The sequence below is a fragment of the Pseudonocardia sp. EV170527-09 genome (assembly GCF_008369905.1).
Taxonomy (GTDB): Bacteria; Actinomycetota; Actinomycetes; order Mycobacteriales; family Pseudonocardiaceae; genus Pseudonocardia.
The window spans coordinates 1-56,524 of sequence record NZ_VRMC01000029.1 but is presented as its reverse complement, the minus strand read 5'-3'; the positions used below and the strand labels follow the sequence as shown (position 1 = coordinate 56,524).

Annotated in this window: 56 protein-coding genes and 1 pseudogene (1 of these 57 cut by a window edge); 38 read left to right on the top strand and 19 right to left on the bottom strand. The window is 74.2% G+C overall.

Annotated features, from left to right (window positions below; genetic code table 11):
• The 3 genes in view from FVA95_RS11645 to FVA95_RS11635 are tightly spaced (at most 56 nt apart) and all read right to left on the bottom strand, a layout consistent with a single transcriptional unit that may run on beyond the window.
• Positions 1–1,005 carry the 5' portion of a (Fe-S)-binding protein gene (locus FVA95_RS11645; protein WP_149664220.1) on the bottom strand. Its footprint begins 384 nt before the window's first position, so the window shows 1,005 of its 1,389 coding nt (coding positions 1–1,005); the start codon lies at positions 1,003–1,005; the stop codon falls past the left edge of the window.
• A gap of 7 nt (positions 1,006–1,012) precedes the next feature.
• On the bottom strand, positions 1,013–2,158 hold the full coding sequence (locus FVA95_RS11640; protein WP_149664219.1) for an FAD-binding oxidoreductase: 1,146 nt from the start codon (positions 2,156–2,158) through the stop codon (positions 1,013–1,015).
• 56 nt (positions 2,159–2,214) lie between these two features.
• The gene (locus FVA95_RS11635) at positions 2,215–3,669 is read right to left on the bottom strand and encodes an FAD-binding oxidoreductase (protein ID WP_149664218.1); all 1,455 of its coding nucleotides are present in this window, start codon (positions 3,667–3,669) and stop codon (positions 2,215–2,217) included.
• Positions 3,670–3,844: 175 nt separating this feature from the next.
• Between FVA95_RS11635 and FVA95_RS11630 the strand changes: the two genes are divergently transcribed.
• The 11 genes from FVA95_RS11630 (at position 3,845) to mnhG (FVA95_RS11580) (ending at position 15,816) form a co-directional block, all read left to right on the top strand.
• Positions 3,845–5,995, top strand: coding sequence for a malate synthase G (locus FVA95_RS11630; RefSeq protein WP_149664217.1), 2,151 nt, complete (start codon positions 3,845–3,847; stop codon positions 5,993–5,995).
• Positions 5,996–6,075: 80 nt separating this feature from the next.
• Entirely contained in the window at positions 6,076–7,263 is a 1,188-nt protein-coding gene (locus tag FVA95_RS11625; protein WP_205015826.1) for an MFS transporter, read from the top strand.
• Positions 7,264–7,422: 159 nt separating this feature from the next.
• Entirely contained in the window at positions 7,423–8,643 is a 1,221-nt protein-coding gene (locus tag FVA95_RS11620) for a cytochrome P450 (RefSeq protein ID WP_240051427.1), read from the top strand.
• 61 nt (positions 8,644–8,704) lie between these two features.
• Entirely contained in the window at positions 8,705–9,139 is a 435-nt protein-coding gene (locus FVA95_RS11615; protein WP_149664237.1) for a GNAT family N-acetyltransferase, read from the top strand.
• 173 nt (positions 9,140–9,312) lie between these two features.
• Complete coding sequence (gene mbhE, locus FVA95_RS11610; RefSeq protein ID WP_240051426.1) at positions 9,313–11,685, top strand: hydrogen gas-evolving membrane-bound hydrogenase subunit E; 2,373 nt, start codon at positions 9,313–9,315, stop codon at positions 11,683–11,685.
• Positions 11,682–12,266 (top strand): MnhB domain-containing protein, encoded by a 585-nt coding sequence (locus FVA95_RS11605; protein ID WP_149664214.1) that lies wholly within the window; start codon positions 11,682–11,684, stop codon positions 12,264–12,266. The genes mbhE (FVA95_RS11610) and FVA95_RS11605 overlap by 4 nt, the downstream gene beginning before the upstream one ends.
• Positions 12,267–12,286: 20 nt before the next feature.
• Positions 12,287–12,721, top strand: coding sequence for a Na(+)/H(+) antiporter subunit C (locus tag FVA95_RS11600; RefSeq protein WP_043276360.1), 435 nt, complete (start codon positions 12,287–12,289; stop codon positions 12,719–12,721).
• Between the two features lie 5 nt (positions 12,722–12,726).
• Positions 12,727–14,358 carry a Na+/H+ antiporter subunit D gene (locus FVA95_RS11595; RefSeq protein ID WP_149664236.1) on the top strand — a complete coding sequence of 544 codons (1,632 nt, stop codon included), beginning with the start codon at positions 12,727–12,729 and terminating at the stop codon, positions 14,356–14,358.
• Complete coding sequence (locus tag FVA95_RS11590) at positions 14,355–15,101, top strand: Na+/H+ antiporter subunit E (RefSeq protein ID WP_149664213.1); 747 nt, start codon at positions 14,355–14,357, stop codon at positions 15,099–15,101. Before FVA95_RS11595 ends, FVA95_RS11590 begins: the two co-directional genes overlap by 4 nt.
• Positions 15,098–15,364, top strand: a complete 267-nt coding sequence (locus tag FVA95_RS11585; RefSeq protein ID WP_020622056.1) for a monovalent cation/H+ antiporter complex subunit F — start codon at positions 15,098–15,100, stop codon at positions 15,362–15,364. The genes FVA95_RS11590 and FVA95_RS11585 overlap by 4 nt, the downstream gene beginning before the upstream one ends.
• Positions 15,346–15,816 (top strand): monovalent cation/H(+) antiporter subunit G, encoded by a 471-nt coding sequence (gene mnhG, locus FVA95_RS11580; RefSeq protein ID WP_368667320.1) that lies wholly within the window; start codon positions 15,346–15,348, stop codon positions 15,814–15,816. Before FVA95_RS11585 ends, mnhG (FVA95_RS11580) begins: the two co-directional genes overlap by 19 nt.
• Here mnhG (FVA95_RS11580) and mnhG (FVA95_RS11575) read toward each other — a convergent pair.
• The 6 genes from mnhG (FVA95_RS11575) to mbhE (FVA95_RS11550) are packed head-to-tail and all read right to left on the bottom strand — an operon-like array spanning position 15,732 to position 21,366.
• On the bottom strand, positions 15,732–16,124 hold the full coding sequence (mnhG, locus tag FVA95_RS11575) for a monovalent cation/H(+) antiporter subunit G (protein ID WP_149664212.1): 393 nt from the start codon (positions 16,122–16,124) through the stop codon (positions 15,732–15,734). The two genes, mnhG (FVA95_RS11580) and mnhG (FVA95_RS11575), sit on opposite strands and share 85 nt — an antisense overlap.
• The gene (locus FVA95_RS11570) at positions 16,121–16,393 is read right to left on the bottom strand and encodes a monovalent cation/H+ antiporter complex subunit F (protein ID WP_240051425.1); all 273 of its coding nucleotides are present in this window, start codon (positions 16,391–16,393) and stop codon (positions 16,121–16,123) included. Before FVA95_RS11570 ends, mnhG (FVA95_RS11575) begins: the two co-directional genes overlap by 4 nt.
• On the bottom strand, positions 16,390–16,794 hold the full coding sequence (locus FVA95_RS11565) for a Na+/H+ antiporter subunit E (protein ID WP_149664211.1): 405 nt from the start codon (positions 16,792–16,794) through the stop codon (positions 16,390–16,392). Before FVA95_RS11565 ends, FVA95_RS11570 begins: the two co-directional genes overlap by 4 nt.
• Positions 16,791–18,320, bottom strand: coding sequence for a monovalent cation/H+ antiporter subunit D family protein (locus FVA95_RS11560; protein ID WP_149664210.1), 1,530 nt, complete (start codon positions 18,318–18,320; stop codon positions 16,791–16,793). The genes FVA95_RS11565 and FVA95_RS11560 overlap by 4 nt, the downstream gene beginning before the upstream one ends.
• On the bottom strand, positions 18,317–18,631 hold the full coding sequence (locus tag FVA95_RS11555) for a sodium:proton antiporter (protein WP_149664209.1): 315 nt from the start codon (positions 18,629–18,631) through the stop codon (positions 18,317–18,319). The genes FVA95_RS11560 and FVA95_RS11555 overlap by 4 nt, the downstream gene beginning before the upstream one ends.
• Entirely contained in the window at positions 18,628–21,366 is a 2,739-nt protein-coding gene (mbhE, locus tag FVA95_RS11550; protein WP_149664208.1) for a hydrogen gas-evolving membrane-bound hydrogenase subunit E, read from the bottom strand. Before mbhE (FVA95_RS11550) ends, FVA95_RS11555 begins: the two co-directional genes overlap by 4 nt.
• 190 nt (positions 21,367–21,556) lie before the next feature.
• Here mbhE (FVA95_RS11550) and FVA95_RS11545 point away from each other — a divergent pair, with 190 nt between their 5' ends.
• Genes FVA95_RS11545 through FVA95_RS11535 form a run of 3 tightly spaced genes read left to right on the top strand, consistent with a single transcriptional unit; the run spans position 21,557 to position 23,374 of the window.
• The gene (locus FVA95_RS11545) at positions 21,557–22,081 is read left to right on the top strand and encodes a gamma carbonic anhydrase family protein (RefSeq protein ID WP_149664207.1); all 525 of its coding nucleotides are present in this window, start codon (positions 21,557–21,559) and stop codon (positions 22,079–22,081) included.
• The gene (locus tag FVA95_RS11540; RefSeq protein WP_086002420.1) at positions 22,078–22,758 is read left to right on the top strand and encodes a uracil-DNA glycosylase; all 681 of its coding nucleotides are present in this window, start codon (positions 22,078–22,080) and stop codon (positions 22,756–22,758) included. Before FVA95_RS11545 ends, FVA95_RS11540 begins: the two co-directional genes overlap by 4 nt.
• A gap of 10 nt (positions 22,759–22,768) precedes the next feature.
• A complete protein-coding gene (locus tag FVA95_RS11535; protein ID WP_240051424.1) occupies positions 22,769–23,374 on the top strand; it encodes a DUF1707 domain-containing protein in 606 nt (201 codons plus the stop codon).
• A 74-nt stretch (positions 23,375–23,448) separates the two neighbouring features.
• Here FVA95_RS11535 and rpmB read toward each other — a convergent pair whose 3' ends face one another.
• A complete protein-coding gene (gene rpmB / locus FVA95_RS11530) occupies positions 23,449–23,640 on the bottom strand; it encodes a 50S ribosomal protein L28 (protein ID WP_020627372.1) in 192 nt (63 codons plus the stop codon).
• A 157-nt stretch (positions 23,641–23,797) separates the two neighbouring features.
• Between rpmB and FVA95_RS11525 the strand changes: the two genes are divergently transcribed.
• On the top strand, positions 23,798–25,531 hold the full coding sequence (locus FVA95_RS11525; RefSeq protein ID WP_149664206.1) for a DAK2 domain-containing protein: 1,734 nt from the start codon (positions 23,798–23,800) through the stop codon (positions 25,529–25,531).
• Positions 25,532–27,712: an ATP-dependent DNA helicase RecG gene (gene recG / locus FVA95_RS11520; protein ID WP_149664205.1), complete on the top strand. Its 2,181-nt coding sequence runs from the start codon at positions 25,532–25,534 to the stop codon at positions 27,710–27,712. It abuts the gene before it with no gap.
• 4 nt (positions 27,713–27,716) lie between these two features.
• On the opposite strand, the gene FVA95_RS11515 is transcribed toward recG, so the two are convergent.
• The gene (locus tag FVA95_RS11515) at positions 27,717–28,373 is read right to left on the bottom strand and encodes a hypothetical protein (protein ID WP_149664204.1); all 657 of its coding nucleotides are present in this window, start codon (positions 28,371–28,373) and stop codon (positions 27,717–27,719) included.
• 205 nt (positions 28,374–28,578) lie between these two features.
• Between FVA95_RS11515 and FVA95_RS11510 the strand changes: the two genes are divergently transcribed.
• Together FVA95_RS11510 and rsmD are read left to right on the top strand one after the other, a co-directional pair.
• The gene (locus FVA95_RS11510; protein WP_149664203.1) at positions 28,579–31,959 is read left to right on the top strand and encodes a pyruvate carboxylase; all 3,381 of its coding nucleotides are present in this window, start codon (positions 28,579–28,581) and stop codon (positions 31,957–31,959) included.
• A gap of 21 nt (positions 31,960–31,980) precedes the next feature.
• Complete coding sequence (rsmD, locus tag FVA95_RS11505; protein ID WP_149664202.1) at positions 31,981–32,535, top strand: 16S rRNA (guanine(966)-N(2))-methyltransferase RsmD; 555 nt, start codon at positions 31,981–31,983, stop codon at positions 32,533–32,535.
• Between the two features lie 7 nt (positions 32,536–32,542).
• Here rsmD and FVA95_RS11500 read toward each other — a convergent pair whose 3' ends face one another.
• From FVA95_RS11500 to FVA95_RS11490, 3 genes are read right to left on the bottom strand one after another with little or no spacing between them, the layout of a single operon-like run.
• A complete protein-coding gene (locus FVA95_RS11500; RefSeq protein WP_161992278.1) occupies positions 32,543–33,226 on the bottom strand; it encodes an HAD family phosphatase in 684 nt (227 codons plus the stop codon).
• Entirely contained in the window at positions 33,223–33,663 is a 441-nt protein-coding gene (locus FVA95_RS11495; RefSeq protein WP_240051423.1) for a PTS glucose transporter subunit IIA, read from the bottom strand. Before FVA95_RS11495 ends, FVA95_RS11500 begins: the two co-directional genes overlap by 4 nt.
• Positions 33,664–33,668: 5 nt before the next feature.
• A complete protein-coding gene (locus FVA95_RS11490) occupies positions 33,669–33,899 on the bottom strand; it encodes a glucose PTS transporter subunit EIIB (RefSeq protein ID WP_020626212.1) in 231 nt (76 codons plus the stop codon).
• Between the two features lie 169 nt (positions 33,900–34,068).
• On the opposite strand from FVA95_RS11490, the gene FVA95_RS11485 reads away from it, so the two are divergent.
• The 7 genes from FVA95_RS11485 to FVA95_RS11455 all read left to right on the top strand — a co-directional run bounded on the left by FVA95_RS11485 (position 34,069) and on the right by FVA95_RS11455 (position 39,694).
• Positions 34,069–35,373, top strand: coding sequence for a PTS transporter subunit EIIC (locus FVA95_RS11485; RefSeq protein WP_205015825.1), 1,305 nt, complete (start codon positions 34,069–34,071; stop codon positions 35,371–35,373).
• A 26-nt stretch (positions 35,374–35,399) separates the two neighbouring features.
• A complete protein-coding gene (locus FVA95_RS11480) occupies positions 35,400–35,666 on the top strand; it encodes an HPr family phosphocarrier protein (protein ID WP_149664231.1) in 267 nt (88 codons plus the stop codon).
• A complete protein-coding gene (locus FVA95_RS11475; protein ID WP_149664199.1) occupies positions 35,663–36,826 on the top strand; it encodes an N-acetylglucosamine-6-phosphate deacetylase in 1,164 nt (387 codons plus the stop codon). Before FVA95_RS11480 ends, FVA95_RS11475 begins: the two co-directional genes overlap by 4 nt.
• Positions 36,826–37,605: a glucosamine-6-phosphate deaminase gene (locus FVA95_RS11470; RefSeq protein ID WP_149664198.1), complete on the top strand. Its 780-nt coding sequence runs from the start codon at positions 36,826–36,828 to the stop codon at positions 37,603–37,605. The genes FVA95_RS11475 and FVA95_RS11470 overlap by 1 nt, the downstream gene beginning before the upstream one ends.
• Positions 37,606–37,625: 20 nt before the next feature.
• Positions 37,626–38,360: a GntR family transcriptional regulator gene (locus FVA95_RS11465; protein WP_149664197.1), complete on the top strand. Its 735-nt coding sequence runs from the start codon at positions 37,626–37,628 to the stop codon at positions 38,358–38,360.
• A gap of 31 nt (positions 38,361–38,391) precedes the next feature.
• Entirely contained in the window at positions 38,392–38,877 is a 486-nt protein-coding gene (gene coaD, locus FVA95_RS11460; protein ID WP_149664196.1) for a pantetheine-phosphate adenylyltransferase, read from the top strand.
• A 97-nt stretch (positions 38,878–38,974) separates the two neighbouring features.
• Complete coding sequence (locus FVA95_RS11455; RefSeq protein ID WP_149664195.1) at positions 38,975–39,694, top strand: DivIVA domain-containing protein; 720 nt, start codon at positions 38,975–38,977, stop codon at positions 39,692–39,694.
• 22 nt (positions 39,695–39,716) lie between these two features.
• On the opposite strand, the gene FVA95_RS11450 is transcribed toward FVA95_RS11455, so the two are convergent.
• Positions 39,717–41,003: an HNH endonuclease signature motif containing protein gene (locus tag FVA95_RS11450; RefSeq protein ID WP_149664194.1), complete on the bottom strand. Its 1,287-nt coding sequence runs from the start codon at positions 41,001–41,003 to the stop codon at positions 39,717–39,719.
• Positions 41,004–41,228: 225 nt separating this feature from the next.
• Entirely contained in the window at positions 41,229–41,726 is a 498-nt protein-coding gene (locus FVA95_RS11445) for a glyoxalase/bleomycin resistance/extradiol dioxygenase family protein (protein ID WP_149664193.1), read from the bottom strand.
• Between the two features lie 60 nt (positions 41,727–41,786).
• Here FVA95_RS11445 and FVA95_RS11440 point away from each other — a divergent pair, with 60 nt between their 5' ends.
• The 6 genes from FVA95_RS11440 to mutM all read left to right on the top strand — a co-directional run bounded on the left by FVA95_RS11440 (position 41,787) and on the right by mutM (position 46,229).
• Positions 41,787–42,554, top strand: coding sequence for a helix-turn-helix domain-containing protein (locus FVA95_RS11440; protein WP_149664192.1), 768 nt, complete (start codon positions 41,787–41,789; stop codon positions 42,552–42,554).
• A 176-nt stretch (positions 42,555–42,730) separates the two neighbouring features.
• On the top strand, positions 42,731–43,732 hold the full coding sequence (locus tag FVA95_RS11435) for a MinD/ParA family protein (protein ID WP_240051421.1): 1,002 nt from the start codon (positions 42,731–42,733) through the stop codon (positions 43,730–43,732).
• A 26-nt stretch (positions 43,733–43,758) separates the two neighbouring features.
• On the top strand, positions 43,759–44,334 hold the full coding sequence (locus tag FVA95_RS11430; protein ID WP_149664191.1) for a DUF177 domain-containing protein: 576 nt from the start codon (positions 43,759–43,761) through the stop codon (positions 44,332–44,334).
• Positions 44,335–44,404: 70 nt separating this feature from the next.
• The gene (rpmF, locus tag FVA95_RS11425) at positions 44,405–44,587 is read left to right on the top strand and encodes a 50S ribosomal protein L32 (protein WP_020626225.1); all 183 of its coding nucleotides are present in this window, start codon (positions 44,405–44,407) and stop codon (positions 44,585–44,587) included.
• Positions 44,588–44,595: 8 nt separating this feature from the next.
• Complete coding sequence (rnc, locus tag FVA95_RS11420; protein ID WP_020626226.1) at positions 44,596–45,345, top strand: ribonuclease III; 750 nt, start codon at positions 44,596–44,598, stop codon at positions 45,343–45,345.
• Positions 45,346–45,350: 5 nt separating this feature from the next.
• Entirely contained in the window at positions 45,351–46,229 is an 879-nt protein-coding gene (gene mutM / locus FVA95_RS11415; protein ID WP_149664190.1) for a bifunctional DNA-formamidopyrimidine glycosylase/DNA-(apurinic or apyrimidinic site) lyase, read from the top strand.
• Positions 46,230–46,265: 36 nt separating this feature from the next.
• On the opposite strand, the gene lysA is transcribed toward mutM, so the two are convergent.
• Entirely contained in the window at positions 46,266–47,600 is a 1,335-nt protein-coding gene (gene lysA, locus FVA95_RS11410; RefSeq protein WP_193564336.1) for a diaminopimelate decarboxylase, read from the bottom strand.
• Between the two features lie 227 nt (positions 47,601–47,827).
• Between lysA and FVA95_RS11405 the strand changes: the two genes are divergently transcribed.
• Together FVA95_RS11405 and FVA95_RS11400 are read left to right on the top strand one after the other, a co-directional pair.
• Entirely contained in the window at positions 47,828–48,145 is a 318-nt protein-coding gene (locus tag FVA95_RS11405; protein WP_020624001.1) for a PadR family transcriptional regulator, read from the top strand.
• Entirely contained in the window at positions 48,142–49,383 is a 1,242-nt protein-coding gene (locus FVA95_RS11400; RefSeq protein ID WP_149664188.1) for a hypothetical protein, read from the top strand. The genes FVA95_RS11405 and FVA95_RS11400 overlap by 4 nt, the downstream gene beginning before the upstream one ends.
• Before the next feature lie 68 nt (positions 49,384–49,451).
• Here FVA95_RS11400 and FVA95_RS11395 read toward each other — a convergent pair whose 3' ends face one another.
• Both FVA95_RS11395 and FVA95_RS11390 read right to left on the bottom strand, forming a co-directional pair.
• The gene (locus FVA95_RS11395) at positions 49,452–50,498 is read right to left on the bottom strand and encodes a magnesium and cobalt transport protein CorA (protein ID WP_149664187.1); all 1,047 of its coding nucleotides are present in this window, start codon (positions 50,496–50,498) and stop codon (positions 49,452–49,454) included.
• Positions 50,499–50,539: 41 nt separating this feature from the next.
• On the bottom strand, positions 50,540–50,977 hold the full coding sequence (locus FVA95_RS11390; protein WP_149664186.1) for a hypothetical protein: 438 nt from the start codon (positions 50,975–50,977) through the stop codon (positions 50,540–50,542).
• A gap of 349 nt (positions 50,978–51,326) precedes the next feature.
• On the opposite strand from FVA95_RS11390, the gene kdpF reads away from it, so the two are divergent.
• The 5 genes and pseudogenes from kdpF to FVA95_RS11365 all read left to right on the top strand — a co-directional run.
• Positions 51,327–51,425: a K(+)-transporting ATPase subunit F gene (kdpF, locus tag FVA95_RS11385; RefSeq protein ID WP_020624320.1), complete on the top strand. Its 99-nt coding sequence runs from the start codon at positions 51,327–51,329 to the stop codon at positions 51,423–51,425.
• Positions 51,425–53,107 (top strand): potassium-transporting ATPase subunit KdpA, encoded by a 1,683-nt coding sequence (gene kdpA, locus FVA95_RS11380; protein WP_149664185.1) that lies wholly within the window; start codon positions 51,425–51,427, stop codon positions 53,105–53,107. The genes kdpF and kdpA overlap by 1 nt, the downstream gene beginning before the upstream one ends.
• A gap of 38 nt (positions 53,108–53,145) precedes the next feature.
• Complete coding sequence (kdpB, locus tag FVA95_RS11375; protein WP_193564335.1) at positions 53,146–55,236, top strand: potassium-transporting ATPase subunit KdpB; 2,091 nt, start codon at positions 53,146–53,148, stop codon at positions 55,234–55,236.
• Positions 55,236–55,844, top strand: coding sequence for a potassium-transporting ATPase subunit C (locus FVA95_RS11370; RefSeq protein ID WP_149664184.1), 609 nt, complete (start codon positions 55,236–55,238; stop codon positions 55,842–55,844). Before kdpB ends, FVA95_RS11370 begins: the two co-directional genes overlap by 1 nt.
• Positions 55,844–56,443, top strand: a pseudogene (locus FVA95_RS11365) (sensor histidine kinase); the annotation flags it as partial. The gene FVA95_RS11370 and the pseudogene FVA95_RS11365, both read left to right, overlap by 1 nt.
• Positions 56,444–56,524 lie beyond the last annotated feature (81 nt).

The window sequence follows — 56,524 nt, the reverse complement described above, 5'->3', positions numbered from 1 at the left end:
GCGGGGGCCGCCGTCGTCGTCGCGGGAGTACAGGTCGGCGAGGACCTCGTGCACGTCGCGGCAGCGCGCCGAGAAGGCGGCGGCGCGGTCCTTCCACTCCGGGTCGTCGGCGAGCAGGTGGCCGTAGTCCTTCATCGACGAGCCGCAGCCCGCGACGTTGGTGACGACCGCGTCGACGTCGAGGGTCTCGAAGCGGGCGATGGTGCGCCGGGCCCGGTCCAGGGCGGACTCCTCGCGCCCGGCGTGCACCTCCAGCGCGCCGCAGCACTGCTGGTCGCGGGGGACGAGCACGTCGCAGCCCTCGGCGGAGAGCACCCGCACGGTGGCCTCGTTGACCCGGTGGAAGAACACGTCCTGCACACACCCGGTGAGCAGCGCGACCCGGGCCCGGCGGGTGCCGACGGCCGGGGTGTGCACCGGGAGCCGCGCGAAGGCCTCGCGCACCGAGACCGGCGGCAGCAGCGACTCCATCGCCGCGAGCTGCCCGGGCAGCTTCTCGGCGAGCCTGCGGATCGCGGGCACCTTGCGCAGCTGCTGGTAGAGCGCGCCGGGCAGGGCGGCGGCGCGCAGCCGTCGCTTGTAGGGGAACAGGGAGAAGATCGCGTCGCGGAACAGCCTGTCCGACGCGCTGCGGGGCACGTTGCGCTCGATCTGCGGGCGCACCGACTCCAGGAGCTTGTCGTACTGCACCCCGGACGGGCAGGCGGTCACGCACGCCATGCAGCCCAGACAGTTGTCGATGTGCTCGGTGAACGGGCCGTCGAGGGTGATGTCGCCCTTCTCGGCCAGGTCCATCAACAGGATCCGGCCGCGCGGGGAGTCCATCTCCTCGCCCCACAGCACGTAGGTGGGGCAGGTCGGCAGGCAGAAGCCGCAGTGCACGCAGTCGTCGAGCAGCTCGCGCTGCGGCGGGTGGACCGGGTCGAACGCGCTCGGCCCCTGCTGCGGGATCTTGGTCTCGGCCGCTCCGGCGGGGGTGCCTGCGGGCTCGTGGGTGCTCGTCATGCGTGCCTCACATCCAGGGGGCGAAGCGACCGGCGGCGAACCGGGCCTCGGGGTCGAGCTGGTTCTTGATCGCCTTCAGCAGCGCGAGCGCGGACGGCGCGGGGCCCCACGCCGGGGCGTCCAGCGCCTCGGGGCGGTCGCGCAGCATGCTCGTGCCGCCGACCGCGGCGACGGCGTCGTGCACCTCCGTCACGGCGGCCCCCGGCACGGTGACGGTCGCGACGCCGGTCGCGAGCCCGGCCGTGACGGCGGTGGCGGGAAGCTGCTCCACCAGCGGCGCCAGCCGGGCCGGGGCGCACCCGATCCGGACGACGGCGCCGCCGCGGGCGGGCCCGTCGGCGTCGCCGCCGGCATGCGGGCCGTCGGTCAGCGACGCGTGGGCGTCCCACGCGTCCGGACCCACCTCCCGGGCGTCGGCCCCGAGGAGCTCGCGCAGCCGCTCCACCCGCGCCGGCAGGGTCCCGGCCCCACCCTCCAGCCGGACCAGCAGACGTCCCGGGTCACCGGAGACCCACTCGACGGCGATCGGCTCCAGCGGGCTGGCCATCAGCTCCAGCACCCGCGACGCGGCGTCGGCCACCGGGCCGTCGACGGCCACGCAGGCCACCGCCTTCGGGACCGGGTGCAGCCGCAGGACGACCTCGACCACCGGGCCGAAGGTGCCGTGGGAGCCGTGCAGGAGCTTGGCCATGTCGTAGCCGGCGACGTTCTTGATGACGTGCCCACCGGAGCGGACCATCGTGCCGTCCGCGAGTACCGAGGTGGTGCCGATGACCAGGTCCCGCAGACCGCCCCAGACCAGGGCGGACGGGCCGGCGTCGGCGGTGGCGAGCAGCCCGCCGACGGTGGCGCCGCGGGCGACCCGGGCGGCGTCGAAGGCGAGGCGCTGGCCGTGCTCGGCCAGCTGCTCCTGCAGCGCACGGACCGGGGTCCCGGCGTGCACCGAGACGGTCATGTCGCCGGGGTTGTGGTGGATCACCCCGGACAGCCCGGAGAGGTCGAGCGTCGCGGCGACGTCGTCGTCCGCGCGCCCTGCCCAGCCGGCGGCGGTGCCGGCGCCGGTGATCGCGAGACGGCCGGGGGTGTCCAGGACGGCGTCCCGGACCTCCTTGGCCGAGGTGGGGCGCAGCGTGGTGGGAGCGGCGCGTGTCATGTCGTCGGGCCCTTCCGGGTCTCGTACGGGTCGGTCGGACAGGTCGGCCGGAGGGGTCACAGCCGTTCGATCAGGCCCGCCTCCTCCAGCGGGTGCGGGCGGTAGCGCCCCGGCTTCTCGCCGCACAGCCGCGGGGTCGGCAGGAGCTTGCCGGGGTTGCAGATGTGGTCGGGGTCGAAGCCGTCGCGGATGCGGCGCATGACGGCCAGGTCGTCCTCGCCGAACATCCGCGGCATCGAACAGGCCTTGTCGGTGCCGATGCCGTGCTCGCCCGACAGCGACCCGCCCATCTCGACGCACAGCTCCGCGATCCGCGCCGACAGGTGCTCGGCCTCGTCGGTCTGGCCCTCGGCGGCGGAGAACAGGACCAGCGGGTGCAGGTTGCCGTCGCCCGCGTGGAAGACGTTCGCGACGCGCAGCCCGGCCTCGGCGCCCATCTCGTCGATCCGTTCGAGGATCTCGGCGAGCCGGGTCCGGGGGACCACGCCGTCCTGGACGATGTAGTCCGGCGAGATCCGGCCGACCGCGGCGAACGCCGCCTTGCGGCCGCGCCAGATGTTCGCCCGCTCCTCCGGCGATCCCGCGATGTGCAGCCGGGTGCAGCCGTGCCGGTCGCAGATCTCCTTGACCAGCGCGAACTGCTCCTCGCACTCCTCGACGGTGCCGTCGAGCTCGACGACGAGCGCGGCCGGGGTGTCGAGCGAGTAGCCGGCACCGGTGGCGCCCTCGGCGGCCTCGATCGCCAGCGCGTCCATCATCTCGACCGCGGCAGGGACGATCCCGGCCGCCACGATGTCGGAGACCACCTGGCCCCCCGCCGACACGGACGGGAAGTCCGCCAGCAGCGTGCGCATGACCTCGGGGGTGCGCAGCAGCCGCACGGTCACCTTCGTGACGATCCCGAGGGTGCCCTCCGACCCCAGGAACACCCCGCGCAGGTCGGGCCCGGACTGCTCCATCGAGTCCGACCCCAGGGTGACGACCTCGCCGTCGGGGAGCACGACCTCCATCGACAGCACGTGGTTGGTGGTGAAGCCGTACTTCAGGCAGTGCGCGCCGCCGGAGTTCTCCGCGACGTTGCCGCCGATCGTGCACACCTGCTGGCTCGACGGGTCCGGCGCGTAGTAGAGCCCGTGGGGCGACGCGGCCGCGGTGATCTCCAGGTTGGTGACGCCGGGCTCCAGCACCGCGCGCCGGTTCTCCGGGTCGACCTCGAGCACCCGGTTGAGCCGGTTCAGCCCGATGACGACGCCCTCGGCCACCGGCAGCGCGCCGCCGGACAGGCCGGTACCGGCGCCGCGGGCGACGAACGGGATCCGGTGCCGGGCGCAGATCCGTACACAACCGGCGACGTCGTCGGCGGTGCGGGGCAGCAGGACCAGCTCGGGGACGACCCGGCTGCCGGTCAGGCCGTCGCACTCGTAGGTCCGGGTCCGGACGGGGTCGTCGAGCACGTCCGCGGCACCCAGGAGGGCGACGAACTCGTCGTGGATCGAGCGGGCCAGAGGCATCGCTGGACTCCCTTGCTGCGCGTGGCGGGGCTCACGGGAGGGTACGTCGACACGGTGACGCCACGCCTGTTCGACGTCACGGACAGGGTCCGCGTCACTTCCGTGATGCGGAAAAGATAATCCACTGGTAGAAATGCGACCAGTTCCGACATCCACACGGAGAGGGTGGTCACAGATGGCCGACACCGCCGGCCTGCAGGTCGACGAGCACCTGAGGTCCTTCGTCGAGGGCGAGCTCCTGTCCGACGTCGACCTCACGGCGGACGACTTCTGGGCGACCCTCGCGCGGCTCCAGGAACGCTTCGCTCCGAAGATCGCCGACGCACTGGCCCGTCGCGACGAGATCCAGGCACGTATCGACGAGTGGCACCGCGAGCACGGCACCGGCTCGGTCGAGGACTACGAGAAGTTCCTCACCGACCTCGGCTACCTGCTCCCGGAACGGTCCCCGACGATCGACGTCGACCGGGTCGACCCGGAGATCGCCGAGATCCCCGGCCCGCAGCTGGTCGTGCCCTCCACCGTGCCCCGCTACGCGCTCAACGCCGCCAACGCGCGCTGGGGCTCGCTGTTCGACGCCTTCTACGGCACCGACGCACTGCCGCGGGACCACGAACTCGCCCCCGGCTACGACGAGCGCCGCGGCGCCCAGGTCGTCACCGCCGCCGACCAGCTGCTCGACGAGCTGTTCCCGCTCGCGAAGGGCAGCCACGCCGACGCCACCGCCTACCGGCCGTCGACCGACGGGCTCGTCGTCGACACCGCCGCGAACGGCGCGGTCGGGCTCGCCGACCCCGCGCAGTTCGCCGGCTTCCGCCCGGTCGACGGCGACGGCCGCGGCGCCGTCCTGCTGACCCGCAACGGGCTGCACCTGGAGATCACGATCGACCCGACCACCCAGGTCGGCACCCAGCACCACGCCGACGTCGCCGACGTCGTGCTCGAGTCCGCGGTCACCACGATCGTCGACCTCGAGGACTCGGTCGCGACCGTCGACGGCGAGGACAAGGCGCTGGCCTACCGCACCTGGCTCGGACTGCTGCGCGGTGACCTGACCGCCGAGTTCCGCAAGGGCGGGAAGACCGTCACCCGGCGGGTCAACCCGGACCGCGAGTACACCGCGGCCGACGGTTCCGCCCTGACCCTGCCCGGACGGTCGCTCATGCTGGTCCGCAACTGCGGCCACCACATGACCACGAACGCCGTGCGCACCGCCGACGGCAGCGAGATCGCCGAGGGCGTCCTCGACGCGCTGGTCTCGGCCGTCTCCGGGCTCTACGACCTCCACGGCAAGGGCCCGCACACCAACTCCCGCGCGGGCAGCGTCTACATCGTCAAGCCCAAGCAGCACGGGCCCGAGGAGGTCGCGCTCACCGTCGAGCTGTTCGGCGCCGTCGAGGAGGCCCTCGGACTGCAGCCGAACACCCTCAAGATCGGCATCATGGACGAGGAGAAGCGGACCTCGGTCAACCTCTCCGCCTGCATCGCCGAGGCCGCGAACCGGGTCATCTTCGTCAACACCGGCTTCCTCGACCGGACCGGCGACGAGATCCACACCTGCTTCGCCGCGGGCCCGGTCCTGCGCAAGGGCGACATGAAGTCGACCACCTGGCTGAAGACCTACGAGGACCGCAACGTCGACGTCGCGCTCGCCGCCGGGTTCGCGCACACCGCGCAGGTCGGCAAGGGCATGTGGGCCAAGCCCGCCGCGATGGCCGAGATGATCGAGCAGAAGATCGGCCACCCGAAGGCCGGTGCGAACTGCGCCTGGGTGCCCTCGCCGACCGCCGCGACCCTGCACGCGCTGCACTACCTGCGCGTCGACGTGCACCGGGTCCAGGACGAGATCGCCTCCCGCCCCACCGCCGACCGTCGCGCGCTGCTCGAGGTGCCGGTCACCGACGCGTCGTCGCTGTCGGCCGAGGACGTGACCCACGAGCTGGAGACCAACGCCCAGTCGATCCTCGGCTACGTGGTGCGCTGGGTCGGCATGGGCATCGGCTGCTCCACCGTGCCGGACCTGGAGGGCGTCGGGCTGATGGAGGACCGCGCCACCCTGCGGATCTCCGCCCAGCTGGTCGCGAACTGGCTCCAGCACGGCGTCGTCGACGAGGCGGTCGTGCGCGACACCTTCGCCCGGATGGCCGCCGTCGTCGACGAGCAGAACGCCGGCGAGGACGGCTACCCCGCGATGGCCAAGGACCTGGAGTCCAGCGAGTCGTTCCAGGCCGCGCTGGAGCTGGTGTTCAGCGGCGCGACCGAGCCGAACGGCTACACCGAGCGGACGCTCACCCGCTGGCGTCAGCGGGCCAAGTCCGCGGCCTGAGGCCGCATCACCACCGTCGACGACGACGCCCCCGGGACGGGTTCCCGGGGGCGTCGTCGTGATCAGGGAGGACGAGGATCGTGAAGCCGTGGATGCGGCCCGCGCTGGTGCTGTTCGGCGTCGGCTACGGCGCCAACCAGTTCAGCCCGCTGATGGTCATGTACCGCGAGCAGGGCCACTACTCGGCGACCGTGGTCGCCGCGTTCTTCGGCGTCTACGTGCTCGGTCTCGCCCCGGGGCTGCTCCTCGGCGGGCCGGCGTCGGACCGCTGGGGGCGGCGCCGGGTGCTGCTGCCCGCCACGGCCGCCTCGATCCCGGCCAGCGCCGTCATCGCGCTGGGGGCCTTCTCCGAGCCCCTCCTCTACATCGGACGGCTGCTGTTCGGCCTGTGCATCGGCGTCGCGATGGCGGTGGCGACGACCTGGGTCAAGGAGCTGTCCGGCGAGGGCGAGGGTGCGCGGCGGGCCGCACTCGCACTCACCGCGGGATTCGGCCTCGGCCCGCTGGTCGGCGGGCTGCTCGCGCAGTTCGCGCCGCTGCCGATGGAGCTGCCCTACCTGGTGCACATCGTGCTCATGGTCCCCGTCACCTGGTGGCTCGTGGCCGCCCCGGAGACGGTCGAGCCGGGCCGCTCCCGGTCCTGGCTGCGCGACCTGCGGGTGCCCGCCGCCGCGCACCCGCGCTTCCGGTGGCTGGTGCTGCCCGCCGCGCCGTGGGTGTTCGGCGCCGCCGCGCTGTCGTTCGCGGTGCAGCCGACCGCGCTCGGCGACGCCCTCGGCGGCTACGGGCTGCTCGACGCGACCCTGCTCACCGCCGTCACCCTGGGCTGCGGGTTCCTCGCCCAGTCCGCCGCCCGCGCCGTCGACGCCCGCTCGCCGCTGGCCGCCACCCGGATCGGGCTCGCGCTCGTCGTCGCCGGGACGGTGGTGGCCGCGTTCGGCGCCGCCGGGCGCAGCGTCCCGGTGGCGTTCGTCGCGGCCGCGCTGCTCGGTGCCGGCTACGGGTTCGTGCTGCTGTCCGGGCTGCAGGAGGTCCAGCGGATCGCCGCGCCGGAGCACCTGGCCGGGCTCACCGCGGTGTTCTACTCGCTGACCTACCTCGGGTTCCTGCTGCCGATGTTGCTCTCGGCCCTGACCGGGGTCGCGGGGTACCCGGTGCTGCTGCTCGTCGTCGCCGGGGTGCAGGCGCTCTGCCTGGTCCTGGTGTGGGTCGGAGCGCACCGGGTGGCGGAACCGGTCCCCGCTGCTGATCCGCTCGACGCGCGCTGATCCGCTCCGCGCGCGCTGATCCGCTCGGCGCGCGCGTCCGGACGCGCGCGGGCGACGGATCACCGCGCGCGGAGCGGATCATGCTGCCGGCCGCGGATCCACCTGATGTCCACCTCCGGGCGGAGGCGGGTGCCGGCCCGCGCTCGTAGCGTCGGGCGGGTGACCACCACCACGGATTCCGACGCCACGGACCTGCCGCGCCTGCCGTTCCCGCGCCACGACGTCCTCGACCTCCCGCCGCAGTTCGACCACCTGCGGGACCGGTCCCCGATCACCCCGGTCCGGACCCCGGCCGGCGATGTCGCGTGGCTGGTCACCGGCTACGACGAGGCCCGTGCCCTGTTCGCCGACGACCGACTCGGCCGCAGCCATCCCGCGCCGGAGCGAGCCGCGCGCATCTCCGACTCGATGATCTTCGGTGGGCCCAGCGGCGACTCACCGGAGACCGAGCGGAGCAACCACACCGCCATGCGCAAGCTGCTCGCGCCCGCGTTCTCGGCGCGGCGGATGCGCAGGCTGTCCGATCACGTCGCCGAGCTGGTGCACGGCCGGCTCGACGTCGTCGAGGCCGCCGGGCCCGGCTGCGACCTGCACGAGCTGTTCTCCTTCCCGCTGCCGGTGCTGGTCATCTGCGAGCTGCTCGGCGTCCCCTTCGACGACCGCGAGGAGTTCCGTCGCTGGTCCGGCGAGCTCGGGCTGCTCCACGACCGGCCCCGCGCCGAGGCCGCGGCGCAGGCGTTGTTCGCCTACGTCCGCGGCCTGATCGACCGCAAGGACGACGAGCCGGGGGAGGACGTGCTCTCCGACTTCGCCGCGCTCGGCTCGGCGCCGGAGCAGCGCGACCGGCTCGCCGCGCTCGGCGCCGGCCTGCTGTTCGCCGGGCACGAGACGACGGTCGGGCGGATCGACACCGGCGCCGTCCTGCTGCTGGACCGGCCGGGGGAGTGGGCGGCGCTCGCCGCGGACCCGGAGCGGGCCGCGGGCGCGGTCGAGGAGGTCCTGCGGCTGGCCGTGCCCGGCGGGGGCAACGGCGGCATCCCGCGCTACGCCCACGCCGACATCGACATCGCCGGGGTGCACATCCGTACGGGCGACGCGATCCTGCTCGCGCTCGGTGCCGCGAACCGGGATCCGCGCCACTTCGACGGCGCCGAGGACATCGACGTCACCCGGAAGCCGACGCACCTCGCGTTCGGGCACGGGCCGTACTTCTGCGTGGGCGCGAGCCTGGCCCGGGTCGAGCTGACCGAGGTGTTCCGGGCGCTGCCCGCCCGGTTCCCGTCGCTGCGCCTGGCCGTGCCCCGCTCCGAGCTGGAGCTGCGCACGGACGTGCTCACCGGGGGGCTGCGCGCGCTGCCGGTCACCTGGGACCGATCATGAGGGTGTGGGGGAGCTCGAACTGAGGGTGTCGGGGATCGACCATCCGGACGTCACGCCGCTGATGCGGCGGCTGCAGGCGTTCTACGGCGAGGTCTACGGCGACGGTGACGTCACGCCCGTCGTCCCGGCCGACTTCCGCGCCCCGTCCGGGTTGTTCCTCGTCGGCTACGAGGACGGCGTCCCCGTCGCCACCGGGGCGTGGCGCGCCGTGGACGCCAACCCGGCCGACCCCGCGCGCCGCGACGGCGACGCCGAGCTGAAGCGGATGTACGTCGAGCCCGCCGCCCGCGGTCGGGGACACGCCCGGACGGTGCTCGTCGCGCTGGAGCGCGCGGCGGCCGCCGCCGGGCGTCGTCGGATGATCCTCGAGACGGGTGACCCCCAGTCCGCTGCGATCGCGCTGTACGAGAGCAGCGGATACCGTCGGACCAGCAGGTTCGGCGTGTACCGGAACGACCCCCGCTCCCGGTGCTTCGCCAAACCGCTGCCGGGGTGAGCCTCGGTACGGTCACGGGCGAAACGTCCGGTTGCGTCGATAGGATGACCTCGGCGTCGTCGCCGCGTCCCCTCCGGTGAGCGTGCGGCGGCCTCTTCCGGCGCTCCCCGTGTCCGGCCGTGACGTGAGCGGAACCGCTGGTCCGAACGACCCCGTGACTCCAGGAGGTGTCGGTGCTAGCCGTCGTGGCCGCCCATCTCGTCCTGGCGCTGTGCCTGCCCGCACTCGCCCGGTACCACCGGCGGCTGGCATTCGGCGCAGGCGCCGCCCTGCTCGCCGCCACTCTCGTGTGGACGATGGCGCAGGCCTCGACCGCGCTCTCCGGCGGGGTGACCGACCGCATCGAGTGGGCCCCCGAGCTGGGGCTGACGCTGAGCCTGCGGATGGACGCGCTCGCGATCGCGATGATCGTGCTCGTCTCCGGCGTCGGAGCGCTGATCATGATCTACGCGGCCTGGTACTTCGGGCCGCGCTCCACCGACGCGGCCCGCTCCGCGGCGCTGCTGGTCGCCTTCGCCGGGATGATGCTCGGTCTCGTCCTGGCCGACGACCTGCTGACCCTCTACGTGTTCTGGGAGCTGACGTCGCTGACGTCGTTCCTGCTCGTCGGGCAGGGCGGCCAGTACCGGGAGAACCGCCGTGCCGCGGTGCAGGCGCTCGTCGTGACCGTCTTCGGCGGGCTGGCGATGCTGCTCGGGATCGTGCTGCTCGGCCAGCTGGCCGGCACCTACTCGATCCCGGAGATCACCGCGGCCGCGACCTCCGGCACGCTCGCCCCCGACAGCCCGGTCGCGCTCTCGGTGTCGCTCGTGCTGATCCTGCTGGGTGCACTGACCAAGTCCGCGCAGCTGCCGTTCCACCCGTGGCTGCCGTACGCGATGGCCGCCCCGACGCCGATCTCGGCGTACCTGCACGCGGCGTCGATGGTGAAGGCCGGGGTCGTGCTCGTCGCGCGGCTCGGGCCCGCGTTCTCGGTGCACCCCGTGTGGTGGGCGCCGGTCATGGTGCTCGGCCTCGCGACGATGGTGCTGGGCGGCTGGCGCGCGATGCGCCAGACCGACCTCAAACGGCTGCTGGCCTTCGGCACCGTCTCCCAGCTCGGGTTCCTCATGGTGCTGTTCGGGTCCGGCTCGCGGGTCGCCGGTCTCGCCGGCATCGCGATGCTGCTGGCGCACGGCCTGTTCAAGGCGCCGCTGTTCATGGTGGTCGGGGCGATCGACAAGGCCTGCGGCACCCGTGACCTGCGGGAGCTGTGCGGGCTCGGACGCCGCCGGCGCGGTCTGGCCGTCGTCGCCACGCTCGCCGGGCTGTCGATGGCGGGGCTCCCTCCGATGCTCGGCTTCGTCGGCAAGGAGGCCGCGTTCGAGGCGTTCGTGCTCGAGGGCGGCGTCCGTGGCTGGGTCACCGCGATCGGCCTGGTCCTCGGCTCGCTGCTGACCGTCGCCTACACCGCACGGTTCCTGTGGGGGGCGTTCTCCACCAAGGGGCTGCACCCCACCGGTGGCGACCCGGTGCCGCTCGGCCTGTCCGGCCCGGCCTGGCTGTGCGCGCTGACCGGGATCGCGGCCGGGTTCGCCGCGCCGCTGGTCCAGCAGCTCGCCGCCTCCTACGCCGCGTCGCTGCCCCCGGTCGGCGACGCCTACGCCGCCCGCTACGAGCTGGCCCTGTGGCACACCCCCGGGCTGCCGCTGCTGTTCACCGGGGTCGCGCTGGTCGGTGGACTCCTCCTGCACCGCTACGGGCAACCCCTGACCGGGCACCTCTCGGTGCCGCACGTGTCGGCGCAGCGGGGGTACGAGGCCGTCGTGACCGGGCTGGAGCGCTCGGCGATCGCGGTCACCGGCCGGCTCCAGATCGGGTCGCTGCCGGTCTACCTCGGCTGCATCCTCGCGACCCTGATCGCGCTGCCCGGCCCGGTCATCGCCGTCACCGGGACGTGGCCGACCGACCAGGCCCCGTACCACTCGATCATGCAGGTCCCGGTCGGGTTGATGGTGATCATCGCGGCGATCGCGCTCTGCCTGGCGCACCGCCGGTTCACCGCGGTGCTGCTGGTCGGTGCCGTCGGCTACGGCATCGGCGGCCTGTTCGTCATCGACGGCGCCCCCGACCTGGCGCTCGCCCAGTTCCTGGTCGAGACGCTCACCCTGGTGGCGTTCGTCTTCGTGCTGCGACGCCTGCCCGCCCACTTCGACGAGCCGGACACCGAGCGCCGCGTCCGGGGCCCCAAGGCCGCGGTCGCCGCGGTCGGCGGCCTGCTCGTCGCCGGGATGGCCGTGGTGCTCTCCGGGGCCCGCACCCTGCCGCCCGCCACCACGGAGCCGTTCATCGCGGGCGCACCGGAGGCCGGCGCGACCAACCTGATCAGCGCGATCCTGGTGGACTTCCGCGCACTCGACACGGTCGGCGAGATCACCGTGCTGCTGATCTGCGCGTCCGGCACCGCGAGCCTGGTGCTCGCGACCCGGTACGACAAGAGGCAGAACGGCAAGGTCGTGCGCAGCGGCTCGGGATCGCCCAAGCACGAGAAGGAGGTGCTCGGATGACGACCTCGCAGGAGAAGCCCGCGTCCCCGGCCGGGGACGCCGAGAGCTGGGCCCGGATGGACCAGCCCAGCGGACGATGGATGCTCACCGGCACCTGCCCGGACGTCCGCGAACGGCCCCTGGTGCTGGAGTCCGCGGCCCGGCTGCTGTTCCCGGTGGTGCTGGTGTTCTCGGTGTTCCTGCTGCTGGAGGGCCACTACGGTCCCGGCGGCGGGTTCTCCGGCGGCCTGGTCGCCGGGCTCGCGTTCGTGCTGCGCCACATCGCCGGCGGCGACGACAACCTGGGCTCCCGGTTCCGGATCCGCCCGCCCGTGCTGGTCGGCACCGGACTGATCATCGCGGTGCTCACCGCGCTGGCCCCGGTGGCCTGGGGCGACCCGGTGCTCGCCTCGGTCAAGTGGACGATCACCTTCGGCCCGTTCGGCTACCTCGACATCGTGAGCAGCCTGCTGCTCGACGTCGGCGTCTACCTGCTGATCATCGGCGTGGTGCTCGACCTGCTGCGCTCGCTCGGGTCCGGCATCGCCCGCGACGCCCGCGAGGCGGGCGAGGCCCTCTCCCGCGGAGGTGGCCCGAGGTGAACACCACCATCAACCTGAGCATGGCGATCGTGCTCGCGGTGCTGTACTCGGTCGGCTTCTACCTGCTGATGCAGCGGTCGCTGATGCGCATCCTGATCGGCATCGTGGTGCTCGGGCACGGCGCGAACCTGCTGCTGCAGGTCTCCGGCGGACCGCCCGGGCGGGCCCCGATCCTCGACGCGGTGCTCCCCGAGCAGATCGCCGACCCGCTCCCGCAGGCGCTGGCGCTGACCGCCATCGTCATCACCTTCGCCCTGACCACGCTGCTGCTGGCGCTGGGCTACCGCTCCTGGGTGCTCGTCGGGCACGACGAGGTGCAGGACGACGTGGAGGACCGCCGCATCGCCGACCGGCAGAAGCCCAAGGGCGCGATGGAGGAGGGCACCGCGGACGAGACCGACGCCGAGCCCGAGGACACCGCCGACTCCCACGAGCTCGAGGAGGGCCGCAAGTGACCCCGCTGCAGGCCCTGGTCACGCTGCCGGTGCTGCTGCCCATGCTGGGCGCCGCGACCAGCGTCGTCGTCAGCCGCCGTGCCTCGGCCCAGCGCGTCATCGGCGTGGTGACCCTGGCGCTGGTGTGCGTCGTCGGCGCGGTGCTGCTGGTGGCCGCGGACACCTACGGGCCGGTCGTCGCCGAGCTCGGCGGCTGGCCGGCCCCGATGGGCATCGTGCTCGTCGCCGACCGGATGTCGGCGCTGCTGCTGCTCATCTCCTCGGTGGTGACGCTCGCGGTGCTGGTCTACGCGATCGACCAGCGGATCTCCGACTACGGCCGGGAGACCGCCAGCACCACCTTCCACCCGATCTTCCTGCTGCTGTCGACGGGTGTGTCGCTGGCCTACCTGACCGGTGACCTGTTCACGCTGTTCGTGGCGTTCGAGATCATGCTGGCGTCGAGCTACGTGCTCATCACCCGGCGGACGTCGGCGTCGCGGATCCGGTCCGGCATGACCTACGTGATCGTGTCGCTGACCTCGTCGCTGCTGTTCCTCACCGCGGTCGGGCTCGTCTACGCCGCCACCGGCACGGTCAACCTGGCCGACCTCGCCGGGCGGATGGGCGCGCTGCCCGAGGGCCTGCGCGCCGTGCTCGCCCTGGTGCTCATCGTGGTGTTCGGCATCAAGGCGGCGATCGTGCCGCTGCACTTCTGGCTGCCCGACAGCTACCCGAACGCACCCGCCCCGGTCACCGCGCTGTTCGCGGGCCTGCTCACCAAGGTCGGCATCTACGCCCTGCTGCGCACCCAGACCCTGGTGTTCCCGCAGGACAGCCCCTCGACGCTGCTGCTGGTGATCGCCGCGGTGACGATGGTGGTCGGCGCGCTCGGCGCCGTCGCGCAGGACGACCTCAACCGGCTGCTGTCGTTCCTGCTGGTCAGCCACATCGGGTTCATGGTGTTCGGGCTGGCGCTGCACACCCCCGACGGCATCGCCGGGACCGGGCTCTACGTCGTCCACCACATCACCGTGCAGGCGACGTTGTTCCTGGTCAGCGGGCTCATCACCCGGCGGACCGGGACCGTGTCGATCTCCCAGATGGGTGGGCTCGCCCAGCAGGCACCCCACCTGGCCGTGCTGTTCGCGATCCCGGCGATCACCCTGGCCGGGCTGCCCCCGACCTCGGGTTTCGTCGCGAAGCTCGCGCTGCTGCAGGCCGGTGCGGGCGCGGGCTTCGCCGGGGAGCTGGTCGCCGCCGTCGTCGTGCTGGCGAGCCTGCTGACCCTCTACGCCGTCGCCCGGGTCTGGGTGCGGGTGTTCTGGGGCGCCCCGAAGGAGCCCCTGGCCGACGACGACCCGAACGACGAGCTCGTCGTCGGGACCGCGCGCAGCGCCCGCGGCATGTACGTCGGCGCGTCCACGCTGGTCGTGGTCAGCGTCGCGATCGCGTTGTTCGCCGGCCCGCTGTCCGGGGTGACCGCCCGGGCCGGGGTGGACCTGCACGACCGGACCGGCTACACCGCCGCCGTCCTCGGGCCGGGCGCCGACCCCGGGGGTGACGGGACCATCAGCGCGAGCGGACGGTCCGGTGACCTCGCCGGGGACACGACCGTGCGGACCGCGGCCGGCGACACCCCGGAGGTGACCCCGTGAGCGAGCAGACCCCGAGCCGCGAGCTCGACGACGCCGCGGTCCCGCCGGAGGCCGTCCGCGACCGCGAGATGAGCGCCGCCGAGGTGGGCGAGCCGGCCGAGCCCGAGCGCACCCCCGCCCGGGTGCCCCCGCCGGTGCCGGACACCGTCGCCGAGCCGATGGGCGGGTCCGCCCGCGGCGGGAGCGTGCGCCGGCGGATCCCGCAGGTGCTCGCGCTGGCGCTGGTGTGGGTGCTGCTGTGGGGGAGCGTGTCCGCGGCCGCGGTCGTCGGCGGGCTGCTCGTCGGCCTCGCGGTGACGGCGATCTTCCCGCTGCCGCTGCTGCCCGAGCGGCTCCCGTTCCGGCCGTGGAAGCTGCTGCGGCTGCTGGCGTTCCTGGCCTCGGACCTGGTCGTCTCCGGGATCCGGGTCAGCATGGTGACGCTGCGGCACGGGCCGCGCGCCCGGTCCGGGATCGTCGGGCTGCCGCTGTGCACCGGCTCGGACCGCACCGCGACGACGATCGTCGCGGCCTGCGCGCTGTCCCCGGGCAGCTTCACGCTGCAGATCGACCGGGCCCGGCGTCGCTGGTACGTCTACGCACTCGGCCTGCACCGGCCCGGCGCCGTCGAACGGCTCCGCCGGGACATGATGCGGCTGCAGATGCGGGTGATCGACGCCGTCGGCAGCCAGGAGGACCGGGACCGGTGCGCCGCCGCCGTCGCTGCGGTCGCCGCCGGGGACACGGGGAGGAACGAGCGGTGACCGTCGTCCACACGCTGGTACTGATCATGCTGACCGCCGCGGGGGTGCTGACGATGTGGCGGCTCCTGAAGGGCCCCACGACGCTGGACCGCATCGCGGCGCTGGACGTGTTCGTCGTGCTGATCGTGGCCGCGGCCGCGGTGTACGCGGCGATCTACTCCGACGGGTCGAACATCCCGCTGCTGGCCGCGGTCGCGCTGATCGCGCTGGTCGGCTCGGCGACGGCGGCCCGCCTGGTCGAACGATGGGAGCGGCACCGCTGATGGGCCTGCACGACGTGCTCGACGTGGTCTCCGCCGCACTGATGCTCGCCGGCGGGCTGTCCTGCCTGCTCGGTGCGCTCGGGCTGGTCCGGTTGCCGGACCTGCCGGCCCGGCTGCAGGCCACCACCAAGCCGCAGACCCTCGGGCTGCTGCTGATCCTGCTGGGCGTCGCGGTGAACCTGGAGTTCGAGAACTCCTCGACGCTGATCCTGGTCGTGCTGTTCCAGGTGATGACGGCGCCGGTCATCTCGCAGGTGGTCGGGCGCTCGGCCTACCGCAGCGGTGCGATCGACCGGGACGCACTCGTCGTCGACGACCTGGGGGAGGACATCGACACCGACGCGCGCGTCCGGGAGGTGCGGACGGTTCAGCCCTCGTCGCCCCGGGAGTCGGTGGAGCCGGGGTCGTCCTCGCGCAGCGTCGACGGGGTCGACGGGGCCCCGGACCGGTAGGCGGCGTGCCCGATCGCGAAGCTGGCGATCGGGATCGTGAACAGCTGCAGTGCCACGGCCACGCCGAGGGTGAGCAGCACCCCCGGTTCGGGCACCAGGATCGCGACCCCGACGAGGATCGCGACGATCCCGAGCCCGGCGGCCTTGGTGACGGCGTTCGTGCGGTTGTAGACGTCGGGCAGGCGCACCAGGCCGACCGCGCCCGCCGCGACGAGCAGGACCCCGGCACCGAGCACGACGCCGCCGATCGCGTTCTGCACGGGCCCGCCGGTGAGCACGGTCCCCAGGCCCGCGGCGACGGTGCTCATCGGCGAGTCCCCTTCTCCGCCCAGATCAGCCGGGCCACGGCGACCGTGGTCAGGAACCCGACCAGCGTCGCGACGACGACGAGGTCCAGCATCGCGACCGAGCCCAGCCGCAGCGCCAGCAGCGCGATCAGCCCGACGACGACCACGAAGCCGTAGTCGACGGCCAGCCCGCGGTCGGCGTCGGTGGGCCCGGCCAGGACCCGCCCGACCGCGACGAGCAGGCCCAGGGCCAGCAGGACGATCCCGGCGTCCAGCAACAGGGTGCTCACGGCGTCTCCTCCGGATCGTGGTCGACCACACCCGGGGTGGGGCGGCGCAGGAACGCCAGCAACCGGTCCTCCATCTCGTGCACGCTCGCCCGCAGCTGCTCCGGGTCGGACGCGTGCATGCCGTGCACGAGCAGTTCCGGGCTGCGCGCGCCGGTGGTCAGGTTCAGGGCGAGGGTGCCGGGGGTGAGGCTGAGCAGGCTCATGATCGACGCGATCTCGAGCATGCTCCGCGACCGCAGCCGGACCCGGACCACCGCCGGGTCGATGCCGTGCCCGGGGGTGAGGACCTCGCGGAGCACGACGGCGTTGGCGCGGAGGAACTCGCCGGTGAACCACAGCAGGAACCCCACTGCGGCGCGCAGGCGCCCGCCGCGCCCGGGTGCACGTCGGCGGGTGGTCACGGCGCCCCCACCGCCCCGACGTAGCCGGTGGTGTCGGCGAGCCCCTGCCCTGCGACGGTCGAGAGCGCCAGCAGCGGCTCCGCCCACAGCCCGAGCAGCAGCGACAGCGCCCCCAGCGCCAGCGCCGGGACCACCGCGCGGACCGGGACCGCCACGGCGACCACGGTGCCCGCACCACCCCCTGGGCCCGGTGCGGGGGCCTCGCCACCCCAGAACGCGCCGTTCCAGATCTTGAGCATCGACAGCAGGGTGACCACGCTGACCGCGACGGCGACGATCGCCGCGGCGACCATGCCCGCCTCGACCGCGCCGAGCACCAGGGCGAACTTCGCGACGAACCCGGACAGCGGCGGGATCCCGGCCAGGCTCAGCGCCGACACCGCGAACGCGACCGCGGTCGCCGGGTTGCGGGCGGCGAGCCCGCCGAGCCGGGACAGCGTGTCGGTGCCGACGTACTGCTCGACGGCGCCGGCGACCATCAGCAGCGCCGCCTTGACCAGCACGTACTGCACCAGGAAGTAGATCGCGGCGGCCAGCCCGGCCGGGGTGGAGATCGCCAGGCCGAGCACGATGTAGCCGATCTGGCTGACCATGTGGAAGGTCAGGATCCGGCGCATCCCGCCGGCGCCGACCGCGCCGAGCACCCCGACGACCATCGTCAGCAGCGCCGCCACCAGCACGACCGGCAGGAAGCGCGGGTCGCCGTCGTAGACGACCGCGTAGATCCGGAACAGCGCGTACACGCCGACCTTGGTCAGCAGCCCGGAGAACAGCACGGTGACCGCGGCCGGCGCGGCGGTGTAGGCCCGCGGCAGCCAGTTGTGCAGCGGCACCAGCGCGGCCTTCACCGAGAGCGCCAGCAGGATCACCGCGGTCGCCGCGGCCAGCGCCGGGTCGGTCACGGCGCGCCCGGCGAGGTCACCGAGCTGCACGGTCCCGGCGACGCCGTAGACCAGGCCGAGCCCCGCGAGGAACACCGTCGAGGCCAGGAGGTTCACCGTCAGGTACAGCCGCGACGCCGCGATCCGCTCCGGGTCACGGCCGGTCGCGATGAGCACGTAGCTGGGGACGAGCATGACCTCGACGAACACGAACAGGCTGAACAGGTCCGCGGTGAGGTAGGCGCCGTGCACCCCGGCGAGCAGCAGCAGCGACTGCGGCAGGAACGCCCGGTCGGTGTCGGAGCCGGTGACCGCGGCGAAGGCCAGGCAGGCGATCCCCAGCACCCCGGTGACGGTCAGCATGATCGTGCCGAACGCGTCGGCGGCCAGCGGGATCGCGATGCCCGCGGGCCAGTTCCCGAGCCGTTGCACGATCACCGCGCCGTCCGCGGTGGCCGCCAGGAGGACCGCCGACACCGCCGTCGACACCACGAGCGCGGTGAACGCGACCACCCGCCGCGCCGTCATCGGCAGCAGGAACGGTCCGCCCCCGCCCGGCGGGCGCGCGGTGAGCAGGATCAGCAGGCCCGCCGCGGCGAGCGGGACCAGGATCGGTACGACGACGAGCGCCTCGAGGCCGGTCACCGGGGCTCACCCTCCTCGGTGTCGGCGGTGCCACCGGCCTTCAGCAGGGCCAGCAGGTACACCGTGATCGCGAAGGCGATCACGATCGCGGTGAGCACGAACGCCTGCGGCAGCGGGTCGGCCATCTGCGCCCGGTCCTGCTGGCCCAGCAGCGCGGGCTCACGGGTCGCCATCCCGCCCGCGGAGATGATCAGGACGTTCACCCCGTGGCCGAGCAGCACGAACCCGAGCACCGTGCGCAGCAGCTCGCGCTGCAGCACCAGGTACACCCCGCCCGCGACCAGCACGGCGACGACGACCGCGGCGGTCACTCGGAGCTCCCCAGCACGGAGCCGGTGCGGGCGCGCCCGCCGATCCGGTCGGTCGCGGCCACGATCAGCCCCACCACCATCAGGTAGATCCCCAGGTCGAACACGAACGACGACAACAGCACCCCGCCGGGCAGGTACACCGGCGTGAGGAACGGCAGCCCCAGCGGGTACACCGCGATCCCGGTGAGCAGGCTCAGCAGCAGCCCGGACCCGACCAGCGGCTCGGGCCGCAGCCGCAGTGCCCACGCGTCGCCGCGGTGGGCGAGCCGCAGGAACACGATCGCGACGCCGCCGACGAGCGAGGAGACGAACCCGCCGCCGGGCTCGTCGTGGCCGCGCCAGAGCAGGAACAGCGACATCAGGAGCATCAGCGGGGCCAGCACCCGGCTCGCGACCCGCATGACGATCGTGTCGGCCGGGCCGTCGGTGGCGACGCGCTGCCGCGGGCTCCCCTCGGCCCCGGCCTCGCCGCGGCGGATCAGCACGAGCAGGCCGAGCGCCGCGGCCCCGACGACGACGGCCTCACCGAAGGTGTCCATGCCGCGGAAGTCGACGAGGATCGTGTTGACCACGTTGGTCCCGCCGGTGGCATCCTCCGCGGTGTCGAGCAGGTACCCGCCGACCGGCGACGGCGCGCGGCGCCCGGTCAGGACGTAGGTCGCCGCCCCCAGCGACAGGCCCGCGGCCAGCGCGGCCACCGCGGCCGGGGCCCGCCGCCACCGCGCCGGGCGGCGCAGCCGGACCCCGCGCCCGCGCAGCACCAGCACCGCGACGACCGTGGTCAGCACCTCGACCAGCAGCAGCGTCATCGCGACGTCCGGGGCGCCCGCGAGCAGCAGCCACAGTGCCGTCGCCAGCCCGCCGAAGCCGGTCAGCGCCAGTGCCGCGGTGACCGAACGGGTCGTCACGGCCCCGGCGACGGTGGCCGCCACGAGCACGACGACCACCCAGTCCAGCGGACGGGTCACCGGCCCGGGGAACGGTGCCGGCGCGGGCAGCGCCACCCAGGCGACGACGGCGAGCACCGGCAGCGCCAGCACCGGGCGGACCAGGACGGCGGCGGGGGAGGGGTCGGTGTCGGGCCGCCCCACCCTGGCGCCGAGGTCGAGCACCCCGGCCCGGATCCGGTCGAAGACCGCGGCGCCGTCGGGCACCGGGAGCCGCTCCAGCGCCCGGTCGACGCGGCCGCGCCAGTGGAACAGCGCGAGACCGGCGGCGACGGTGAGCACCGACAGCGCCAGGGCGGTGCCGAACCCGGGCCAGAGCACGAACGTGACCGGCTCCGAGCCCGGGTCGAGGTCGCGCGCGGCGCGGTCGGTCAGCGGGTTGAGTACCCGCACCGCGGGTCCGAGGACCAGCCCGAGCAGCGCGGCGACGGCGGCCGGTGCGAGGAACGCCCACGACGGCTCGTAGAGGCCGGGCTGGGTGAGCCTGCCGCCGAACGCGCCGTGCACGATCCGGGCGGAGTAGGCGAAGGTCAGCGCCGAGGCCACGACCGCGACGGCCGCAGCAACCGGCCCGGCACCGGGCGCGAAGTCGGCCTCCAGGAAGCCCTCGTAGAGGTTCTCCTTGGACACGAACCCGAGCAGCGGCGGCACCCCGGCCATCGACAGCGCGGCGACCCCGGTCAGTGCCGCGGTGACCGGCATGACCTTCCACAGGCCGCCGAGCTCGCGGACGTCCCGGCTGCCCGCCTCCTTGTCGATGATCCCGACCAGCATGAACAGGGTCGCCTTGAACAGGGCGTGGGCGAAGGTGTGCAGCACCGCCGCGGACAGCGCGTAGGACGTGCCGACGCCGATCGCGGCGGTGAGCAGGCCGAGCTGGCTGACCGTGGAGTGGGCGAGCATCGCCTTCAGGTCGTGCTCGCGCAGCGCCAGCACCGCGCCGACGACGGCCGTCGCCAGCCCGAGCGGGACGAGCACCGCCGACCAGGCCATCGACGGCACGTAGATCGGGGTGAACCGCATCAGCAGGTAGATGCCCGCCTTCACCATCGTCGCGGCGTGCAGGTAGGCACTGATCGGGGTCATCGCGACCATCGCGCCGGGCAGCCAGAAGGTGAACGGCAACTGCGCGGACTTCGTCGCCGCGGCCAGGATCAGCAGCGCCCCGGCAGGCAGGGCCAGGGGGCTGGTGAGCACCGCGCCCGGGTCGGCGAGCACCACGTCGAGGCTGGTGCTCCCGGCCGCGACGCCGATCATCACCACCGCGCCGAGCAGGGCGAACCCGCCCATCGCCGTCACGACGAGCGCGCGGCCCGCTGGCAGCGCCGCCGCCGGACCGGCGGTGTTGATCAGCAGGAACGACAGGACGGTCGTGAGCTCCCAGAACACGTAGAGCAGCACGAGGTCGTTCGCGGTGACCAGGCCGATCATGGCGGCGGCGAACCCGGTGAGCAGGCCGTAGACCGTGCCGATCGGGTAGTACGCCTCCAGGTAGCGCGGGCAGTAGGCCATCACCAGCGCGCCCACGCCCAGCACGATCGTCACGAACAGCAGCGACAGGCCGTCCATCCGCAGGCCGAAGGAGACGCCCAGCGACGGCATCCAGGACACGCCCGCGGTGAGGACCTCCCCGCGGACGACCTCTCCGGCGGCGGTGTTCGCGTACACGGCCAGCGCGGCGAGACCCGCGGCCAGCGGGTAGCCGGCGTTGCGGCCGAGCAGCCGGGCGAGCACCGGGGCGAGCAGCGCCAGCGCGACCGCCCCACCCAGGGTGACCAGGGGGATCACCGGGCAGCGCCTCCGTCCAGGGGGCCGGGGGTGCCAGGCACCCTGATCATGACTCGGGAGCTTCTACCCGTTCGACGGGGTTTCCACACCGACGTTTCCGGTCACTCCGGTCGGTTGCGCCACGCACGGTTTCCCGGGGGTGGGTGGGCCCCCGGCGTGGCGGTCCGCAGGGGCTTCGTACCCTCCCGGTGTGCCTCTGTACGCGCTCGGTGACGCCGAACCGGACATCCACCCGACCGCCTACGTCCATCCGGACGCCGTCGTGATCGGCAACGTGACGCTGGGCCCGGAGTCCACCGTCTGGCCGACCGCGGTGCTGCGCGGCGACGACGGCCGGATCGAGGTCGGCGCCCGCAGCAGCATCCAGGACGGGTCGATCATCCACACCACCCTGCAGCAGCCGACGATCATCGGGGACGAGGTGACCGCCGGGCACAACGTGCACATCGAGGCGGCCACCATCGGCAACCGCGCGCTCGTCTCGTCGGGCTCGGTGGTGCTGAACGGTGCGACGATCGGCGAGGGCGCGGTCGTCGCCGCGGGCGCGGTCGTCTCCCCGAAGGCCGACGTGCCCGCGTACCGGATGGCGCTGGGCGTGCCCGCCCGCGTCCGCGACGGCTACGAGGTGCCCGCCGACCGCTGGCGGTACGCCGTGGAGTCCTACGTCGACCGGGGCCGCCGGTTCGCCTCCCAGCTGCGCCGGTTGGAGGGCTGATGGCCAAGCCGCTGCACGAGGTCGTCGAGGCCGGGTGGGCCAGGGCCCTGGAGCCGGTCGCCGAGACGATCACCGCGATGGGCGAGTTCCTGCGTGCCGAGATCGCCGCGGGCCGTCGCTACCTGCCTGCCGGGGCGAACGTGCTGCGCGCGTTCCAGCAGCCCTTCGACGACGTCCGGGTGCTGCTCGTCGGCCAGGACCCGTACCCGACCCCGGGTCACGCGGTCGGGCTGTCGTTCTCCGTCGCCCCCGGGACCCGGCCGCTGCCGCGCTCGCTGCAGAACATCTTCCGCGAGTACACCGAGGACCTCGGGCACCCGGCGCCGAGCTCGGGCGACCTGACCCCGTGGACCGAGCAGGGCGTGCTGCTGCTCAACCGGTGCCTGACCGTCGCACCGGGAGAGCCGGCCTCGCACCGCAACAAGGGCTGGGAGGAGGTCACCGAGCAGGCGATCCGGGCCCTGGTGGCCCGCGACGCCGCGCCGATGGTGGCGATCCTCTGGGGCCGCGACGCCCGCAACCTCGCGCCGCTGCTGGAGGACGTGCCGACGATCGAGTCGGCACACCCGTCGCCCATGTCGGCCGACCGCGGCTTCTTCGGGTCGCGGCCGTTCAGCCGGGCCAACGACCTGCTCGAGGAGATCGGCGGGGAACCCGTCGACTGGAAGCTGCCCTAGGCTGGACCGGGTGGACGACCCGGGGGACATGCGCATATCGGACGCCGACCGTGAGGCGGCGGCCCGCCGGCTGCACGACCCCCTCGGTGAGGGCCGCATCACGCTGGCCGAGCTGGAGGAACGGCTCGACGCGGTCTACGCCGCCCGCGTCGCCCGGGACCTGCGGCCGCCGCTGGCGGACCTGCCCGGTGGGCTGCCGCCGTCGGTCACCGCGCTGGCGCCGGTCCCGGCCCGTCCCCCCGCGCCGTCGGAGCGGGTGCGGCTGACGACCGCCGCCGGGACGATCAAGCGCACCGGGGACTGGCAGGTCCCGGCGGCGCTGTACCTGCAGTCGTCGATGGGGACCATCCACCTCGACCTGTCCGAGGTGCGGTCGCTGCCGCCGCGGATCGACGTCGAGGTCGCGCTCGGGATGGGCGAGGTCGTGCTGGTCCTGCCCGAGGGCGGCACCGCCGACGTCGACGGCACGAAGGCGTCCTGGGGCGAGGTGAAGACCAAGGTGCCCTCGACGCCCGGGGCCGCCGGGCCGCACGTCGTGGTCCACGGCAAGGTGGGCATGGGGTCGGTCACGGTGCGCGGGCCGCGCCGCAGCTGGTGGCGGTCCATGATCGAGTGAGCCGCCGCCCCGGGAACGACGGAGGCCCGGTCCCCAGGGGACCGGGCCTCGATCGTGGTTCGGGTCTCGCGCACTCAGACGCGGGTCACCTTGCCCGCCTTCAGGCAGGAGGTGCAGGCGTTGATCCGACGGCGGTTGCCACCGTTGATCGCGGCGCGCACCGTCTGGATGTTGGGGTTCCAGCGGCGGTGGGTGCGGCGGTGCGAGTGCGAGACAGACATGCCGAAGCCCGGACCCTTGCCACAGACGTCGCAGACGGCAGCCACGTCGGACACTCCTCGGGTTGACGAACAGATTCACGAACAGATTCTCGGCACGGACGTGCCGAGGCTCGGCCTTCAAGTCTAGCCACCCCCGTGTCGCGACCGGCGCGCGGGGCCGTCCCGCGGCACCGGGGGCCGCCGCGCACCTAGTGTGGTGCCCGTGGCCTCGCCGTTCGACCCCGCGCTGCTGCGCCGTTGGATCGACGCCGCCGCCGAGCGGCTCACCGCCGGGCGGGCCGAGATCGACCGCATCAACGTCTTCCCGGTCGCCGACCACGACACCGGGTCGAACCTGCTGCTGACCGCCCGCGCGGCCGCCTCGGCCCCGCTCGACGGGGACGCGGCCGAGGACGTCCGGCCGGTGCGGGCCGCGTCGGCCCTGGCCGCGGCCGCCGTGCGCGGAGCCCGCGGGAACTCCGGCCTGATCCTGTCCCAGCTGTTCCGGGGCCTGGCCGAGGAGCTGGAGGCCGCGGCGGCACGACGCCCGAACACCCCCGCCGGTGAGCTGCTCGCGGGGGCGCTGCGGCGGGCGGCGGCGCTGGCGGCCGTCGCGGTGTCCGCGCCGCGTCCGGGGACCGCACTGACCGTGCTCGACGCCGCCGCCGCGGCCGTCGCGGCGCGGGTCGCCGCCGGTACGGCGTCCGGGCCTGCGTCCGGGCCCCTGGTCCCCGGCGCGACGCTCACCCGGGTCGCCGACCCCGCCGACCCCGCCGACGCGGGACACGGGACGGACGTGGGGCACGGGACGACCGTCGCCCTCGCCGAGGCCGCGCGCGTCGCGGCGGACGCGGCGCGGGCCGCGCTGGCCCGGTCCACCGGGCGCCCGCCGGAGCTCGTGCGGGCCGGGGTCGTCGACGCGGGCGGGCTCGGCCTGGTCGTCGTCCTCGACGCGCTGGTCGCCGCGGCCGGCGGTGATCCGGCGCCGCCGCCGTCGTCGCAGGCGGCGGGGCCGGGTCCGGCCTCGACGGTCACCGCCGGCGGCGAGCTCGTGCCGTGGGTGCCCCAGCCGGTCTACGAGGTCTCCTACTGGCTGCCCGCCCCCGACCCCGCCGCGGTGGAGACGCTGCGGGCCCGGCTCGCCGGGCTCGGGGACTCGGTCGGCCTCGCCGGGGACGGCAGCGGCGGGGTGATGGTGCACGTGCACACCACCGAGGCCGGGCCCGCGGTCGAGGCGGGGCTCGCGGCGGGGCGCCCGTCCGGGATCCGGATCGAGGCGCTGCCGCCGGCGTCGCCGAGCCGGGACCGCGCCGTCCTGCTGATGATCGAGAGCAGCGGGGCCGGGGCGCTGGCCCGGGCCGCGGGTGGGAACGTGCTGGTCGCCGACCCGGACCCGACCGTCGACGAGGTCCTGGCCGCGATCCGGGCGACCGGTGCGGAGCACGTCGTGGTGCTGCCGTGCGCGACGCACCGGCGCACGGTCACCGAGACCGCGGCGGAGCGGGTGCGCTTCGAGGGCATCGACGTCGTGGTGGTCCCGGCGAGCTCGGTGCTGCAGGGCCTGGCCGCGCTCGCGGTGCACGACCCGGCCCGTCGCGCCCCGGACGACGTCGTCGCGATGGCCGAGGCCGCGGCCGCCACCCGGACCGGTGGGCTGGCCGTCGCCGAGGCCGAGGCGCTCACCTGGGCCGGTCCCTGCCGCCCGGGGGAGATCCTCGGGATCTCCGACGGCGAGGTCGTGTTGATCGCCCCGGATCTCGCTGTCGGTGCCCTGTGGTTGGCTCACCGCATGCTCACTCCGGGTGGGGAGCTGGTGACCGTGCTGCTCGGCTCGGCCGCCCCCGACGAGCTCGGGGAGCGGCTCGCCGAGGACCTGCGCCGCACCCACCCGGAGGTCGACGTCGTGGTGCACCGGGGGGAGCAGGGCGACTACCCGCTGGTGCTGGGAGTGGAGTAGATGGACGACGGGTTCGACCTCGACAGCCGGCTCGACGGGCCGCTCGGGCGCAAGGCCGCCGACGCGCTGGCCCCGCTCGGGCTGGAGACCGTCGGCGACCTGCTGCGGCACTACCCGCGCCGCTACGTCGACCGCGGCCGGCTCACCGAGATCGCCGGTCTCGTCGCGGGCGAGCACGTCACGGTCGTCGCGCAGGTGGCGCGGGCCGAGCTGCGGGACATGCGCAACCGGCGCGGGAAGATGCTCAAGGCCGTCATCCGGGACGAGAAGGGCGGCGAGCTCGACGCCACCTTCTTCAACGGCTGGAAGCTGCAGGGCTTCATCAAGCAGGGCGTCGTCGGGGTGTTCTCCGGCAAGGTCGGGGTGTTCAACAACCGGCTCCAGCTGACCCACCCGCAGTTCGAGGAGATCGAGGAGAGCGACTCGCTGCGCCCGTTCCTGTCGGTCTACCCGGCGAACGCCAAGGTGACCTCGCAGGCGATCGCGCGGTCGGTCCGCCAGGTGCTGGACCAGATCGACGACCCGACCGACCCGCTGCCCGAGTCGCTGCGCGAGCGGGAGAAGCTGCCCGAGCTGGGGCGGGCGCTGCGGCGCATCCACGTCCCCGAGACCGAGGCCGACCTGTTCGCCGCCCGGCACCGTCTGGTGTGGGACGAGGCGCTCGGTGTGCAGCTGGCGCTCGCGCTGCGCCGGGAGGCCGCCGTCGCGCGGCCGGCCCCGGTGTGCCCGCGCCGTGACGACGGCCTGCTCGCCGCGTTCGACGCGAACCTGCCGTTCCCGCTCACCGAGGGCCAGCAGGAGGTGGGTGAGCAGGTCGCCGCCGACCTCGCCCGGGAGCACCCGATGAACCGCCTCGTGCAGGGCGACGTCGGCGCGGGCAAGACGATCGTCGCGCTGCGGGCGATGCTGCAGGCGTTCGACGCGGGCACCCAGGCCGCGATGCTGGCCCCCACCGAGGTGCTCGCCGCCCAGCACGCCCGCTCGCTGCGGGCGATGCTCGGCCCGCTCGGGCGCAGCGGCGAGCTCGGCGCGGCGGAGAACGCGACCGCGGTGACGCTGCTGACCGGGTCGATGGGGGCGAAGGCCAAGCGGCAGGCGCTGCTCGACGCGCAGTCCGGGGCGGCGGGGATCGTCGTCGGGACCCACGCGCTGATCCAGGACACCGTCGGGTTCGCCGAGCTGGGGCTGGTCGTGGTCGACGAGCAGCACCGCTTCGGTGTCGAGCAGCGTGACGCGCTGCGCGCCCGCGGTGAGAAGGCCCCGCACATGCTGGTCATGACGGCCACGCCGATCCCGCGCACCGTGGCCATGACCGTCTACGGCGACCTGGCCGTGTCCGAGCTGAAGGGGCTGCCGAAGGGCCGCTCCCCGGTCGCGACGACCGTCGTGCCGCTGGCGGAGCACCCGTCGTGGATCGAGCGGGTGTGGCAGCGGATCCGCGAGGAGGTCGAGGCGGGCCACCAGTGCTACGTCGTGTGCCCCCGGGTCGGCGGTGCCGAGAAGGAGGGCGCCGAGAAGGAGGACGCCGAGGAGCCCCCGCCGGACGACGACGGCGGCGAGGAGCGGCGTGCCCCGCTCGCGGTGCTCGACATCGCCCCGCTGATCTCCGAGAAGCTGGCCGGGCTGCGCGTCGGGATCCTGCACGGCAAGCTCCCGCCGGAGGAGAAGGACACCGTGATGCGGGCCTTCGAACGCGCCGAGCTGGACGTGCTGGTCGCGACCACGGTGATCGAGGTCGGCGTCGACGTGCCGAACGCGACCGGGATCGTGCTGCTCGACGCGGACCGGTTCGGCCTGTCCCAGCTGCACCAGCTGCGCGGCCGGGTCGGCCGGGGCAGCGCTCCCGGGCTGTGCCTGCTGGTCACCGACATGCCCGCCGCGACCGCCGCCCGCGAGCGGCTCGACGCGATCGCCGGGACCACCGACGGCTTCGAGCTGGCCCGGCTGGACCTGGAGCTGCGCCGCGAGGGCGACGTGCTCGGATCGAGCCAGTCCGGGTCCCGCTCGGGGCTCAAGCTGCTGTCGCTGCTGCGCCACGGCGAGGTCATCGAGAAGGCCCAGGTCTACGCCCGGCACCTGGTCGCCGAGGACCCGGGCCTGGCCGGCCACCCGCGGCTGCGGGACCTGGTGGCCGAGACCCTCGGCGACGAGGAGCGGGCCGCCTACCTGGACAAGTCCTGACCGGTCACGGCCCGGGGAGCTCACCGCGGGCCGCGGCGTCGAGCCTCGCGCGGGCCGGGCGGGGCAGGTGCACCCGGCCGGACCGCTCGAGGCGGTCCAGCTCGGCGCGGGCGCGGCCGTAGGCGGCGAGCCGTTCGGGTTCGGAGTCGGAGTCCCGCGCGGTGGTCAGCAGCTTCACCACGCGCTCGACGGTGCGCCGCTCCTCGGGGTCCAGCCCGGCGAGCCGGATCCGGTCGGCGGCGTCCACCGCGGCGGTCCAGGCGCGGCGGGCGGCGTCGACGGCGCGCACGTGGGTCGCGGCGTGCGGCTCGCCCGGGTAGCCGTCGGTGTCCAGCGCCTGCGCCTCGGCGAACGCGTCGACGAACCGGGCGGTGGCGGCGACGGTGGTGTCCGAGAGCGCGGGTCGGCGCAGCACGGCCAGCGGGTCGGCCTCGTGCGCGGCGAACTCACCGCGCAGCCGCTGGAACTCGGCCCGTGCACGTCGCCACGCCTGCTCGGCGGCGACGGCGTCGGGCGACAGCGCGGGCCGCGGGACCGGTTCCGCCGCCGGACCGTCCACCGGGCCGCGGTCGGCGCGCAGCCGCCGGTAGGCGCCGACCACGGCCATCACCAGCAACGCCAGCGACAGCAGCTGGACCACCACGGTCAGCACCGGCACCACCGCCCCTCCGCCCCGGACCACCGTCCACGGTGCCCCAGGTGGGCGGATCGCGCCACGTGCCGCCCGGTGCGGGGCGTCGTCCCGCTGGGTGGGCACCCCGTCCCGAGCGGTGGTCGGGACCGCTCCGATCGTGTCAGGATCACGCGTCCGTCGCGGGGAACCCCTGTCGCGACGGGGTTCGTCGCCGACCGTGATGAGGAGACCGATGTTCCGCAAGGTGCTGGTGGCCAACCGGGGCGAGATCGCCATCCGGGCGTTCCGGGCCGCGTTCGAGCTGGGTGTCTCGACGGTGGCGGTGTTCCCGTACGAGGACCGCAACTCGCTGCACCGCGCGAAGGCCGACGAGTCCTACCAGATCGGTGAGCCGGGTCACCCGGTCCGCGCGTACCTGTCGGTGGAGGAGGTCATCCGCGCCGCGAAGAAGGCCGGCGCGGACGCGGTCTACCCCGGCTACGGCTTCATGTCGGAGAACCCCGACCTCGCCCGTGCCTGCGCCGAGGAGGGCATCACCTTCGTCGGCCCGCCCACCGAGGTCCTGCACCTGACGGGCAACAAGTTCCGCGCCGTGGCGGCCGCCCGCGAGGCGGGCGTGCCGGTGCTGGAGTCCTCCGACCCCTCCGACGACGTCGAGGAGCTGCTCGCCGCCGCCGAGAACATCGACTTCCCGATCTTCGTCAAGGCCGTTGCCGGCGGCGGCGGGCGCGGGATGCGCCGGGTCACCGAGCCCGGCGACCTGCGCGACGCGATCGAGGCCGCGAGCCGGGAGGCGGAGTCGGCCTTCGGTGACGGCACCGTGTTCCTGGAGCAGGCGGTGGTCAACCCCCGCCACATCGAGGTCCAGATCCTCGCCGACGCCGAGGGCAACGTCGTGCACCTCTACGAGCGCGACTGCTCGGTGCAGCGCCGCCACCAGAAGGTCGTCGAGATCGCCCCGGCCCCGAACCTGGACCCGGAGCTGCGGGACCGGATCTGCGCCGACGCGGTGAACTTCGCGAAGACGATCGGCTACGTGAACGCCGGCACCGTGGAGTTCCTGCTCGACGAGCGCGGCAAGCACCACTTCATCGAGATGAACCCGCGGATCCAGGTCGAGCACACGGTCACCGAGCAGGTCACCGACCGCGACCTGGTCATCGCCCAGCTGCGGATCGCCTCCGGGCTCACGTTGCCGGAGCTGCGGCTGACCCAGGACGACATCACCCTCACCGGCGCGGCGATGCAGACCCGCATCACCACCGAGGACCCGGCCAACGAGTTCCGCCCCGACGTCGGCACGCTGTCGGTCTACCGCTCCCCGGGCGGCCCGGGCGTGCGTCTGGACGGCGGCACCGTGCACGTCGGCGCCGAGGTCTCGGCGCACTTCGACTCGATGCTGGTCAAGCTGACCTGCCACGGCCACGACTTCGCCAACGCCGCCCGGCGCGCCCGGCGCGCGCTGGCCGAGTTCCGGATCCGTGGTGTGGCGACGAACCTGCCGTTCCTGGCCGCCGTGCTGGAGGACGAGGACTTCAAGCAGGGCCGGGTGACCACCAGCTTCATCGAGGAGCGCCCGCACCTGCTCAAGGCCCGCCCGTCGGCCGACCGCGGCTCGCGGATCCTGCAGTACCTGGGCGAGGTCACGGTGAACAAGCCCAACGGTGACCGGCCGCTGGTCGTGGAGCCGGTGGACAAGCTGCCCGCCGGTGTCGACCTGGAGACGCCGGCGCCGGACGGCTCCGCGCAGCTGCTGCGCGAGCTCGGCCCCGAGGGCTTCGCACGCCGGCTGCGTGAGCAGACCGCCGTCGCCGTCACCGACACGACGTTCCGCGACGCCCACCAGTCGCTGCTGGCGACCCGGATCCGGACCCGGGACCTTCTCGCGGTCGCGCCGTACGTGGCGCGCACCATGCCCGAGCTGCTGTCGCTGGAGTGCTGGGGCGGTGCGACCTACGACGTGGCCCTGCGCTTCCTCGCCGAGGACCCGTGGGACCGGCTCGCCGCGATCAAGGCGGCGGCGCCGAACATCTGCACCCAGATGCTGCTGCGCGGGCGCAACACCGTCGGCTACACGCCGTACCCGCTCGCGGTGACCGACGCCTTCGTGCAGGAGGCGGCGGACACCGGCATGGACATCTTCCGGATCTTCGACGCCCTCAACGACGTGTCCCAGATGCGTCCGGCCATCGACGCCGTCCGCAGCACCGGCACGGCGCTGGCCGAGGTCGCGCTCTGCTACACCGCGGACCTGTCGGACCCGGGGGAGAAGCTCTACACCCTCGACTACTACCTGCGCTTGGCCGAGGAGATCGTCGAGGCCGGTGCGCACGTGCTGGCGATCAAGGACATGGCCGGGCTGCTGCGCCCGCCGGCGGCGCGGACGCTGGTCACGGCGCTGCGGGAACGCTTCGACCTCCCGGTGCACCTGCACACCCACGACACCGCTGGCGGCCAGCTCGCGACGCTGGTCGCGGCGATCGACGCCGGGGTCGACGCCGTCGACGGCGCGGTCGCCTCGATGGCCGGCACCACGAGCCAGCCGTCGCTGTCGGCGCTGGTCGCGGCCACCGACCACACCGACCGTGCGACCGGGCTGAGCCTGGCCGCGGTCGGGGACATGGAGCCGTACTGGGAGGCGGTGCGCAAGGTCTACGCGCCGTTCGAGTCCGGGCTCGCGTCGCCGACCGGGCGGGTCTACCACCACGAGATCCCCGGCGGGCAGCTGTCGAACCTGCGCCAGCAGGCGATCGCGCTCGGGCTGGGCGACCGGTTCGAGCTGATCGAGGACTGCTACGCCGCCGCGGACCGGATGCTGGGCAGGCTGGTGAAGGTGACGCCGTCGTCGAAGGTCGTCGGTGACCTGGCCCTGCACCTGGTCGGGGCCGGGGTGGAGTCCGCGGACTTCGAGAAGGACCCGGCGAGCTTCGACATCCCGGACTCGGTGATCGGGTTCCTGCGCGGTGAGCTGGGCTCGCCGCCCGCGGGCTGGCCGGAGCCGTTCCGGACCCGCGCGCTGGAGGGCCGCAGCCCCGCGGCGGAGAAGGCGGAACTGTCCGGCGACGACCGCGAGGGCCTCGCCCACGACCGGCGCCGCACGCTGAACCGGCTGCTGTTCCCCGGCCCGACCAAGGACTTCGACACCCACCGCGAGCAGTACGGCAACACCGCGGTGCTGTCGTCGAAGGACTTCTTCTACGGCCTGGAGGAGGACCTCGAGCACACCGTCGACCTCGAGCCCGGCGTCACGCTGATCATCGAGCTGGAGGCCGTCTCCGAGCCCGACGAGCGCGGCTACCGCACCCTGCTGACCACTCTGAACGGCCAGCTGCGCCCGGTGTCGGTGCGCGACGAGTCGGTCGCCACCGAGGTGAAGGCCGCGGAGAAGGCGGAGAAGGGCAACGACGCGCACGTCGCCGCCCCGTTCGCCGGTGTCGTGACGCTGCAGGTCGAGGAGGGCGACACCGTCGACGACGGCCAGACCGTCGCCACCATCGAGGCCATGAAGATGGAGGCGTCGATCACCGCGCACCGGGCCGGCACCGTCAAACGGCTCGCGATCGGGAAGGTCACCCAGGTCGAGGGCGGGGACCTGCTGGTCGAGCTGGACTGAGCCGCACGGCACGATGGAGCGATGACCAGGCTGATCGCGGGCACGGCGGGCGGACGACGGCTCGCCGTGCCGCCGTCGGGGACCCGGCCGACGTCGGACCGGGTCCGGGAGGCGCTGTTCTCCGCGCTCGACCACGACCCGGGCCTGCACGGCGCCGCCGTGCTCGACGTGTGCGCGGGTTCCGGCGCGCTGGGGCTGGAGGCACTGTCCCGGGGCGCCGCCGAGGCGCTGTTCGTCGAGTCGGACAAGCGGGCCGCGGGGGTGCTGCGGCGCAACCTGGCCGCGGTCGGGCTCGGCGGGTCGGTCGTCGCGGGGCGGGCCGGGACCGTGCTGGCCGGGCCCGCGCCGCGGGCGTTCGACGTGGTGCTGGTCGACCCGCCCTACGCGGTCCCCGACGACGAGGTCGCGGGCTGGCTGAGCGCCGCGGCCGCCCACGGGTGGCTCGCACCCGGGGCGGCCGTCGTCGTCGAGCGGGCGAAGGCGTCGGGGGAGTTCGCCTGGCCGGAGGGGTTCGCCGCGGGCCGGTCACGCCGCTACGGCGACACCGTCCTGCACCACGGCTCGCTCGTGGGCTGAGCCCGGATCAGGCCGCCGGGCCCAGTAGCCGGTCGGGCGTCAGGTCGGGCACCGTGCGGTGCGCCCCGGCCGCGGTCAGCTCCGCGTCCCCGGCCGTCGTCCGGACCCCGACGATGGTGCCCATCCCGGCCGCGACCAGCGAGGACACCCCGGCGACGGAGTCCTCGAACGCGACGCAGCCGCCCGGGTCGGCGTCGAGACGTCGGCACGCGGCGAGGTAGCCCTCCGGGTCCGGCTTGCCACGCACCACGTCCTCGGCGGTGACGACCAGCTCGACCAGCGGGGCCGCGCCGAGCACGTCACCCAGCACCCGGTCCGCCCAGCTGCGGCGGGCGCTCGTCACCACCGCGAGTCGGTGCCCGCGCTCGGCCAGCGAGCGGAGCAGCGCGGGTGCGCCGGGGACGACGTCGACGTCCTCGGCGAGGGCGGAGCCGTGCCCGGCCAGCTGCGCGGCGAGCTCGTCGGGGTCCTCGCCGCGCCACGGCCCGTCGACCTCGCGCAGTACGTCGACCGCGCGGCGGCCCATGAACCGGTGCCGGTAGGTGTCGTCGTCGACCTCGGCGCCCCACTCGGCGAAGAACCGGGCCCAGATCCGGCGGTGCACGTGCTCGCTGCGCACGAGGGTGCCGTCGAGGTCGAAGACGACCGGGGCCCCGTCGGGCACGGTGGCCACTGCGTCGGCGCCGCTCACAGGCGGAACAGCTCGTCGCCGGCGCGCACGGTGTGCCCGGTGGGGGCGGTCACCGACCCGGCGGGTGAGTCCAGCACGACGACCGGGCAGGTCGCGGCCAGGCCGGCCGCCCGCACGGCGGCGAGGTCGACGGTCAGCACCGGGGTACCCGGCTCGACCGGGTCGCCCTTCGCGACGTGCACGGTGAACCCGGCCCCGCCGAGCGAGACCGTGTCGATCCCGACGTGCACCAGCACCCCCGGCCCGTCGGCGGGGGCGACGACGAAGGCGTGCGGGTGCAGCGCCGCGACCGTCCCGCCGACCGGGGCCAGCACGACCGCCTCGGTGGTGTCCGCGGACGGCTCGACGGCCGTCCCACCGCCGAGCAGCTCGTCGCGGAACACTGGGTCCGGCACTCCCGCCGGCCCGACCACGGTCCCGTCGACGGGCGCGAGCACGGATCTCACAGCAGGTCCCGGACGTCGTCGCAGAGGTTCTCCGCCTCCGGCCCGATCACGACCTGCACGACGGTCCCGGACCGGACCACACCGTGCGCCCCGGCGGCCTTCAGCGCGGCGTCGTCGACCAGGCCGGGGTCGCCGACCTCGGTCCGCAGCCGGGTGATGCACGCCTCGATGTCGGTGATGTTCCCGGGCCCGCCCAGCCCCGCCACGATGTCGTCGGCCCTGCTCATGGGGTTCCTCCGCTCTCCGGTCACTACTGGTCATGACCAGTGTCTTGACAGTGCCGCGATCGCCCCGCACCCTCACTGGTTATAACCAGACCGTACCGGCTGACGCGGCAGCTCCACAACGCCCGCGCACCGGCCCCGGTCGCCGACACCTCACGAGGAGTGCGAGCCCATGAGCACCTCCACAGCGGAACCGGTACGACGACGGGCCGGGCTGGCCGGCCTGCAGCGTCTCGGCCGGAGCCTGATGCTCCCGATCGCCGTCCTGCCCGCGGCCGGTCTGCTGCTGCGTCTGGGGCAGGACGACCTGCTCGGCGGGGTCGAGGCGCTGAAGCAGCCCGCGGCGGTGCTCGCCGCGGCCGGTGGTGCGCTGTTCGACCACCTCCCGATGATCTTCGCGGTCGGCATCGCGATCGGCTGGGCGCGCCGCTCCGACGGTTCCACCGCCCTGGCGGCCCTCGTCGGCTACCTCGTCATGGACGGCGTGTTCACCGCGCTGTCCCCGGTGCTGCTGCCCGGGGTGCTCGACTCGAAGGGCGAGCAGGCCACGATCGACTTCGGGGTGCTGGGCGGCATCGTCGCGGGGCTCGTCGCGGCGCTGCTGTGGCAGCGCTTCCACCGCACGACGCTGCCGACCTTCCTCGGCTTCTTCAACGGCCGTCGGCTGGTCCCGATCCTCACCGCGGTCTCGATGATGGTGATCGCGTCGGTGATGAGCCTGGTCTACCCGGTCTTCAACACCGGGCTGACCGGGCTGGGCACCGTGGTCGGGGAGAACGCGGTCGTCGGCGGCGGGATCTTCGGCCTGGTCAACCGGCTCCTGCTGCCGGTCGGGCTGCACCACATCGTCAACAACGTCGTCTGGTTCCTCATCGGGGACTTCGACGGCACCCGCGGTGACCTCAACCGCTTCTTCGCCGGTGACCCGACCGCCGGGACGTTCATGACCGGCTTCTTCCCGATCATGATGTTCGCGCTGCCCGCGGCGGCACTCGCGATCTGGCACGAGGCCCGCCCGGAGCGGCGCAAGGTCGTCGGCGGGATCATGGTGTCGGTCGCGCTGACCTCCTTCGTCACCGGCATCACCGAGCCGCTCGAGTACGCCTTCGTCTACGTCGCGTGGCCGCTCTACCTGATCCACGCGGTGCTCACCGGCACCTCGCTCGCGCTGGTCAACGCGCTCGACATCCACAGCGGGTTCGCCTTCTCCGCCGGCGCGATCGACTACGTCCTCAACTTCGGCCAGTCCACCCGGCCGCTGTGGCTGATCCCGATCGGGCTGGCCTACGCCGTCGTCTACTACGTGCTGTTCCGCTTCGTGATCCGCCGCTGGAACCTGCGCACCCCCGGCCGGGAGGACGACGAGACCACCGGCACCGAGACCACACCGGCCACCGTCACCGCCGCGACCACCGAGAGCGCCGGGACCACCGGGGCCGCCGTCGACACCGACACCGCCGGACGGACCGACCGGTGACCACCCACGAGGAGCAGGAGAGCACCGTGCACACCCGCACCGCCGTCGTCGCGTCCCGGGTGGGGCTGCACGCCCGCCCGGCCGCGCTGTTCGCCCGCGCAGCAGGCGCCACCGGACTGGACGTCACCGTCGCGACGCAGGGGAAGGACCCGGTCGACGCCCGCAGCGTCCTCGGGCTCATGACCCTCGGCGTCGTCTTCGGCGACGAGGTCGTCCTGCGGGCCGACGGCGACGAGGCACCCGCCGCGCTGGACGGCCTCGTGGCGCTGCTCGAGACGGACCACGACGCGTGACGGCGGACCGCGTGCTGCGCGGCACCGTCGTCACCGACGGCCGGCTGCTCCCGGACTCGGTCGTCGCGGTCGCGGGGGACCGGATCGTCGCAGTCGTCCCGGCCGCGGCGTACGACGGTCCGCTCCCGCCCGCGTCGTCGTCGCTGCTGCTGCCCGGGCTGGTCGACGTGCACGACCACGGCGGTGCCGGACACGGCTTCCCGGACGCGACGGCGGCCGGGGCCGCGGCGGCCGTCGCCCACCACCGGGCGCACGGCACGACGACGACGGTCGCCTCGCTCGTCTCGGCCCCGCCGGACGTGCTGGCCGAACGGATCGCGACGCTGCGCCCGCTCGTCGTCGCCGGGGATCTCGCCGGGATCCACCTGGAGGGCCCGTTCCTGGCGACCGCGCGGTGCGGCGCGCACGACCCGCGAGCGATCCTCCCGGGTGATCCCGTGCTGCTCGACGAGCTGCTGACCAAGGCCGACGGCGCCGTCGCGTCGGTGACCTACGCGCCGGAGACCGCGCACGCGGCGGACCTGCTCGCGGTGCTCGCCATGCACGGCGTGCTGCCGAGCATCGGCCACACCGACGCCGACGCCCGTACCACCACGACCGGGATCGAACGGGCCGGCGGGGCGCCGATGAGCGCCACCCACCTGTTCAACGCGATGCCCCCGGTGCACCACCGGGCGCCCGGGCCCGCCGCGGCGTGCCTGGCGGCGGCCGCGCGGGGCGAGCTCGTCGTGGAGCTCGTCGCGGACGGGGTGCACCTGGCCGCCGAGACCGTCGCCGCGGTGTTCGACCTCGTCGGGCCGGACCGGGTCGCGCTGGTCACCGACGCGATGGCCGCGGCCGGGATGCCGGACGGCCAGTACCGCCTGGGCACCATGCAGGTCCGGGTGGACGACGGCGTCGCCCGGATCCCGGACGGGCCCATCGCGGGCGGCACCGCGTGCCTGGTCGACGTCGTCCGGGCCACGGTGCGCGACGCGGGGGTCCGGCTGCCGGACGCGGTGCTCGCCGCGACCCGCACGCCGGCCCGGCTCCTCGGGCTCGACGGCGAGGTCGGGTCGCTGGCCCCGGGCCACCGCGCCGACGTGCTCGTCACCGACGCGGACCTGCGGCCGCGCCACGTGCTGCGTGCCGGGGAGCCCGTCACCGGTGGGGGTGCGTGATGGAGGTCGTGGTCCTCGACGACCCACGGGCCTGCGGGCGGGCGGTCGCCGACGCCGTCGCCGAGGTCCTGGCCCGTGACACCGGCCGGCCGGCGACCCTCGGGCTCGCCACCGGAAGCTCCCCGCTGCCCGCCTACGCCGAGCTGATCCGGCGGCACCGCGAGGAGGGGCTGTCCTTCGCCGGGGCGCGGGCGTTCCTGCTCGACGAGTACCTGGGGCTGCCCACGGGGCATCCGCAGTCCTACCGCGAGGTCATCCGCCGGGAGCTGACCGACCATCTCGACATCGACCCGGCCGCGGTGCACGCCCCCGACGGCACCCGCGCCGACCCGGAGGCGGCCGCCGCCGACTACGAGCGGCTGCTCGCCGCGCACGGCCCGGTGGACCTGCAGATCCTGGGCATCGGCGGGAACGGTCACATCGGGTTCAACGAGCCCGGCTCGGCGTTCGACTCGCGCACCCGGGTCACGACGCTGACCGAACGGACCCGCGCCGACAACGCACGCTTCTTCGACCGTCCGGCCGACGTGCCGCACCGGGTGCTCACCCAGGGGCTGGCCACCATCACCGGCGCGCGGCGGATCGTGCTCGTCGCGACGGGGGAGGGCAAGCGCGCGGCCGTGGCGGCGACGGTGTCCGGACCGGTCACGACCGACGTGCCCGCGACCGTGCTGCGCACCCACCCGCACTGCACGCTCGTGCTCGACCGGGCGGCCGCCGGGGAGCGGGCCGGGCCCGTCGCGGCCGGGCAGGTCGGCGCACCGGGACGGGGGCGGTAGTGGCTACGGTGGACGGCACCATGAACGGCGAGGTCCGGATCGGCGACGGGGTCGTGCCCAAGCACGAGCAGCTCCGCACCCTGCTCGCGGAGACAATCGCGCGGGACTTCTCACCGGGCGACCCCTTCCCCAGCGAGCGCAGGCTGTGTCTGGACCACGGCGTGAGCCGGGTGACGGTGCGGGCCGCCGTCGGCGAGCTGGAGCGCGACGGGCTGCTGACCCGGGTCCGTGGCAAGGGCACCTACGTCGCCGCCCGCACCGCGCGCTCCCGGCTGCACCTCGCGTCCTTCCACGACGACATGCGCCGGCTCGGACTGACCCCGACCACGGTCGTCCTCGAGGTCGCCTGCACCACCGGGCCGCCGGAGGCCGTCCGTGCGCTCGGCCAGGGCCCCGACGGCCGGTGCTGGCACCTGCGGCGGCTGCGCGTCGCCGACGGGGTGCCGATGTCGATCGACGACGCCTGGTACGACGCCGAGCTGGTCCCGGACCTCGACGCCCACGACCTCAGCGGCTCGGTCTACGGGATCCTGCAGGACCACTACCGGCTCCCCATCGACCGCGCCGAGCAGACCGTCGCCGCCCGGCAGGCCGACGAGGCCTCGGCGGTCCTGCTCGGGATCCCCGCGGGGCACCCGGTCCTGGTGTTCGACCGGACCGCCAGCTCCGGCGACCGGCCGGTCGAGTACACCGTGTCCCACTACCGCGGTGACCGCTACGAGCTGCACATGTCGCTCGACCGGAGCTGGGCCTGACCGGTGATCACCGGCTGATAGGTTCCGCCCCATGCCCGAGGTCCGCCGCGCCGTCTGCCCCGGTTCCTACGACCCGCCGACGGTGGGGCATCTCGACGTCATCGCCCGCACCGCGGGGCTGTTCGACGAGGTGTTCGTCGCGATCCTCGTGAACCCCCGCAAGGAGGGGCTGTTCTCCGTCGACGAGCGTGTCGCGATGCTCACCGAGATCACCGCGGACCTGCCGGGCGTGCGGGTCGAGTCGTTCCAGGGCCTCGTCGTCGACTACTGCCGTGAGCGCGGCGCCGGGGCGATGGTCAAGGGCCTGCGCGGCGCGACGGACTACGACTACGAGCTCCCCATGGCGCACATGAACCGGCACCTGACCGGGGTCGAGACGCTGTTCCTGCCCGGCGCGCCCGGGCAGGTCTACGTGTCGAGCTCGCTGGTCAAGGAGGTTGCCCGCGGCGGCGGCGACGTCACCGCGTTCCTCCCGCCGAGCGTGCACACCCGGCTGCTGGAGCGCCTGTCCGGCTGAGCCCGGACCTCTGCGAGGCTCACCCGGTCGGAACTTGACACGCGGGAGCGGCGCCGAATAACGGGTCCGCGCCCGTGACGGTGAGAGGATCGCTCGCGTGTACCGGGTCTTCGAGTCGCTGGACGCGCTGGTGACGATCGTCGAGGAGGCGCGCAGCGTCCCGATGACGTCGAACTGCGTGGTCCCGCGCGGCGACGTGCTGGAGCTGCTCGACGACGTCCGCGAGGCGATCCCGGGCGAGATGGACGACGCCCAGGACGTGCTCGACCGGCGCGACGACATCGTGTCCGAGGCCGAGCGCGAGGCGGAGGAGACCCGGACCGCGGCGAACTCCGAGGCCGAGGAGACGCTGCAGAACGCGCGCACCGAGGCCGAGCGGCTCGTCGCCGAGGCGCAGGAGGAAGCCGGGCGCACCCTGGCCGAGGCCCGCCACGAGGCGGAGCGCGCCGTCGCCGAGGGCCGCCGTCAGTACGCCGAGCTCACCGACCGGGCCCGTGACGAGGCCGAGCGGATGAGCCACGCCGGCCGGGCCGCGCACGACCGGCTCATCGCCGACGGGCAGAACGAACAGACCCGGCTGGTGTCCCAGACCGAGGTCGTCCGCTCCGCGCACGCCGAGGCCGACCGGCTGCGCCGCGAGTGCGACGACTACGTCGACACCACCCTCGGCGAGCTGGAGACCACCCTGAACAACGCGCTGGGCGTCGTCGGGCGCGGGCGCAGCCAGATCTGGCGCGGTCAGTACGGCCCGAACTACGGCGGCGGGCTGCCCCCGGAGCAGGGGCGCACCGGCACCGGGATGGACCTGATCGACTGACGGCCGCCGGCACCGGGTCGGGTCAGTCCGGCCCGCGGTAGGTGTGCCCGGTGGGTGTCGTGGTCGTGACCCCGTCCGGACCGCGGGCCACGTGCCATCCGGGTTGTTCGCGGATGTGGTTGTGGAACTCGCACAGTCCGCGTCCGTTGTCGAGTTCGGTGCGTCCGCCGTCGGCGGCCCGGTGGATGTGGTCGATGTGGCGGAGGGGTGCGTCGCAGTAGGGCTCGGTGCACCGATTCCCCGCACGGGCCTTCACCAGCGTGGCGAGGAGTCCGGTGAAGGTGCGTTGGCGTGAGTCCCCGCCGATGACCAGACCCTGGTCGGTGAGCAGCCGCCGCAGGGATGCGGTTCCCTCGCTGGTGGCCAGCAGCTCGACCGGGACGGGTCCGAGCCCGGGGATCTCCGCGGGCAGTGGGGAGGTGGGGTCGAGCAGGGACTGGACCGGGACGGTGACCTGGACCTCCAGGTTGACCGCGGTCGCGGTGGCCTGTCCGGTGACGCGTTCGACCAATGTGTCGGCGAGTACCTGCCCGCGGCTGCGGGTCAACGGTGCCGGATCCACCTGGACCTGCACGAAGGCCTTCTGCAGTGCGGCGAGGCAGGCCGCGCCTTGTGCGACGGGGAGGTAGGCGGTCAGGTAGCTCATCGCGTCCGGTGCCGGTCGCAGGGTGACCCGACGCTCGGCCGCGGCGGCGTGGACGCGGGCTCGGAAGTGTTCGGGGGCGATTTCGGCGACGAGTCGGCGGGTCATGGCGCGGAGCCGGCCGATCCCGTAGCGGGTGAGGTCGTGTGTGGCGAGCCGGGTGTCGACCTGCCTGCGCCTGCGTGGGTCGAGGTCGCGGCATTCGACGGCGATCGCGGTGACCTTGGCGGCGCTGAGCTCGCCGGCGATGTGCAGGCCGCGGATGTGGTCGAGTCCGGAGTGCAGGTCGCGGGCATTGGCGACGCGGGTGCGGGCCTCGGTGGTGGAGACCCGGCAGGCGAGCTGGACCTGGGCGACGACGCTGCGGTGGAGCCGCTCGACGTCGGTCCGGGAGCGGTCGCTCCGGTCGGTCCGGTCGTCGGTGAGGCGGTTCTCGACGTGGGCTCGGGCGAACGCCCGGATGCGGGTGGACTGGAGGGCAGCGAGGGAGGCCTGGACGGACTCGATCTGCTGGACCTGGTCGATCAGGTCGGCCTCGGAGAGCAGGGTGGTGTCGTCGTCGATGGCCTGGTCGATCAGGAGCTGGATCAGGGCGAGGTCGCCGGAGCGGAACCTGCCGCGGCCCACGCCGGTGGCGTGGTCGGGTGGCTCCTGGGTCGCGGTCACATCGTCGATACTACTCGAACATGTGTTCGAGTTCTAGTTCTCGTTCACCATTGCGAACTCGTGAGCTGCGAGAACGGTGCTGGTCCTGCGTCCCGGGCACAGCGGGAGCACGATGCGCCGGCACCCCGGACCACGGCAGGGCCGAGGCCCCGGCCGGCCCTGCTGTGTGCCGTCGACTGCGGCCCGGACGCCGGGCGCGCCGATCAGGGACCGCCCGCCCCACCGTCAGCCCTGCTCCGCCGCCCACTCGGCGACCCGCCGCGCGCTCTCCTCCGGCGACAGGTCCTCCACCCGGGTCATCACCGCCCACCGCACCCCGTACGGGTCGACGACCGAGCCGAACCGGTCCCCGGACACGAACGTCGAGACCGGCTCCCGCACGGTCGACCCGGCCTCGGTCAGCGTGGCGACGGTCGCGTCGGTGTCGGGCACGTACACCGCGAGTGACAGCGACACCGGGTGGTCGCCCGCCGGGGCGGCGACGAGGCCGTAGTCGGGCATCGCGTCGGAGACGGTGAACCGGCCGGCCGCCAGCTCCAGCTCGGCGTGCCCGATCATGTCGCCCATCTCGGTGACCGAGAGCACCCGGGCCCCGAAGGCGGCACAGTAGAGTTCGATCGCCGCGCGGGCGGGTGATGCCACCAGGTGCGGGGTGATCGAGGTGACCCCGTGCGGGCGGCCGTCGGTGGTGTGGGTGCCGGTGACGCTGCTCGTGAGCTCCATGGGACGAGCGTGCCCGCCCCGCGACACGGGCGGATTGAACATTGCCGACAGGAGTGGTCGATGACCGTCGAGTCGCGCGGGCACCTGAACCCGGGCGCCCCGGAGGTCGCGCTCGACCGGGTTCGGATCGGGCTCGACGACCTCGTGCGCTGGGTGTGGACCGCCCGCTGGGACGTGCCGCCCGGGCGCACGGTGCGCCAGCGGGTGCTGCAGTACCCGGCGTTCAACCTCGTCACCGACCCGGTCACCGCGACGCTGCACGGGCCGCGCACCGGCGTCGACGTCCGGGAGCTGACCGGGCGGTCCTGGGTCGTCGGCGTGCTGCTCCGGCCCGGCGCGACCCCGCTGTTCACCGCCACCGCGCCGGCCGCACTGCGTGGCGCCGACGAGGAGGTCCACGCCGCGCCGGTGGCGGAGCTGACCACGGCCGTGGCGTGCGGCGACCCGGCCGCGACGGTGCGGGACTGGCTCGCCCCGCTGGCCGACCGGGTCACCGACGCCGGACGCCTGGTCAACCGGGCCTGCGCGCTGGCCGAGTCCCGCACCGACGTCGTGCGCGCCGACCAGCTCGCCGAGCTCGTCGGCGTCGCGCCGCGGACGCTGGAACGGCTGGTCCGCGGCCACATCGGGCTGACCCCGCTGTGGCTGATCGAGTGCCGTCGCCTGCAGCACGCCGCCGCGGTGCTCCGGACCGACCCGGATGCCGCGCTGGCCGGTCTGGCCGCCGAACTCGGCTACGCCGACCAGGCCCACTTCACCCGTCGCTACCGGGCCGTGCTCGGCGAGACCCCCGGCGCGACCCGGCAGGCGGCCCGCGCGGCCGGGTGATCGCGGCTACGGCTGCGGCGCAGGTGCTTCACCGTGGGCAGTCACTGTGATCGGATACGCCGGAAGCAGGAATCCAGGTCACCCGCCGTACTACTCTCCCGCGCATGGCACGCCGGCCCGAACCCGACCCGACGACCTGGTGGGAACGCTATGGGCACCGGCTGGAAGGACCCCCCGTGACGAACCCGGCCCCGCCCCCCGAGGCCCCGCGTCCCGAGCTGCCCCGCTCCGAGGCTCGGCGTGGGAACGCCGGGGCGGCTGCGGCGGACCTGCGTGAGGACGCCATGCTGCGGCCCCGGCCCGACCGGCCGCGCACCGGTTTGCGTCGCGCCCTCTACGACATCACCGGTGGCCGGGTGAACCCCGGCCCGAGCGATGCCGAGGAGCTCCGCTCCGGGATGCTGGCCCGGGTCCGCGCACCACTGGCCGGCGCACACCGGGTGGCGGTCATGTCGGTGAAGGGCGGCGTCGGCAAGACCACGGTCGCGGCCTGCCTCGGGCAGGCACTGGCCGAGCACCGCGGGGACCGGGCCGTCGTCCTCGACGCGAACCCCGACGCCGGCACGCTCGCCGACCGGCTGACCGGCGACTCCCGGATCACCGTCCGCGAGCTGCTGAACGACCTGGAGGGGGTCGGCACCTGGACCGACGTGTCCCGCTACACGAGCCTCGCCGGGCGCCTGCAGGTCCTGGCCTCGGAGCAGGACCCCGCCTCCGGTGAGGCGTTCTCCCGCGACGAGTACGAGCGCGTCGTCGACCTGCTGGGCCGCTTCTTCAACATCATCATCACCGACTCGGGCACCGGGATGGTGCACTCCACGATGCAGGGCACCCTCGCGCGCGCCGACTCCGTGGTCGTCGTGGGAGCCCCCACCGTCGACGGGGCGGGCCGGGCCAGCAAGACGCTGGACTGGCTGGTCGCGCACGGCCACGGCGACCTCGTCCGCAACGCGGTGGTCGTGCTGTCCTGCGACCGGCGCAGCGCCGAGGTCGACGCCGCCCGGATCCGCGAGCACTTCGCCCAGCGGGTGCGCGGCGTCGTCGAGGTGCCGCACGACCCGCACCTGGCCACCGGCGGGCGGATCGACCCGGCCCGGCTCCGGCCGGCGACCGCGGACGCGTTCCTGGAGCTGGGCGCCCTGGTCGCCGACGCGTTCGACGTGCGACGACGCGACTGACCGGGCCGCGTACGCTGGTCGGCGAGATGAACACCGCGCGCAGCCAGAACCGTCCCGACGACAACCCCTGGGTCCTCTCCACCCGCGAGCTGGCCCGCCGCCCCGGCAACCAGCGCACCGTGGCCCGCACGGTCCCCGCGCCGTCCGGCGACGCCGAGATCGGGCTGACCGGGGTGATCGCCGTCCCCGGCGGGTCCGACGTCGAGCTCGACGTGTCCCTGGAGTCGGTGACCGAAGGCGTCTACGTCTCCGGCACCGCCGACGCCCGGCTGGCGGGGGAGTGCTCGCGCTGTCTGGAGCCGATCGGCGAGGACGTGCAGGTCCGGATCGGCGAGCTGTTCGCCTACCCGGACTCGGTCACCGAGGAGACCACCGACGCCGACGAGATCCCGCGCCTGGTCGACGAGCGGATCGACCTCACCCAGGCCGTGCGCGACGCGATCGTGACCGAGCTGCCGATGGCACCGCTGTGCCGCGAGGACTGCCCCGGTCTGTGCGTCGAGTGCGGGGAGAGGTGGGCCGATCTCCCATCGGATCACGGGCATGAGACACTGGATCCTCGTTGGGCGGCGCTCCGTGAGCGCCTGCCCTCCACCGGCTGAGCGGCGGCTCCTCGTGAGCCCGCTCCCCGGTGGGCAGACCTGATCGTTCGAAGTACCGAGGAGTGTCATCATGGCCGTTCCCAAGCGCCGGATGTCGCGGTCGAACACGCGTGCGCGCCGGTCGCAGTGGAAGGCCACTGCGCCGACCCTGGTCGCCTGCTCGAACCGCGCCTGCCGTGAGCCGAAGCTGCAGCACATCGCCTGCCCGACCTGTGGGCAGTACGACGGTCGTCAGGTCACCAGCCCGGCCTGATCGCAGCAGTGGGCGACAAGAGTGTGACCGGTCCGGTGACGGACCGGTCACCTCTGCTGTCCGCACTCGGTGTGGACCTGGACGAGACGCTGCTCACGCTGGCGCTGACCCACCGGTCCTACGCCTACGAGCACGGTGGACTGCCGACCAACGAGCGCCTGGAGTTCCTGGGCGACTCGGTGCTGTCGATCGTGATCACCGAGCGGCTGTACCGGGACCACCCGGACCTGCCCGAGGGGCAGCTGGCGAAGCTGCGCGCGAGCGTGGTCAACATGCACGCGCTCGCCACCGTCGCCGTGGCCTTGCCCACACCGGACGGTGTGCCGCACGGCCTCGGCGCGTACCTGTACCTGGGGCGCGGTGAGGAGCTGACCGGTGGCCGGTCGAAGGCCAGCATCCTGGCCGACGCCACCGAGGCGCTGCTCGGCGCGGTGTACCTCGCGCACGGCCTCGAGCCGTCCCGCGAGCTGATCCACCGGCTGTTCGCGGACCTGCTGCACAGCGCCCCGCTGCTCGGCGCCGGCCTGGACTGGAAGACCAGCCTGCAGGAGCTCACCGCCGCCGGCGGGCACGGTGTGCCCGAGTACCGGATCGACGAGGAGGGCCCGGACCACCTGAAGGTGTTCACCGCGACGGCCGTCGTCGGGGGTCGTGACCTCGGCAGCGGCGCGGGACGCACCAAGAAGGAGGCCGAGCAGAAGGCGGCCGAGATCGCCTGGCACGCGCTGTCCGACGAGAGTGCCGGCTCCGGGCGGTAGCCGCGATGCCGGAACTGCCCGAGGTCGAGGTCGTCCGCCGCGGCCTCGCCGACCACGTGCTGGACCGGTGGATCGCGCGCGTCGAGGTCCTGCATCCGCGCGCGGTGCGCCGGCACCCCACCGGGGCGGACGACTTCACCGCCCGGCTGGCCGGGCGCACGCTGTCCGCGGCCGCCCGGCGCGGCAAGTACCTCTGGCTGGAGCTGGACACCGCCGGCCCCGGTGACGACGCGCTGCTCGCGCACCTGGGCATGTCCGGGCAGATGCTCGTCGAACCCCCGGACGCGCCCGACGAGAAGCACCTGCGGGTGCGCGTCCGGTTCGACGACGACGGCCCCGAGCTCCGCTTCGTCGACCAGCGCACCTTCGGCGGGCTGTCGGTGCACCCCCTCGCCGCGGCTGCGGGCGGCGGCCTGGTGCCCGAGCCCGTCGCCCACATCGCCCGCGACCCGATGGACCCGGCGTTCTCGGCCGACGACGCCGTCGCGGCGATGCGTCGCCGTCGCACCGAGGTCAAGCGGGCGCTGCTCGACCAGACCGTCGTCTCCGGGATCGGCAACATCTACGCCGACGAGGCGCTCTGGCGGGCCCGGCTGCACGGCACCCGGCCCACCGAGAAGCTGACCCGGGCCCAGGGCCACACCGTCCTCGACGCCGCGACGACCGTCATGCACGAGGCGCTCGCCCAGGGCGGCACCTCCTTCGACGCGCTGTACGTCAACGTCAACGGCGCCTCGGGCTACTTCGACCGCTCCCTGAACGTCTACGGCCAGGCGGACCGGGCGTGCCGTCGCTGCGGCACCCCGATCCGCCGGGACGCGTTCATGAACCGCTCGTCGTTCACCTGCCCGCGGTGCCAGCCGGCCCCGCGGCCCCGCCGCTGACCGGCGCGCCGACCGGGCGCCGACCGGCGCGGGACCTCAGGAGCAGTCGCGGCGCAGCAGGTCCTCCGGGGTATCGCGGCGCAGCAGCGGCAGCGACGCCCCCGCGGCGACCGCGACCACCGGCGGGCGCGGGACCTGGTTGTAGGTCGAGGCCATCGAGGCGTGGTACGCGCCGGACACCGGCACCGCCAGCAGGTCCCCGGGTGCGACGTCGGCGGGCAGCCGGACGCCGTCGGCGATCACGTCGGAGGACTCGCAGTGCCGCCCCGCCACGCGGACCGACTCCAGCGGTGCCCGGGTGGCGCGTCCGACGAGCCGGACCGGGTAGCGGGCGCCGTAGAGGGCGGGGCGCGGGTCGTCGCTCATGCCGCCGTCGACCAGCACGGTGGTGCGGCCGTCGCCGCAGCGCTGCACCGCGCCGACCCGGTAGAGCGTCACCCCGGCCCGGGCGACGATCGCGCGCCCCGGCTCGACGAGCAGCCGCGGCTCGTCGATGCCGTGCGCCGCGCAGGCCCGGGCCAGGGTGCCCCGCACGGCCCGGCCGAAGGTCGCCGGGTCCAGGCAGGGCTCGCCCTCGGCGTAGCCGACCGCGTGCCCGCCGCCCAGGTCCAGCTCGGCGACGGTGATCCCGTACCGCGCACGCAGCGCCGCGATCACGCCCACCATCCGGACCGCGGCCCGCTCGTAGCGCAACACCGACGGCACCTGCGAGCCCAGATGGCAGTGCAGCCCGGCCAGCTCCAGCTCGGGACGGGCCAGTACCCGTCCGGCCACCTCCAGCGCCTCGGCGGGCGGCATCCCGAACCACGACGACGCGGTGCCGGTCGTGAGCCCCGGGTGGGTGCCGGCGTCGACGTCCGGGCTGATCCGCAGCAGCACCTTCTGCCGGCGCGGCGCGAGCGCGGCGATCCGGTCGACCTCCGCCGCCGAGTCCAGCACGATCCGCCCGACGCCCGCGGCGAACGCGGCCTTGAGGTCCTCGTCGGTCTTGACGGTGCCGTGCAGCACGATGCGGTCCCCGGGCAGTCCCGCGGCCGCGGCCACCGCGACCTCGCCGCCGGAGCACGCGTCGACCGAGCAGCCCTCGTCGGCGACCAGGCGGGCCATTCCGCGGCAGAGGAACGCCTTGCCGGCGTAGACGATCTCGGCGTCGGGCAGCGCGGCCCGGTAGGCGCGGCAGCGGGCGCGGACGTCGGCGGTGTCGAGCACCTGCACCGGGGTGCCGAAGCGGGCGGCGAGCTCGGCGAGGTCGACGCCGCCGATCTGCAGGGCGCCGTCGGAGGTCGTGCGGGTCGTGACCGGCCACAGGCCCGGCTCGAGGCGGGCGGCGAGCGTCGGGCGGAGGGAGGGGAGCAGGTCGGCGAGGGTCACCGGGATGACTCCTTGGTGGCGGGCGCCCGGTGCGGGCGCCGTGCCCCTCCGTTGTCGCCCCGCGGAGCCGCGCGCGTCCTCCGTCGCTACGCCGCCCTGACGCCGTCCGGCGCAGGACTGGCGGCCCGTTGACACCCGGCTCCGAACCCGGCTCGACATGCGCCCGGTGCAGCGGTGCGGAGACTACTGCGCATCGCATAGTAGTCTGCGATGCGTAAGGAGGTGCGATGGACACCAGCCAGCTGCTCAAGGGAGTGCTCGACCTCGCGGTGCTCGCGGTCCTGGACCGCGCGGACGGATACGGCTACGAGGTCGTCCGGGCCCTGCGCGGCGCCGGCCTCGCCGAGGTGGGGGACGCCTCGGTCTACGGCACGCTGCGCCGGCTCTACGGCGCGGGCCTGCTGACCTCGTACGTGGTCCCCAGCGAGGAGGGGCCGCACCGCAAGTACTACGCGATCAACGAACCGGGCCGGGTCCGGCTGCGGGAGACGACCGACCGGTGGCGCGCGTTCGCCACCACGATGGAAGGCCTGGTGGGCACATGAGCACCGAGCAGAGCGGGGGCGGCCGCGGCGGCGGCAGCAACGGTGGCAACGGCACCGACACCGACGTCACGGCACGCATCGGCGACCCGGTCACCGACGACTACCTGGTGGGCCTGCGGGTCGCACTGATCGGCCTGCCGCACACCGAGGTCGCCGAGATCGTCGACGACGCGCGTGGGCACCTCGCGGAGCTCGCCGAGGAGCTGGGCGCCGGCTACGGCCGCGACGCGGTGCACGCCCGGCTCGGCAGCCCGCAGGACTACGCGGCCGAGCTGCGCGCGGCGGCCGGGTACCCGCCCGCGCAGCAGGAGCCCGTGGAGCGCCCGCGCACCGGGCAGGCCGGGTTCGCCCTGGCCGCGCTCGTCGTCGCGACCGCCGCGGCGGGGGCCGCGGGGCTCGCGATGGGGCAGGTCGGGCCGTCGACGGTGGCGCCGCTGTTCCTTGCGGTGCCGCTCGCCGCGGCCGGTGCGCTGGCCGCCTGGTCCGACGGGCCGGGGCAGCCCGCGGCGGCGTCGCTGCCGTCGGTCGTGGCGCTGCGCGAACGGCTCGCCCGGGCCCGCACCGACGGCGCGGCCGGGGGGTTCGTGCTGTCCCTGCAACCCGGCTGGTGGGTGCTGCGCGCGCTGGTCGCGGCCGGGGTGATCGGGTGGGTGTTCGGCGGCGGCGGGTCCGCCGGGCTGGTGACGGCGCTGGTCCTCGCCGTGCCCGCGGTGCCGCTGTCGGTGCTGCTGGGCCGGCGCAGTGCAGCCGACCGGCGGCTGCTGTGGGCCGTCGTACCGCTGAACGCGTTCGCGGTGGGACTGCTGGTGGCCGCGGTGCTGGCGCAGGGGCAGGACCGCACCGGGGACGTGGTGTCCTACTCGCCCCCGGCGGGGCTGAGCCTCGACGGCACCACCGTCGCCGACGTGCGGCCCTTCGACGCGAAGGGGAGGCCGCTGAGCGAGGTGTACCTGTTCGACGAGAACGGCCGCCCGCTCGCGGTCGACGACCACTCCTGCGTCGACGAGGGGGTCGACGAGGGGTATGTCGCCACGTCCACCCCGCCGGCGCCCGGACCGTACCCGCGGGGCGTCCGCACGACCGACCCGACGACCGGGCGCTGCGTGACCCAGCCGCCGCAGCCGCTGGTCGTGACGATCCCGCAGACCACGGCGCCCCGCCCGACGAGCGCGCCACCCGCCCCGTCGCCCGCGCAGTCGACCGCGCCGGTGCCGGCCGCGCCGACCACGACGGGCTGACGCCCGGGGCCGACCACGACGGGCTGACGCCCGGGGCCGGGCGCCCACGGGGGGTGGGCGCCCGGCCCTCACAGCCAGTCGTTGTGCTTGAACGCCGCGTACAGCACGAGGCCGAGCAGCAGCATCAGCCCGATGGCCATCGGGTAGCCCAGGGCCCAGTGCAGCTCCGGCATCTCGTCGAAGTTCATGCCGTAGATGCCGGCGATCAGGGTCGGCGCGAACAGGATCGCCGCCCACGACGACACCCGCTTCATCTGCTCGTTCTGCGTAAAGCCCGCCTCGGTGAGCCGGGTCATCTCCTCGTTCTGGCGCTGCGCGACGAGCGTCGAGTTGACGGTGAGGATGTTGCCGAGCAGGTCCCGGAAGCCCTCGACGCGCTCCCTGACCCGGGTCGCGTGGTCGATCACGTCGCGCATCGCGCGGCGCAGCTCTAGGTCCGGGGCGTCGCCGGACTTGGCGAACCGGGCCCGCAGCTCGATGAAGATCTCCTGCAGCGGCTCGACGGCTCGCTGGAACGCGATGACCTGCCGGGTCAGCTGATAGATGCGCCGCGAGACGTTCGGGTCGCCGCGGAACACCTCCTCCTCGATCCCGTCGATGTCGTCCTGCAGGCCGTCGAGGACGGGGAAGTAGTCGTCGACGACCCGGTCGAGCACCGCGTAGAGCACCGCCATCGGGCCGTGCGCGAGCAGCTCGGGGTCGCTCTCCAGCCGGTCGCGGACCTCGCTGAGCTGCGGCTCGACGGCGTGCCGCACGGTGATCACGAAGTCGGGTCCGAGGAACAGGTGGACCTCGCCGATCTCCACCACCTCGTCGGCGTCGACGTAGCGGGCGGGGCGCAGCACCACGAACTCGGCGCTGCCGTAGCGCTCCAGCTTCGGGCGCTGGTGGGCGTTGACGGTGTCCTCGATCGCGAGCGAGTGGAGATCGAACTCCTGCGCGACCTGGTGGAGCTCCTCGACGTCCGGGCGCAGCATCCCGATCCAGCAGAACGCCGTGGACCCCTCGCCGTGGTCGGCGCGGCAGCCCTGCAACACCTCGACCGCGCTGTCGACGGACTCCGGCGCCGCGGCGCGCTTGCCGTCGACGTAGACCGCGTTGTCGATCACGGACATGCGTGGGCCTCCTCCGGTCCGGCCGGGGAGCGCCCCAGCCGTCACCCGGCAGGGTAACCAGCTGTGCCGTCCGCAACCGTGCGACGACGAGCGGGCCGCCACCGCGCCACCGCCGACGGTGCGACCGCCGCGGCACGGGCGACCAGCGCGGCCCCGAGCAGCACCGCCATCAGCCACAGGTCCGGGCCCGCGAGGTGCAGCTCGCCCAGGTGGTGCAGGCCGAAGCCGTCGCCGAACCCCCAGCAGACCACGGCGACGGCGAGTGCGCCCACCGCCGTCGTCGCGGCGGCCAGGAGCACGGTTCCCACCCCGGCGACCACGACCGCGGCCGCGGCGGACCCGCCGGGCCCCGCACCGGCGAGGCCCGCGGCGCCGGCGGTCAGGCCCGCGGCGACACCGGCGGCGATCCCCGCGACGAAGCCTGCGCCCCCGGTCAGGGGCGGCGGCGGGACCGGACGGGCGGGGCGGCGCTGCAGCATGCGCGGGAGCGTGCGCCCCCGGTGGGCCGCCGGCCGGGCTCCTGACGCGGTGTTGGCGTCGTCACACGCGTGTGTTGACGGGTTCCTGAGACGGGCCGCCCGTCCGGGGGACGTGATGGCCACCACCGGGCGTCAAGAACGCGTCAACGCGGGAGCCGGTGGGCGTCAATCCGCCGTCATCGACCGGTCCCGCGGGACCTCGTTCGGCGCACGATCCCCGGCGGCCCGCCGGAGATCCCCGGCGGGTGAGCACGACCGAGGAGAGTCCCGTGGCCGACCTGGCCTACATCGCGTTGCTGGTGGCGTCCTTCGCCGTCCTCGCGCTCACCCTGCGCGGGATGGAGAAGCTGTGATCGCGACCGTCGTCGAGAACGCGGCCGGGGGCCTGCTCGCCCTGGGCCTGCTGGTGTACCTGGTCATCGCGCTGCTCCGCCCGGAGCGGTTCTGATGGCCGGGCTCGCGCAGGCGGCGGCGCTGGTGGCGCTGCTCGCCGTGACCTGGAAGCCGCTGGGCGACTGGATGGCGCGGGTCTACACCGACACCCGGCACTGGCGGATCGAGCGGCTCGTCTACCGGATCTGCCGCATCGACGCGACGTCCGCGCAGCGCTGGACGACCTATGCCGCGGGCGTGCTGGGCTTCTCGTTCGTCTCGATCGTGCTGCTCTACCTGATGCAGCGGCTGCAGGCCCTCCTTCCGCTCGGCTACGGGCGCGGCACCGACGGCGGCACCTCGGTGTCCCCGGCGATGGCGTTCAACACCGCGGTGTCGTTCGTGACCAACACGAACTGGCAGTCCTACGTGCCCGAGCAGGTGCTCGGCCACACCGTGCAGATGGCCGGGCTGACCGTGCAGAACATCGTGTCCGCGGCCGTCGGCATGGCGGTCGCGATCGCGCTGGTCCGCGGTTTCGTGGCCCACGGCGCGACCGGCGACGACGAGGGGGGCCGGATCGGGAACTTCTGGGTCGACCTGACCCGCGGCGTCGTCCGGATCCTGCTGCCGCTCGCCGCCGTCGCCGCGGTCGTGCTCGTCGCCACCGGGGTGGTGCAGTCGCTGCGATCCGGCGTCGACGTGACGACGGTCGACGGCAGCACCCACACCCTGGCGCTCGCCCCGGCCGCCTCGCAGGAGGCGGTCAAGGAGCTCGGCACCAACGGCGGCGGCATCCTCAACGCCAACTCCGCGCACCCCTTCGAGAACCCGAGCCCGCTGTCGAACCTGCTCGAGATCTTCCTGATGCTCGTGATCCCGGTCGCGCTGACCCGCACGTTCGGTGTGCTGGTCGGACGGGTCCGCCAGGGCGTCGTGCTGCTGTCGGTCATGGGCGGGCTGTGGGCGCTGTTCCTCGCCGCGACCTGGCTGGCCGAGCTGCACCCCAACGGCCCGGCCGCGCTCGCCGCGGGCGGGGCGATGGAGGGCAAGGAGGTGCGGTTCGGCATCCCCGGCTCCGCACTGTTCGTCGTGTCCACCACGGGCACGTCCACCGGCGCGGTCAACTCCACCCACGACAGCCTCACCGGCGCGGGCGGTGGCGTCGCGCTGCTGAACATGCTGCTCGGCGAGGTCGCGCCCGGCGGCGTCGGCTCCGGGCTCTACGGCCTGCTGGTCCTCGCGGTCATCGCGGTGTTCCTGGCCGGGCTGATGGTCGGGCGCACCCCGGAGTACCTGGGCAAGAAGCTCGGCCGGCGCGAGATCACCTACGCCGCCGTGTCGATCCTGGTCATGCCGGCATTCGTCCTCATCGGCGCGGGCCTGGCCATCGCGCTGCCGGGCACCGCCGACGCGCTGGGCAACTCGGGGGCGCACGGCTTCTCCGAGGTCCTCTACGCCTGGGCCTCGGCGGCCAACAACAACGGCTCCGCGTTCGGCGGGCTCACCGCGACCAGCGACTTCTTCCAGGCCGGTCTGGGGCTGGCCATGCTCTTCGGACGGTTCGTGCCGATGCTGGCGGTGCTGGCGCTCGCCGGCTCGCTGGCCCGCCAGCGCCGCGTCCCGGCCGGTGCCGGGACCCTCCCGACCGACGGGCCGCTGTTCGTCGGTCTGGTCGGCGGCACCGTGCTGCTGGTGTCGGCGCTGACCTTCTTCCCGGCGCTCGCGCTCGGCCCGATCGCCGAGGCCCTGTCGTGACCGCCACCCACCACCACCGTGCCGAGTCGGAGGAATCCGTGTCCGTGACGACCGAGCCGCAGGCGGCGCCGCAGAGCGCGGCGCCCGTCGCCGCCGGGGCGTTCGCGCCGCGCCAGCTGTGGGCCGCCCTGCCCGAGGCCGTGGCCAAGCTCGACCCGCGCGTGCAGGCCCGCAACCCGGTCATGTTCGTCGTCTGGGTCGGGTCCGTGCTGGTCACGGTGCTCGCCGTCGCCGACCCGAGCGTGTTCGCGGTGCTCGTCGCGGTGTGGCTGTGGTTCACCGTGCTGTTCGCCAACCTCGCCGAGGCCGTCGCCGAGGGACGGGGCAAGGCCCAGGCCGCGTCGCTGCGCGCCACCCAGCGCGACACCGTCGCCCGCCGCCTGCTGGGCACCGACCCGGCCGACCCGGCCGCGGCCGAGGAGCAGGTGCCCGGCGCCACGCTGACGCTCGGCGACCTCGTCGTCGTCGAGGCGGGGGAGACGATCCCCGGCGACGGCGACGTCGTCCACGGCATCGCCTCGGTCGACGAGTCCGCCATCACCGGCGAGTCCGCACCGGTCATCCGGGAGGCGGGCGGCGACCGCTGCGCCGTCACCGGCGGCACCACCGTGCTGTCGGACCGGATCGTCGTGCGGATCACGACGAAGCCGGGGGAGTCCTTCGTCGACCGGATGATCGCCCTGGTCGAGGGCGCCGCCCGGCAGAAGACCCCGAACGAGATCGCGCTGACCATCCTGCTCTCGGCGTTGACGATCATCTTCCTGCTCGCCGTCGTCGCGATCGCGCCGATGAGCGCCTACGCCGGCACCCAGGTGCCGCTGCTGGTGCTCACCGCGCTGCTGGTCTGCCTCATCCCGACCACCATCGGTGCGCTGCTGTCGGCTATCGGCATCGCCGGGATGGACCGACTGGTGCAGCGCAACGTGCTCGCCACCTCCGGGCGCGCCGTCGAGGCCGCGGGCGACGTCGACACCCTGCTGCTCGACAAGACCGGCACCATCACCTTCGGCAACCGGCGCGCCACCGCGCTGCACCCGGTCGGCGGCACCGACCTCGACGAGCTGGCACGGTCGGCACGGCTGTCCAGCCTCGCCGACCAGACCCCGGAGGGACGCAGCATCGTCGAGCTCTGCGCCGCCGAGCACGGCCTGCCCCCCGAGGCCGACGCGACCGAGGCCGTCGCCGAGTTCGTGCCCTTCACCGCCCAGACCCGGATGTCCGGCATCGACCTGCCCGGCGGGGTCGTCCGCAAGGGCGCCGCGGCCGCGGTCCTCGACTGGGCCCACGCGGGCGACCGCGCCGAGGTGGACCGGCTGGTGGAGACCATCTCCGACGGCGGCGGCACCCCGCTGGTGGTCGCCAGGGCCTCCGGGCCGGCCGGCACCGACGGGCGGGTGCTCGGCGTCATCGAGCTGTCCGACGTCGTGAAGCCCGGCATGGCCGAGCGGTTCGCCGAGCTGCGCGCGATGGGCATCCGCACCGTCATGGTCACCGGCGACAACCCGCGCACCGCCGCCGCGATCGCCGCGCAGGCCGGCGTGGACGACCACATCGCCGAGGCCACCCCGGAGGACAAGCTCGCCTACATCCGCCGCGAGCAGGAGGGGGGCCGGCTCGTCGCGATGACCGGTGACGGCACCAACGACGCGCCCGCGCTCGCCCAGGCCGACGTCGGCGTCGCGATGAACACCGGAACCTCCGCCGCCAAGGAGGCGGGGAACATGGTGGACCTGGACTCCGACCCGACCAAGCTCATCGAGATCGTCGAGATCGGCAAGCAGCTGCTGATCACCCGCGGCGCGCTGACGACGTTCTCCGTCGCCAACGACCTCGCGAAGTACTTCGCGATCCTGCCGGCGATGTTCGTCGCGCTGTACCCGTCGCTCGGACTGCTCAACGTGATGGGCCTGGCGACGCCGGAGTCCGCGATCCTGTCCGCGGTGATCTTCAACGCCCTGGTCATCGTCGCGCTGATCCCGCTGGCGCTGCGCGGGGTGCGGTACCGGCCGTCGTCGGCGGCGTCGCTGCTGCGGCGGAACCTGCTGATCTACGGCCTCGGCGGGGTCGTCACCCCGTTCGTCGGGATCTTCCTCATCGACCTGCTCGTCCGCTTCGTTCCGGGGATCTGATGCTCACCACCCTGCGCCGCCAGACCGCGACCGGTCTGCGCGTGCTCCTCGTCATGACCGTGCTCTGCGGCATCGTGTACCCGCTCGCGATCTGGGGGGTCGCCCGGATCCCCGGGCTGTCCACCGCCGCGGAGGGCTCGGTGCTGCCGGGCGGGACCGGCTCGTCGCTCATCGGGATCGACCCGGTCGCCGCCGACCCGGCCGCCGACCCGTACTTCCACACCCGGCCCTCGGCGACCGCGGAGGCCGACCTGGGCCTCGGCCCGGCCGACACCACGACCTCCGGGGCGTCCAACAAGGGCGGCTTCGACACCGGGCTGCTGGAGACGGTGCAGCAGCGCCGCGCGGTGATCGCCGCCCGGGAGGGTGTCGCGCCCGCCGCCGTCCCCACCGACGCGGTGACCGCGTCCGCCTCCGGGCTCGACCCCGACATCAGCCCGGCCTACGCCGCGCTCCAGGCACCGCGGGTCGCCCGGGTCACCGGGCTGTCGCTCGACCGGGTGGAACAGCTGGTCGCCGACGCGACCAGCCGCCGCACCATCGGCTTCCTCGGCGAGCCCAGGGTGAACGTCACCGAACTCAACCTGTCCGTGCGGGACGCGCGGTAGTGGGGCGGGACCACAATGGCCGGGTGAGGGGAGAACTGCGCATCCATCTCGGTGCCGCACCCGGGGTCGGGAAGACCTTCGCCATGCTCGGTGAGGCCCACCGGCGGGTCGGCCGCGGTGCCGACGTGGTCGTCGGCGTCGTCGAGACCCACGGCCGCGAGCGCACCGCCGGGCTGCTCGAGGGACTGGAGGTGGTGCCGCGGCGCACCGTCCTGCACGGCGGAACCGAGCTGCACGAGATGGACGTCGACGCGGTGCTGGCCCGCCGCCCCCAGGTCGCTCTGGTCGATGAGCTCGCCCACACCAACGCGCCCGGCTCGCGCAACGCCAAGCGCTGGCAGGACGTCGAGGAGCTGCTCGATGCCGGCATCGACGTCATCTCCACGGTCAACGTGCAGCACCTGGAGTCCCTCGGCGACGTCGTCGAGACCATCACCGGGGCCCGCCAGCAGGAGACCGTCCCCGACGAGGTGGTCCGGCGCGCCGAGCAGATCGAGATCGTCGACATCACCCCGGAGGCGCTGCGCCGCAGGCTCGCGCACGGCAACGTCTACCCGCCCGAACGCGCGGGCCTGTGCAACGAACGGTGGTTCCGGCCCGACACGCCGGACCTCAGCGTCCGGCGGGATGGGCACTGTGAGTGATGACATCAGACCCTATGGGCTCTGCTGAGAACGAGA

Excerpts from the sequence above, each read along its gene's own strand:
- FVA95_RS11640 (WP_149664219.1), bottom strand. The coding sequence starts at position 2,158 with ATGACACGCGCCGCTCCCACCACGCTGCGCCCCACCTCGGCCAAGGAG.
- FVA95_RS11635 (WP_149664218.1), bottom strand. The coding sequence starts at position 3,669 with ATGCCTCTGGCCCGCTCGATCCACGACGAGTTCGTCGCCCTCCTGGGT.
- FVA95_RS11630 (WP_149664217.1), top strand. The coding sequence starts at position 3,845 with ATGGCCGACACCGCCGGCCTGCAGGTCGACGAGCACCTGAGGTCCTTC.
- FVA95_RS11615 (WP_149664237.1), top strand. The coding sequence starts at position 8,705 with ATGCGGCGGCTGCAGGCGTTCTACGGCGAGGTCTACGGCGACGGTGAC.
- FVA95_RS11605 (WP_149664214.1), top strand. The coding sequence starts at position 11,682 with ATGACGACCTCGCAGGAGAAGCCCGCGTCCCCGGCCGGGGACGCCGAG.
- FVA95_RS11600 (WP_043276360.1), top strand. The coding sequence starts at position 12,287 with ATGGCGATCGTGCTCGCGGTGCTGTACTCGGTCGGCTTCTACCTGCTG.
- mnhG (WP_368667320.1), top strand. The coding sequence starts at position 15,346 with ATGGGAGCGGCACCGCTGATGGGCCTGCACGACGTGCTCGACGTGGTC.
- mnhG (WP_149664212.1), bottom strand. The coding sequence starts at position 16,124 with ATGAGCACCGTCGCCGCGGGCCTGGGGACCGTGCTCACCGGCGGGCCC.
- recG (WP_149664205.1), top strand. The coding sequence starts at position 25,532 with ATGGACGACGGGTTCGACCTCGACAGCCGGCTCGACGGGCCGCTCGGG.
- FVA95_RS11510 (WP_149664203.1), top strand. The coding sequence starts at position 28,579 with ATGTTCCGCAAGGTGCTGGTGGCCAACCGGGGCGAGATCGCCATCCGG.
- rsmD (WP_149664202.1), top strand. The coding sequence starts at position 31,981 with ATGACCAGGCTGATCGCGGGCACGGCGGGCGGACGACGGCTCGCCGTG.
- FVA95_RS11490 (WP_020626212.1), bottom strand. The coding sequence starts at position 33,899 with ATGAGCAGGGCCGACGACATCGTGGCGGGGCTGGGCGGGCCCGGGAAC.
- FVA95_RS11485 (WP_205015825.1), top strand. The coding sequence starts at position 34,069 with ATGAGCACCTCCACAGCGGAACCGGTACGACGACGGGCCGGGCTGGCC.
- FVA95_RS11470 (WP_149664198.1), top strand. The coding sequence starts at position 36,826 with ATGGAGGTCGTGGTCCTCGACGACCCACGGGCCTGCGGGCGGGCGGTC.
- FVA95_RS11465 (WP_149664197.1), top strand. The coding sequence starts at position 37,626 with ATGAACGGCGAGGTCCGGATCGGCGACGGGGTCGTGCCCAAGCACGAG.
- coaD (WP_149664196.1), top strand. The coding sequence starts at position 38,392 with ATGCCCGAGGTCCGCCGCGCCGTCTGCCCCGGTTCCTACGACCCGCCG.
- FVA95_RS11445 (WP_149664193.1), bottom strand. The coding sequence starts at position 41,726 with ATGGAGCTCACGAGCAGCGTCACCGGCACCCACACCACCGACGGCCGC.
- FVA95_RS11440 (WP_149664192.1), top strand. The coding sequence starts at position 41,787 with ATGACCGTCGAGTCGCGCGGGCACCTGAACCCGGGCGCCCCGGAGGTC.
- FVA95_RS11430 (WP_149664191.1), top strand. The coding sequence starts at position 43,759 with ATGAACACCGCGCGCAGCCAGAACCGTCCCGACGACAACCCCTGGGTC.
- rpmF (WP_020626225.1), top strand. The coding sequence starts at position 44,405 with ATGGCCGTTCCCAAGCGCCGGATGTCGCGGTCGAACACGCGTGCGCGC.
- mutM (WP_149664190.1), top strand. The coding sequence starts at position 45,351 with ATGCCGGAACTGCCCGAGGTCGAGGTCGTCCGCCGCGGCCTCGCCGAC.
- FVA95_RS11405 (WP_020624001.1), top strand. The coding sequence starts at position 47,828 with ATGGACACCAGCCAGCTGCTCAAGGGAGTGCTCGACCTCGCGGTGCTC.
- FVA95_RS11400 (WP_149664188.1), top strand. The coding sequence starts at position 48,142 with ATGAGCACCGAGCAGAGCGGGGGCGGCCGCGGCGGCGGCAGCAACGGT.
- FVA95_RS11395 (WP_149664187.1), bottom strand. The coding sequence starts at position 50,498 with ATGTCCGTGATCGACAACGCGGTCTACGTCGACGGCAAGCGCGCCGCG.
- FVA95_RS11390 (WP_149664186.1), bottom strand. The coding sequence starts at position 50,977 with ATGCTGCAGCGCCGCCCCGCCCGTCCGGTCCCGCCGCCGCCCCTGACC.
- kdpA (WP_149664185.1), top strand. The coding sequence starts at position 51,425 with ATGGCCGGGCTCGCGCAGGCGGCGGCGCTGGTGGCGCTGCTCGCCGTG.
- FVA95_RS11370 (WP_149664184.1), top strand. The coding sequence starts at position 55,236 with ATGCTCACCACCCTGCGCCGCCAGACCGCGACCGGTCTGCGCGTGCTC.